48 protein-coding genes (1 of these 48 running past the window's edge) are annotated in these 57671 nt (G+C 27.7%); 34 read left to right on the top strand and 14 right to left on the bottom strand.

Going from position 1 to position 57671, the window contains the following annotated elements; genetic code table 11:
* The 11 genes from AYC61_RS11640 to AYC61_RS11590 all read left to right on the top strand — a co-directional run.
* On the top strand, positions 1-1016 hold the 3' portion of the coding sequence (locus tag AYC61_RS11640; RefSeq protein ID WP_066502247.1) for a DNA polymerase Y family protein. The gene continues 238 nt to the left of window position 1, outside the view; the window shows 1016 of its 1254 coding nt (coding positions 239-1254); its start codon lies beyond the left edge, outside the window; the stop codon is at positions 1014-1016.
* 17 nt (positions 1017-1033) lie between these two features.
* The gene (locus tag AYC61_RS11635) at positions 1034-1276 is read left to right on the top strand and encodes a hypothetical protein (protein WP_066502242.1); all 243 of its coding nucleotides are present in this window, start codon (positions 1034-1036) and stop codon (positions 1274-1276) included.
* A gap of 459 nt (positions 1277-1735) precedes the next feature.
* Positions 1736-2098: a VOC family protein gene (locus tag AYC61_RS11630; protein WP_066502238.1), complete on the top strand. Its 363-nt coding sequence runs from the start codon at positions 1736-1738 to the stop codon at positions 2096-2098.
* Between the two features lie 19 nt (positions 2099-2117).
* Complete coding sequence (locus tag AYC61_RS11625; RefSeq protein ID WP_066502235.1) at positions 2118-3800, top strand: glycosyl hydrolase family 18 protein; 1683 nt, start codon at positions 2118-2120, stop codon at positions 3798-3800.
* Between the two features lie 413 nt (positions 3801-4213).
* Positions 4214-5158: an aspartate carbamoyltransferase gene (gene pyrB / locus AYC61_RS11620; protein WP_066502233.1), complete on the top strand. Its 945-nt coding sequence runs from the start codon at positions 4214-4216 to the stop codon at positions 5156-5158.
* Entirely contained in the window at positions 5142-5570 is a 429-nt protein-coding gene (locus AYC61_RS11615) for an aspartate carbamoyltransferase regulatory subunit (RefSeq protein WP_066502479.1), read from the top strand. The genes pyrB and AYC61_RS11615 overlap by 17 nt, the downstream gene beginning before the upstream one ends.
* 762 nt (positions 5571-6332) lie before the next feature.
* On the top strand, positions 6333-6683 hold the full coding sequence (locus AYC61_RS11610) for a hypothetical protein (protein ID WP_066502231.1): 351 nt from the start codon (positions 6333-6335) through the stop codon (positions 6681-6683).
* A 445-nt stretch (positions 6684-7128) separates the two neighbouring features.
* Positions 7129-11391 (top strand): 2-hydroxyacyl-CoA dehydratase, encoded by a 4263-nt coding sequence (locus tag AYC61_RS11605; RefSeq protein ID WP_066502219.1) that lies wholly within the window; start codon positions 7129-7131, stop codon positions 11389-11391.
* Positions 11392-12131: 740 nt separating this feature from the next.
* Positions 12132-15794 (top strand): hypothetical protein, encoded by a 3663-nt coding sequence (locus tag AYC61_RS11600; protein ID WP_066502217.1) that lies wholly within the window; start codon positions 12132-12134, stop codon positions 15792-15794.
* Positions 15795-15813: 19 nt separating this feature from the next.
* Complete coding sequence (locus AYC61_RS11595) at positions 15814-16017, top strand: hypothetical protein (protein ID WP_066502215.1); 204 nt, start codon at positions 15814-15816, stop codon at positions 16015-16017.
* Between the two features lie 173 nt (positions 16018-16190).
* Positions 16191-17735, top strand: a complete 1545-nt coding sequence (locus AYC61_RS11590; protein ID WP_066502214.1) for a hypothetical protein — start codon at positions 16191-16193, stop codon at positions 17733-17735.
* Between the two features lie 297 nt (positions 17736-18032).
* On the opposite strand, the gene AYC61_RS11585 is transcribed toward AYC61_RS11590, so the two are convergent.
* A complete protein-coding gene (locus AYC61_RS11585; protein ID WP_066502209.1) occupies positions 18033-18896 on the bottom strand; it encodes a DegV family protein in 864 nt (287 codons plus the stop codon).
* A gap of 222 nt (positions 18897-19118) precedes the next feature.
* Here AYC61_RS11585 and AYC61_RS11580 point away from each other — a divergent pair, with 222 nt between their 5' ends.
* The 4 genes from AYC61_RS11580 to murI all read left to right on the top strand — a co-directional run bounded on the left by AYC61_RS11580 (position 19119) and on the right by murI (position 23309).
* The gene (locus AYC61_RS11580) at positions 19119-19364 is read left to right on the top strand and encodes a (2Fe-2S) ferredoxin domain-containing protein (protein ID WP_066502205.1); all 246 of its coding nucleotides are present in this window, start codon (positions 19119-19121) and stop codon (positions 19362-19364) included.
* Between the two features lies 1 nt (position 19365).
* Entirely contained in the window at positions 19366-21066 is a 1701-nt protein-coding gene (locus AYC61_RS11575; RefSeq protein ID WP_066502197.1) for a [Fe-Fe] hydrogenase large subunit C-terminal domain-containing protein, read from the top strand.
* Positions 21067-21148: 82 nt separating this feature from the next.
* A complete protein-coding gene (locus tag AYC61_RS11570) occupies positions 21149-22318 on the top strand; it encodes a SpoIIE family protein phosphatase (RefSeq protein ID WP_066502196.1) in 1170 nt (389 codons plus the stop codon).
* Between the two features lie 211 nt (positions 22319-22529).
* A complete protein-coding gene (murI, locus tag AYC61_RS11565; protein WP_242866784.1) occupies positions 22530-23309 on the top strand; it encodes a glutamate racemase in 780 nt (259 codons plus the stop codon).
* Between the two features lie 83 nt (positions 23310-23392).
* Here the strand turns inward: murI and AYC61_RS11560 are convergent, their stop codons facing one another.
* Positions 23393-23821 carry an Lrp/AsnC family transcriptional regulator gene (locus AYC61_RS11560; protein ID WP_066502195.1) on the bottom strand — a complete coding sequence of 143 codons (429 nt, stop codon included), beginning with the start codon at positions 23819-23821 and terminating at the stop codon, positions 23393-23395.
* Between the two features lie 196 nt (positions 23822-24017).
* Between AYC61_RS11560 and AYC61_RS11555 the strand changes: the two genes are divergently transcribed.
* The 3 genes from AYC61_RS11555 to AYC61_RS11545 all read left to right on the top strand — a co-directional run bounded on the left by AYC61_RS11555 (position 24018) and on the right by AYC61_RS11545 (position 27089).
* Entirely contained in the window at positions 24018-25415 is a 1398-nt protein-coding gene (locus tag AYC61_RS11555; protein ID WP_066502194.1) for an oxaloacetate decarboxylase subunit alpha, read from the top strand.
* A gap of 117 nt (positions 25416-25532) precedes the next feature.
* A complete protein-coding gene (locus AYC61_RS11550; RefSeq protein WP_066502190.1) occupies positions 25533-26390 on the top strand; it encodes a metal ABC transporter solute-binding protein, Zn/Mn family in 858 nt (285 codons plus the stop codon).
* A 327-nt stretch (positions 26391-26717) separates the two neighbouring features.
* Positions 26718-27089: a hypothetical protein gene (locus AYC61_RS11545; RefSeq protein ID WP_066502187.1), complete on the top strand. Its 372-nt coding sequence runs from the start codon at positions 26718-26720 to the stop codon at positions 27087-27089.
* Between the two features lie 346 nt (positions 27090-27435).
* On the opposite strand, the gene AYC61_RS11540 is transcribed toward AYC61_RS11545, so the two are convergent.
* Positions 27436-28644 (bottom strand): cation:proton antiporter, encoded by a 1209-nt coding sequence (locus AYC61_RS11540; protein ID WP_066502183.1) that lies wholly within the window; start codon positions 28642-28644, stop codon positions 27436-27438.
* A 251-nt stretch (positions 28645-28895) separates the two neighbouring features.
* On the opposite strand from AYC61_RS11540, the gene AYC61_RS11535 reads away from it, so the two are divergent.
* From AYC61_RS11535 to AYC61_RS11525, 3 genes are all read left to right on the top strand, one after another.
* Positions 28896-29318 carry an Hsp20/alpha crystallin family protein gene (locus AYC61_RS11535; protein WP_066502181.1) on the top strand — a complete coding sequence of 141 codons (423 nt, stop codon included), beginning with the start codon at positions 28896-28898 and terminating at the stop codon, positions 29316-29318.
* A 169-nt stretch (positions 29319-29487) separates the two neighbouring features.
* Positions 29488-31470, top strand: coding sequence for a fructose-1,6-bisphosphatase (locus tag AYC61_RS11530; protein WP_066502175.1), 1983 nt, complete (start codon positions 29488-29490; stop codon positions 31468-31470).
* A 75-nt stretch (positions 31471-31545) separates the two neighbouring features.
* Positions 31546-31932 carry a hypothetical protein gene (locus AYC61_RS11525; protein WP_066502170.1) on the top strand — a complete coding sequence of 129 codons (387 nt, stop codon included), beginning with the start codon at positions 31546-31548 and terminating at the stop codon, positions 31930-31932.
* A gap of 83 nt (positions 31933-32015) precedes the next feature.
* On the opposite strand, the gene AYC61_RS11520 is transcribed toward AYC61_RS11525, so the two are convergent.
* Together AYC61_RS11520 and AYC61_RS11515 are read right to left on the bottom strand one after the other, a co-directional pair.
* A complete protein-coding gene (locus AYC61_RS11520) occupies positions 32016-32276 on the bottom strand; it encodes a spore coat protein (RefSeq protein ID WP_066502167.1) in 261 nt (86 codons plus the stop codon).
* A 15-nt stretch (positions 32277-32291) separates the two neighbouring features.
* Complete coding sequence (locus AYC61_RS11515; protein ID WP_066502162.1) at positions 32292-32498, bottom strand: hypothetical protein; 207 nt, start codon at positions 32496-32498, stop codon at positions 32292-32294.
* 752 nt (positions 32499-33250) lie between these two features.
* Between AYC61_RS11515 and AYC61_RS11510 the strand changes: the two genes are divergently transcribed.
* The 3 genes from AYC61_RS11510 to AYC61_RS11500 all read left to right on the top strand — a co-directional run bounded on the left by AYC61_RS11510 (position 33251) and on the right by AYC61_RS11500 (position 37693).
* Entirely contained in the window at positions 33251-35032 is a 1782-nt protein-coding gene (locus tag AYC61_RS11510) for an ABC transporter ATP-binding protein (RefSeq protein ID WP_338026049.1), read from the top strand.
* Between the two features lie 18 nt (positions 35033-35050).
* Positions 35051-36877: an ABC transporter ATP-binding protein gene (locus AYC61_RS11505; protein ID WP_066502151.1), complete on the top strand. Its 1827-nt coding sequence runs from the start codon at positions 35051-35053 to the stop codon at positions 36875-36877.
* A 309-nt stretch (positions 36878-37186) separates the two neighbouring features.
* The gene (locus tag AYC61_RS11500) at positions 37187-37693 is read left to right on the top strand and encodes a hypothetical protein (protein ID WP_066502148.1); all 507 of its coding nucleotides are present in this window, start codon (positions 37187-37189) and stop codon (positions 37691-37693) included.
* Positions 37694-37795: 102 nt separating this feature from the next.
* Here AYC61_RS11500 and AYC61_RS11495 read toward each other — a convergent pair whose 3' ends face one another.
* Together AYC61_RS11495 and AYC61_RS11490 are read right to left on the bottom strand one after the other, a co-directional pair.
* Complete coding sequence (locus AYC61_RS11495; RefSeq protein ID WP_066502473.1) at positions 37796-38317, bottom strand: peptidylprolyl isomerase; 522 nt, start codon at positions 38315-38317, stop codon at positions 37796-37798.
* Between the two features lie 128 nt (positions 38318-38445).
* Entirely contained in the window at positions 38446-39825 is a 1380-nt protein-coding gene (locus tag AYC61_RS11490; protein ID WP_066502146.1) for an RsmB/NOP family class I SAM-dependent RNA methyltransferase, read from the bottom strand.
* A 1073-nt stretch (positions 39826-40898) separates the two neighbouring features.
* Here AYC61_RS11490 and AYC61_RS11485 point away from each other — a divergent pair.
* Positions 40899-41960, top strand: a complete 1062-nt coding sequence (locus AYC61_RS11485) for a LysM peptidoglycan-binding domain-containing protein (RefSeq protein WP_066502144.1) — start codon at positions 40899-40901, stop codon at positions 41958-41960.
* Between the two features lie 20 nt (positions 41961-41980).
* Here the strand turns inward: AYC61_RS11485 and AYC61_RS11480 are convergent, their stop codons facing one another.
* The 7 genes from AYC61_RS11480 to AYC61_RS11450 form a co-directional block, all read right to left on the bottom strand.
* Positions 41981-43072 carry an NAD(P)-binding protein gene (locus AYC61_RS11480; RefSeq protein WP_066502142.1) on the bottom strand — a complete coding sequence of 364 codons (1092 nt, stop codon included), beginning with the start codon at positions 43070-43072 and terminating at the stop codon, positions 41981-41983.
* 124 nt (positions 43073-43196) lie between these two features.
* Positions 43197-43637 (bottom strand): hypothetical protein, encoded by a 441-nt coding sequence (locus AYC61_RS11475; protein ID WP_066502141.1) that lies wholly within the window; start codon positions 43635-43637, stop codon positions 43197-43199.
* 483 nt (positions 43638-44120) lie between these two features.
* Entirely contained in the window at positions 44121-45215 is a 1095-nt protein-coding gene (locus AYC61_RS11470; RefSeq protein WP_066502140.1) for a GerAB/ArcD/ProY family transporter, read from the bottom strand.
* 255 nt (positions 45216-45470) lie between these two features.
* On the bottom strand, positions 45471-46637 hold the full coding sequence (locus AYC61_RS11465) for a Ger(x)C family spore germination protein (RefSeq protein WP_066502137.1): 1167 nt from the start codon (positions 46635-46637) through the stop codon (positions 45471-45473).
* Positions 46638-46771: 134 nt separating this feature from the next.
* Entirely contained in the window at positions 46772-46984 is a 213-nt protein-coding gene (locus tag AYC61_RS11460) for a hypothetical protein (RefSeq protein WP_066502134.1), read from the bottom strand.
* Positions 46985-48145: a Ger(x)C family spore germination protein gene (locus AYC61_RS11455; protein WP_066502131.1), complete on the bottom strand. Its 1161-nt coding sequence runs from the start codon at positions 48143-48145 to the stop codon at positions 46985-46987.
* Positions 48146-48153: 8 nt separating this feature from the next.
* Positions 48154-49698, bottom strand: a complete 1545-nt coding sequence (locus AYC61_RS11450; RefSeq protein ID WP_066502129.1) for a spore germination protein — start codon at positions 49696-49698, stop codon at positions 48154-48156.
* 397 nt (positions 49699-50095) lie between these two features.
* Between AYC61_RS11450 and AYC61_RS21690 the strand changes: the two genes are divergently transcribed.
* The 9 genes from AYC61_RS21690 (at position 50096) to alr (ending at position 57501) form a co-directional block, all read left to right on the top strand.
* Positions 50096-50686 carry a FeoB small GTPase domain-containing protein gene (locus AYC61_RS21690; RefSeq protein ID WP_066502123.1) on the top strand — a complete coding sequence of 197 codons (591 nt, stop codon included), beginning with the start codon at positions 50096-50098 and terminating at the stop codon, positions 50684-50686.
* Positions 50670-52118, top strand: a complete 1449-nt coding sequence (locus AYC61_RS11440; RefSeq protein ID WP_242866783.1) for a nucleoside recognition domain-containing protein — start codon at positions 50670-50672, stop codon at positions 52116-52118. Before AYC61_RS21690 ends, AYC61_RS11440 begins: the two co-directional genes overlap by 17 nt.
* Positions 52115-52312: a hypothetical protein gene (locus AYC61_RS11435; protein ID WP_066502120.1), complete on the top strand. Its 198-nt coding sequence runs from the start codon at positions 52115-52117 to the stop codon at positions 52310-52312. Before AYC61_RS11440 ends, AYC61_RS11435 begins: the two co-directional genes overlap by 4 nt.
* On the top strand, positions 52287-52532 hold the full coding sequence (locus AYC61_RS11430; RefSeq protein WP_242866782.1) for a FeoA family protein: 246 nt from the start codon (positions 52287-52289) through the stop codon (positions 52530-52532). The genes AYC61_RS11435 and AYC61_RS11430 overlap by 26 nt, the downstream gene beginning before the upstream one ends.
* A 329-nt stretch (positions 52533-52861) precedes the next feature.
* Positions 52862-53473 (top strand): hypothetical protein, encoded by a 612-nt coding sequence (locus AYC61_RS11425; protein WP_066502116.1) that lies wholly within the window; start codon positions 52862-52864, stop codon positions 53471-53473.
* A 125-nt stretch (positions 53474-53598) separates the two neighbouring features.
* A complete protein-coding gene (locus tag AYC61_RS11420) occupies positions 53599-53865 on the top strand; it encodes a hypothetical protein (RefSeq protein ID WP_066502109.1) in 267 nt (88 codons plus the stop codon).
* 479 nt (positions 53866-54344) lie between these two features.
* A complete protein-coding gene (locus AYC61_RS11415; RefSeq protein WP_066502106.1) occupies positions 54345-55634 on the top strand; it encodes an NAD(P)H-hydrate dehydratase in 1290 nt (429 codons plus the stop codon).
* 30 nt (positions 55635-55664) lie between these two features.
* A complete protein-coding gene (locus AYC61_RS11410) occupies positions 55665-56312 on the top strand; it encodes a LolA family protein (RefSeq protein WP_066502105.1) in 648 nt (215 codons plus the stop codon).
* A gap of 31 nt (positions 56313-56343) precedes the next feature.
* Complete coding sequence (gene alr / locus AYC61_RS11405; RefSeq protein WP_066502460.1) at positions 56344-57501, top strand: alanine racemase; 1158 nt, start codon at positions 56344-56346, stop codon at positions 57499-57501.
* Positions 57502-57671: the final 170 nt, after the last annotated feature.

Here is a 57671-nt window from a genome sequence, read left to right as displayed (position 1 = left end):
TAATTCCTCCTAACTATGATTTATATGTAAGAAGTAGCAAAGCATTTAGAAAGCTTTTAAGTGAATATTCACCAAAGATAGAGGTGTTTAGTATAGATGAATGCTTTATGGATTATACGGGACTCGAAGGTTACTTTGGTGATGCTGTAAATATTGCATATAAGATGAAGGAAAGGATATATAAAGAACTTGGTTTCACAGTGAACATAGGTATATCCACAAATAAATTGTTAGCTAAAATGGCAGGTGAGCTTCATAAACCTGACAAAGTAGATACCATATACCCACATGAAGTATCTAAAAAACTTTGGCCACTTTCTGTAGGAGAGTTATTTATGGTTGGAAGAAGGACTAAAAAAAAGCTTAACAAAATAGGAATACAGACAATAGGAGATTTAGCAAATAGTGATTATGAATTTATATCAAGCGTTCTAAAATCACATGGAAGATTAATACATCAATATGCATGGGGAAGAGATGCTTCTCCAGTTAGGAGTAATGATGATATACCTTTTAAAAGTGTAGGTAATGGAAGTACAATAAGCTTTGATGTTTGTGATAGAAGAACTGCTCATCTTATTATTTTAAGTTTAATAGAAACAGCATCAAAAAGATTGAGAAAAGCAAACATGCAGACTAGCTTAATATATGTAGGTATAAAGAATGGTGATTTTGCATACAGAAGTCATCAAAGGAAAATTTATACTCCTACTAATGTTACTATAGAGATATATGAGATAGCTAAAGAAATATTTGATGAAATATGGGATGGTATACCACTAAGACAATTTACTGTAAGACTTTGTGATATAAGCAGTGCACAGTTTTCACAGTTAAGTATATTTAATAAAGAAAATCATGATAAAAATTCAGCACTTGATAATGTAGTTGATAAAATAAGAGACAAATACGGTAAAAATTCATTAAAAAGGGGTGTTTTTGTAAATAGTGAACTGAAGCATATGATAGGCGGAGTAGGATCGGATGAGTATTCAATGATGTCAAGTATATTATAAAATAAGGAAGTGGTTATATGAAGATAATAAATCAACCGGTGGATACTATTGCTATATTTGAAGCGTCTAAGAATAAGATAATACCATATAAATTTAAATATAATGATCAAGCAGTAAGAATTGATACTGTAGATAAAGTATATGAAGAAAAACTTGCTGGTAATAGAAGACTTGTATTTGTATGTACTAACAAAGGATATATTAGATACGAATTAAAATATGAAATAGATACTTGTTTATGGTATTTGTTTAAAGCTTGAACTTGAGTGGTATTGTAGGCGAATGTGAAAATGGTTTTAACTCATTAGTTAATGGTGGGGGAATTGCACAAGAATCTTTTATGGTTCCAATTAAGAACAGTTTTCTTTGATTGTAGTAGAATCAAAGAAAACTGTTTCTTAAAAGCCACCTTAAAAAGAAATCTTGTACTATATTGGAGATTAGGGTTAAAATTTTAGGTCTTTTATAGTAAAGTTTTGCTTGATTGTAGTGAAAGTAAGTGGTTTTGGACATTAGTTAATGGTGAGGGAAATTCACTCAATAAAATTTTTAAGAGTTTAGAACTATTTTTAACTAAGCTTATCTGAATTGATGGAATTACCGTGAGCTAGAGAATTGTTATTTTAAATGTATTTTACAAATCAAAAAAACTAATGAAAAAAGTTTTTAAATATGATTAAATAGAATAAAGGAGAAAATTATTTGAAAGGGGTGAAAAAATGTATGAATTGGCGCATACGAGTATTGTTGTAAGTGATATAAATAAGTCCAAGGATTTTTATACAAAAGTTTTAGGATTAACTTATTTTGATACTCATGAAACTGATAGACTTAAGATGTTACTATTAAAAACTAGTAATAGCTTAATAGAACTACTTGAATACAAGAACATTGAGTTTAAAAAGAGAAACAAAGGTACTATAGACCATATTGCATTTTATGTTAATAATTTAGATGAAGAGATTATTAATATAAAAAAGAGAGCAGATATTAAATTTGCTGAGCCTAAAAGCTTGAAAGGTAAAAAACTTGTTTTTTTTGAGGGACTTGATGGTGAACGAATAGAACTTATAGAAAAATAATACTAAAAGTGGGGATGGTATGAAAAAGAAGAATTTAATATTTATGGTATCAGTATTTATATTAACAATTATTACAATATTTGGAATGGGAAATGGATTTTTAACAGTATCACCATATAAAGTTTATGCATCATTTGAAGAAGGAAAAACCAATATAATAATAGATGGGAAAGCAGTTATTACAGATGAGCATCCTATTATAGAAGAAGAAAATATTTATATACCAGTAGATGTTTTTATGAAATATATACATAAAGAATCTTTACTAAATACTGAAAATAAGACCTTGATAGTACATTTTTCCACTCCAGGTTTTATTTTACCCCAAGAAGATTCAAACAATAGGATTAGAAATGGTATATCTTTAAATTTCTTGTTGGCAAATAAAGAAGGTATAAATTATATAGACATAAAAGACATGGATAAGTTATTAGGCATAAAGATAGAATACTTTGAAGAAACGGATATTTTAAGTATAGATAATAATATACAGGATACAAAAATAGGATTAGTCAAAAAATCAACTTTGTTAAGATCAAAGGCTTTGTCTCATGGGTCTAGATTGGACAAGCTTTCTAAAGGAGAAAAGCTTGTAATTTATAAAAAGGAAAAAAGTAAATGGTATAAAGTAAAAAGTGAAAAAGGGTATGTAGGTTATGTACTAGCATCAAAAGTAACTATAAAAAAAGATGAAGAAATATCTGAAGTTGATACTAAGTTAAACGATTTAAAAGAACCTTGGAAACCAGAGGGTAAAATAGGATTTGCTTGGGAATATGTTTATAAAAGCACACCAGATATAAAGCAAGATGAAAAAATAGAAGGTTTAGACGTAGTATCACCTACTTGGTTTTCTATAACCGATAAATATGGATTTGTAAAAAACAAAGCATCTTTTGATTATGTCAAGGCGGCACATGAAAAAGGCTATAAGGTTTGGGGATTAGTTAATAATAGCTTTGATAAAGATTTGACTCGCGAGATTCTATTAAGCAAACAAGCTCAGGACAATATAATTAATCAACTTTTAGTTTATGCTAGTTTATATGATTTAGATGGTATAAATATTGATTTTGAAAATGTCTATTATGAAGATAAAGATATGCTTACAGCATTTATAAAAGATTTGACAGATGCACTCAAAGAAGAAAATCTTGTAGTGTCTATGGATATGACTATTCCTGGAGGAAGTTTAACATGGTCAAAATTTTATGACAGAGAAAAACTTGGACAAATAGTTGATTATTGCATGGTTATGACATATGATGAGCATTGGGCTTCAAGTCCTAAAAGCGGATCAGTTGCATCAATTGGTTGGGTAAAAAAAGGTGTAGAAAATACTTTGAAATCAATACCAAAAGAAAAACTATTAGTAGGTATTCCGTTCTATACAAGATTATGGGAAGAGACTAAGCTAAGTAATGGTAAAATAAAAGTAAAAGCAAAATCTCTATCGATGAATTCAGTAAATGAAAAAATAGAGCAATATAATTTAACACCTAGATGGTTAGATAAAGAGGGACAAAATTACGTTGAGTACGTTGAAGGTGGCAAAAAGTATAGGATATGGATAGAAGATGCTAAGTCTATAAAATTAAAATCAGATTTAGTAGACAAGTATGATATTGCAGGTACTGCATTTTGGAGAAAAGGTTTTGAGACTGAAGATGTGTGGGACGTTATTGCTGAAAGTTTAAAGTAGAGTATTAAAAAAATGAACTTCGATATTATAGAATATTGAAGTTCATTTTTTAAAGCAGAGAACTAAAGTCTATGAATATTTATGAATAATCTTCGTTTAACATTGGGTATACTATAACCATAAAATATTATAAAAAAATTAACAAATAAGGCAGAATTATGTCTTTGGGATTTAATAAAGTTCTAAATGATTAGCAAACTCAATAAAATATATTGACAAATGTTAATTAATTATGTTAATCTCATATAAAGAACCTTTAAGATAGTCCTGTGAGGCTAAAAAGGAAAATAAGAGATAATTATGCCTTTTTGCCCATAGCAAAGAGGTTTTTTTGTACCTTTAAATTAGTCCGGTGAGGCTAATAAGGGAGAATATTCTCCCAAAAAACTATAAAACATAAGGGGGATTTTTTTATGAGTTTGAAAGGCAGACATTTAATTGATCCATCAAATTTTACTCTTGCAGAAATCGATCAAATTTTAACAATTGCACAAGATATGCAGAAAGAACCACCAAAATATGCAGAGGTATGCAAAGGTAAAATACTTGCTACTTGTTTTTATGAACCAAGTACTCGTACAAGATTGAGTTTTGAATCAGCTATGCTAAAAATGGGTGGTAATGTACTTGGTTTTTCTGAGGCATCAAGTAGTTCGGTTTCAAAAGGTGAAAGTGTTGCTGATACAGTAAGAGTTATGGATGCATATTCAGATATAATAGTTATGAGACATAACAGAGAAGGTGCACCAAAACTTGCTTCCAATTTTAGCAGCGTACCAATAATTAATGGAGGAGATGGAGGGCATCAACATCCTACTCAAACACTTACAGATTTGCTTACAATCAAAAATCTAAAGGGTGAAATTAAAAATTTAAAAGTAGCTTTATGTGGAGATTTAAAATACGGTAGAACAGTTCATTCATTGATTAAAACTCTGGCAAGATATGAAAATATGTCGTTTTATTTAATATCACCTCAACAATTAAAAATTCCAAATTATATTAAAGAATATGTTAAATCTAATTATAATGTAAAAATAGTAGAAACTGAAAATTTAGATGATGTAATTTCAGAGATTGATATATTGTATATGACTAGAATACAAAGAGAAAGATTTTTTAATGAAGAAGATTATGTGAAATTAAAAGATAGTTATATTCTTACTAAAAATAAAATACAATCAGCAAAAGAAGACATGCTTATAATGCATCCACTACCAAGAGTTAATGAAATATATTGTGATGTAGATGATGATAAAAGAGCGGTATATTTCTATCAAGCAAAATGTGGAGTTTATGTAAGAATGTCATTAATGGCAAATCTTTTGGGGGTGTTAGATGATGTTAACTGTAAATAGTATAAAGAATGGAATAGTAATAGATCACATAAAATCAGGAAATGGATTGAAAATATTTGAAAAATTGAATCTAACAAAAGTGGATTACCCAGTTGTATTATTAATGAATGTTGAAAGTGATAAACTAGAAAAAAAGGATATAATAAAAATACAGGACAAAATAGATGTGGATTTAGCAATGTTAGGTTTAATAGATCCCAATATTACAGTTAATATTATAAAAAACGGTCAGAGAATAGAAAAAAGAAAAGTTGGAGTACCACAAAAAGTAAAAGGCTTATTTAAATGTTCTAATCCAAGATGCATAAGTAACCACGATTTATACGTAGAGCCTTCTTTTAATTTAATAGATGAAGAAAAAGTAAAATATCAATGTGAATATTGTGATGATTTTACTGAGTATAGAATATAAAGATTATGTAGGACGCCTGAGGGTGTCCTTTTTTTCTATTAAATATCTTTTTTACACTAAATAAACTTTAGTTCTCTACTCATAATTCAGAATTATACAGCATATTATAGGAAGTTATATCAATAATCAGAGATAATATTTTTATATTTTACAAATTGCAGGAAAAATGCAATCTAGTATAGAAATATAATCATTAAATAACATCTTCAAACTAGTATAATGACATCAAAGGTAAATAGTATTTAAATAATTGCTTATTTAAACGAAGCTATAAGTTTTAAGTTATTATGATAATTATATTACCCTAATTATTCATATAACTTTGAATTAGAAGATTCCAGTGAATTTGAAGGCATACCGAGTTGGTATGTCAAAAATTAATGAACATCAGAATATTTAATATTCTGACTAATTTAGGTTTAAAACTATAAAGTAAGTTATGTTTTAATACAGTTATATAGTGTTTAAAATAATTTAAAGGTAAAAGAAATTATTAAAAATACTTAATAGAATAGTTTATTAGCAATGTTCATAATAATATAAACAATTTACTAATATAATGTGTTATTATAATGTCGATGGTCTATTGTATACAGGCAGTATTAATAATATAAGCTAAAGCTAAAATCTATCAACATAAGTATCCATGAACTTTGAAAAATATACAGTATTTATATATGCGTTACCAATTGAACATTGTCAATTATAACTTATAAAAATATTGTAGTGTGTATTAAAGCACACAAAAGGGAGGTTTTCTAAATGTATGCGCTTTTCTTAGTGTTAAATAAGATAAATATGCTAGATGAAATACATGAAATCTTTTACAATTTAGGGGTAGGAGCAACAACTATTGATAGTATGGGAATGGGTAAAGTATTGTTAGAGCATGATGTAAATAGAGCACTTTTTTCTAATATGAGAATGATACTAGAAGGATATAAACCTTATAATAAGACAGTAATAAGTGTAATAAGAGATGAAGAAAAATTAAATCAAGTTGTGGCACAATTAAAGCAAAAACTTGGAGATATTAATAACAAACCAGGTGTAGGATTTTTATTTGTAATGCCTGTTATACAATGTAATGGTTTTAAGCTTGAAGAAGCTTAAATAAATATGTTATATTATTATATATAATATAGCGAAGATATGTTAGTTAAGCATGAATCATTAGGCTCAATGGTAAAATACAGAAAAGTACTTTATAAATTACTTTAATTACAAATTTAAACAAACAATTCAGTAAAGAACTAGTTTGCTATTATATTGACTAAACATTGAAATAGTACTATAATATGTTTATTGACACGAACGTCAAAGAACAAAATATTTGATTTGGTTAAACTACATAACAAAAATATATTATCAACAATCTTAAAAGTTTATAATTTTTTAGAAAATAAAATTTTATTTTCATTTTACTTTATGGAATTATTTTTAATGAATGTAAAAAAGAATTTAATAATAATTATTGAAGTGAGACTTAAAATTTTTAAGTCTCATGTTATATGTAGAAAAATTTTTATAGATAAAATTAGCAGAATGGGGTGGATAAATGAACAAGTTTTTGAATATTGGGTTGGATATTGGTTCAACTACAGTTAAAATGGTGGTAGTTGATAATAAGCTTAATGTTTTGTATAAAAAATATCTAAGGCACTTTTCAGATATAAAAAATACAGTTGTGAATATGTTTGAAGACTCTAAAACTTTATTATCAAAAAATTTAATAACTATTATGATTACAGGTTCTGGTGGATTAGATATATCTAAAAAATTAGAAATACCTTTTATACAAGAAGTAATAGCATGTACTAATACTGTTGAAATAGTTGCACCCCAAACCGATGTTGCTATAGAATTAGGTGGAGAAGATGCAAAAATAACATATTTAGGAGATTCAATAGAGCAGAGAATGAATGGAACATGTGCAGGTGGAACGGGAGCTTTTATTGATCAAATGGCGGCTTTATTACAAACAGATGCTTCAGGGTTAAATGAGTTAGCAAAAAACTATACGACTATTTATCCAGTTGCTTCTAGATGTGGAGTTTTTGCAAAAACTGATATACAGCCTTTACTTAACGAAGGTGCTGCAAAAGAAGATATTGCAGTATCTGTATTACAAGCAGTAGTAAATCAAACAATAAGTGGATTAGCACAAGGTAAGCCAATAAAAGGTAATGTAGCGTTTTTGGGAGGACCTTTACATTTTATGTCTGAGCTTCGAAAAAGATTTATAGAAACTTTAAAGCTTGAAAAGAAAAATACTATTATACCTGATGACTCACAGTATTTTGTTGCTTTGGGAGCAGCGATATCTTCAAGAAAAGAACGTCAAATTCCTTTTGAATGCTTATATGAAAAGATACCAAATATAACTGCAATAAATGATGGTACTAATAAAGATATAGAGGCATTATTTAAGGATGATGAGGAATACAAAGAATTTCAAAACAGACATTCTAAGCATAAGGTGAAAAGAGCTGATATAAATAAATATAGAGGGAATGCTTATTTAGGAATAGATGCGGGTTCTACAACTACCAAGCTTGCACTTATTAGTGAAGATGGTGAGTTATTATATCAGTATTATGGTAGTAACTTAGGTAGTCCACTACAATCATCAATAAAATCCCTTAAGCAGTTATATGAAAAGCTTAATAAAGATATCAAAATAGTTAATTCAACTGTGACTGGATATGGAGAATATCTTATAAAATCAGCATTAAAAGTAGATATTGGAGAAATTGAAACAGTAGCACACTATAAAGCAGCAGAATTCTTTTTGCCTGGTGTTGAATTTGTTTTAGACATAGGCGGACAAGATATGAAAAGTTTAAAAATAAAAAATAAAGTAATAGAATCAATAATGCTTAATGAAGCTTGTTCTTCTGGCTGCGGTTCCTTTATAGAAACTTTTGCCAAATCGCTAAATATGGAAGTAGAGGAATTTGCAAAGAGTGCTATAAAATCAAAAGCACCTGTTGATTTAGGAACTAGGTGCACAGTATTTATGAATTCAAGAGTAAAACAAGCACAAAAAGAAGGAGCTAGTGTAAGTGATATCTCAGCAGGAATATCAATATCTATAATAAAAAATGCATTATTTAAGGTTATAAGACTAAAAAGAACAGAGGAGTTAGGTAAAAAGATTGTAGTACAAGGAGGAACATTTTATAACGAAGCTGTACTTAGAGCTATGGAAAAAATTATTGGTGCTGAAGTAGTAAGACCTGATATCGCTGGTATAATGGGTGCATTTGGTGCGGCATTAATTGCAAGAGAAAGGTATACGAAAGATTATAAGACTACTTTAATAAACGTAGATGAGTTAGATAATTTTAAGGTCGATACAACAATAAGACGTTGCGGATTATGTGGAAATAATTGTATCCTCACTGTCAACAAATTTTCAGATGGTAGAAGTCATATTTCTGGCAACAGGTGTGAAAGAGGATCAGGAGTAGAAAAGAAAAAAAATGAATTACCAAATCTTTATGAATATAAATATAAAAGATTATTTAACTATAGTCCATTAGCTCTAGAAGATGCATATAGAGGTGAAATTGGTATTCCAAGAGTTATGAATATGTATGAAGATTATCCATTCTGGTTTACATTTTTTACGGAGTTAGGGTATAGAGTTATTTTATCACCTAGATCAAGTAAAAAGATATATGAAGAAGGAATGGATACAATACCTTCAGAATCTGTATGTTATCCAGCAAAGCTTGTACATGGACATATAATGAGCTTGATTGATAAAAGAGTAAACAAAATATTTTATCCTTGTATACCATATAATATAAAAGAAGATGAAAATGCAGATAATCATTATAACTGCCCTATAGTTACATCATATCCTGAAACAATAAATGTTAATGTAGATGCTATAAAAGATAAAAATATTATATTCTATCATCCGTTTTTGCCAATAGATAATCCAAAAAGAATGGCAAAAAGATTAAAAGAAGAATTAAAATATGAAGAGCTTAAAGAGGATGAAATAAAAAAAGCATTGAAGTTGGCCTATGATGAATTAGATAAATATAAACATGATGTAATGAAAAAAGGTGAAGAAGCAGTAAATTTGGTAAATCAAAAAGGTATAAAGGCAATAGTTCTTGCAGGTAGACCTTATCATATAGATCCTGAAATAAACCATGGAATACCTGAGTTAATTCAATCTTTTGGATTTATAGTATTATCAGAAGATGCTATCAAGCATTTAGACAAAGTAGAAAGGCCACTTAGAATAGTAGATCAATGGATGTATCACTCAAGATTGTATTCAGCAGCTCAATTTATAGCAAAACATAAAAATATTGAATTGATACAATTAAATTCATTTGGATGTGGCTTAGATGCAGTAACAACTGATCAAGTCAAGGACATACTTGATAGATATGGTAAAATATATACTTTAATAAAAATTGATGAGATTAGCAATTTAGGAGCAGTAAGGATAAGGATCAGATCGCTTATAGCTGCCATAAATGAAAGAGATAAATCTAATTTTCAGCCTAAAGAATTATATAAAATGCCTAAAAAAATAATGTTTACAAAAGAGATGAGGAAAACTCATACTTTATTAGTTCCACAAATGTCGCCTATTCATTTTCAGTTTTTCAAGACAGCATTTGACAAAGCGGGCTATAATATTGAAATATTGCCTTCTGTAGATAAAACATGTGTTGATGAGGGTTTAAAATATGTTAATAATGATGCATGTTACCCATCAATAATAGTTATAGGTCAAATAATGAAAGCATTGCTATCAGGAAACTATGATTTAAACAATACGTCTGTAGTAATATCTCAAACAGGTGGTGGATGTAGAGCAACCAATTATATTGGATTTATAAGAAAAGCATTAAAGGATGCGGGAATAGACCATGTACCTGTTATATCTGTAAATGCTGTTGGAATGGAGAAAAATCCGGGATTTAAAATTACTATACCATTATTGAAAAATATGATGATGGGATTAATATATGGAGATATATTAATGCGAGTTTTATACAAAGTTAGACCTTATGAAATGATAAAAGGTTCTGCAAATGAATTATACAATGTATGGGTTGATAAGTGTAAAAGATCACTCATAAAAAATAAAATGAGCGATTTTAATAAAAATGTACGAGAAATGATTAGAGATTTTGATAATTTTAAAATAGATGAACATGTTATTAAGCCGAAAGTAGGAATTGTTGGAGAAATATTAGTAAAATATCATCCTACAGCTAATAACGATATAGTTGGGTTATTGGAAAGAGAAGGAGCAGAAGCAGTAGTTCCAGATTTAACAGACTTTCTATTATATTGTGCTTATGATAATAATATAAAATATAATATTTTATCAGGTAGTTATAAGCAAAATATTTTAGGAGATTTAGCTATAAAGGCTATTGAATACTTTAGAAAAGATATGAAAGAAGCGTTGCGTAACAGCAAGAGATTTGAACCTCCAGTAAGCATTTCTGAACTTGGTAAAAAAGCGTCTAAACATCTTTCGTTGGGTAATCAAACAGGGGAAGGTTGGTTTTTAACAGCAGAAATGATTGAATTAATTAATTCAGGGGTTAATAATGTACTATGCCTTCAACCTTTTGCATGTTTGCCTAATCACATTACTGGAAAAGGTATGATTAAGGGATTAAATAAGTCATATCCATTAGCAAATATTGCTGCAATAGATTACGACCCAGGTGCAAGTGAGGTAAATCAGTTGAACAGAATAAAATTGATGTTGTCAATAGCATTTAGAAATTTGGATAAACCGTTGGAAACTTTAGATTTAAATTATAATTTATAAATAAGAAGGGGCAACTCAAAAATATTTTTAGAGTTGCTCCGTTTTTTTATTTATAGGGAATTATAAATTAAAATAGTATGTCTGTGAATAAATATCAAAAAGTCTTCCTTTTTAATCTAAAAATTGAAGACTTTTTGATATTAAAAAATTACAAAAATATATAAAGGCAATAATTCATATTTTATAGTATGCTCCAGATGAAAAAATAATTTATTAAGCTTGGATGTAATATAATAAATGACAATTGCTTGTAGAGAAATTTAACTTTGTTTAAAATGTTGAGGCTAAAATTATAAGTACTATGATAACTATAACTATGCTTACAATTGTGTATAGAGTTCGTTTTCGTATAAAGAACATCTTTGACATCATACCACCTCTATTTTAAAATATATTGAATTACAAATAGATAAAAGCTTATATTATAAAATATTTTACTTCAAAAGGATTTATTACAATAAACTTGTTTTATTAAAAAATTAATAGAATGTAATAAAAATAATTGTGTGATATATAACATTAAATATTACATAATATCGTAATTAAGTAAAAATACAAAGAATCCTTTTAGACGACATATACTTGTGATATACTAAATATAGAAAAAAATACATACTAAGTAAATATATTTATAAATTATATGTTATCGGATCGATTATGGACAAGTCATTTCGTTTATTAATATATCACTGTAGCCTTGGATTTTATCGAAAATCAAATAAACAATGGGAGGTAGGGACATGCTATCAAAATTACAAAATTGCAACAAGAAATTGAAATTAGATGAGCTACCATCAATGATAGCCCATGAAGTAAAAAGAGCTTGTGAATTAATTGATGCTGAAGAGTATTACGGAGCACTTATTCAAATTAAAGACAGTTATGAGGTATTGATAAAGACAATTGTTTTAATTGCTATAATGGATAAAAAAGAATATTTTGAAGAGTTAGATAAAATTCCTAATGACTTATGGCTTAATTATTACCATTATATAGCATATAATAGTACTGAAGTATATAAACATAATGACATTGATAGATTTAAAAAAGCATTTGAAAAGTGTTTTAGTATGTCTTATGAAAATAAAGAAAGAGCAAGAATGTCAAATTTATACGCATATGAAATTAATGAAGTAATAGATTACTTAAATTATCGTGAAATAATAAATGTATTAGTTGATAATAATCTTTCATTGGGTTATTGGAGAGATTTATTGAATAAAGCAAAGAAATTGAAATATATTGATTCTAATATTATTAAAGTATTAGAAGAAGTATACAGTTATACAAAACCAGATTCAAGTAGTGGCTTTGATTTGGTCAATTGGAGAAATACAGAAATCGGACATGGCGCATTAAAATTTTCCAATAATATAGAATTCAAGAATGATTTAAATAATAAACTAGACATATTAATTGAATTGATTGAAAAAGTACAAATGCATTTAGTTAATATCAAATTTAAATACAAAGTGGTTGGTAGTAAGAACAATTATAATGATTTAAGTGGACCAGAAAGAGCACTAGATTTAAAAGAAGAACATTATAAATTAAAATTGAAAATATACGAGAGTCTGAATTTGACGGAAAAGATGAATATTCAAAAATATTATAATTATCAAAACAAGGATATACTTCGTTTAGCAAAAACTATAGATATTGAACCACTCATTACAATTAGTAATAGAGGAATATATTTATTTGATTCTTTTCATTCATGGAAATTTTGTTCCTACTCAATTGATTATCCTAATGGAGTTAAAAATATTAGTACAAAAAGACTAAATAATTGGTTGAATGATAAAAAAAACAAGTATCATTCACCAGTCAATAATGTATATTATAATACACATTCAAATGTCATTCCTCCTGAAGTTAAAGAGGAAATGAAAAAATTAGGAACTTGTAATGATTACTATGAACCAACTTATTTAAAAAATAAAGTTATTGATTATATGGAAAACAATAGTTCTGGAATTTTATTACTTTCTCTTGATCGAGGTATGGGTAAGACAATATTTGCTAGAGCTTTGGATACAAAAAATATTCTTGATGAGGATGTTTATTTAACGAGGGTTATTTATGTTAATAGTTATACAAATTTTTTAAGGACTTCATTTAATGATGAATTGCAAAGGGTTTTTCAACATGGATGTACCATTACAGAATTTAATCTTGAGATTACAAATTCAGGCAAGGGTAATATTCATAGAAAAAATGTATCAAAATATTTAAATAACATAAAAGGAGTGTATCCGAATAAAAAAGTTGTTTTGGTAATAGATGGTTTAGATGAAATACCAGATAGAGTATCAAACACATTATTAGATAGTATTCCAATAAAAAGTGATTTAGATGAAGGCGTATATATAATATTAACTGCACGCAATAATGAAAATAGTACTATAAATTTAATTATTAAGGATATTTTCATTAAAATAACTAAGATTAAAGAAATATGTAATGTTGATGAAGTTAAATATACTATTGTTAGTCATGAATATCAAGATTTTATTAGAGAGTATTTGAAATCGAAAAAGAACAAGAACAAGGTTGAAAAATCCATAAGTGATGAAAGGATGAATGAATTATTAAAGGAACCAGATAGATTGAGAATGGTATATCTAATTATTTATAAATCTTATCTAAAAAATAATGATAATGATATAAAAAACCATAATGAAATTATTAAATATCACTTAAAAAAATTAATAAAAAAAACAGGAAATAATGCTAGATACAACAATATAATCCATAAACTTATTGGGTTATTAGCGTTTATCGAAGAGCCATTAACCCTTTATGAGATACATTATTTAGTTTCTGTATATACTAATGAAATTGAATTAATTGGACATTTGTCTGATTTAAGCCCTTTTATTAGGGTAGATAGAAATTCTGATTCCAACAATCGATACTCATTAAGTCATAATTTGTGGGTTGAGCAGGTAAAAAAACTATATAAAGAAAATATTAGCAATATAAGATTTGAATTAAAAAAATTGATTAAATCAATTACAGTTGATAATATAGAACAAATATTGAATAGAAGTAAGAAAGATATTAAAAAAGATATTAAAGAAAATATTGAAAAAAATCTTGAAATAGAGAAGAGTATTTATAAAAATTTAGATTATTTATTAGGATTAATAACATTATTTTCATATAGTAAAAAAATTTATGCTGATAAAGATGAACTTTTGAAAGATACTGAATTAGAAAAAAAAGTTTTTGAACTAGTTAAATTCATAAAGGAACTAAAAGATCATTCAAAAAAATATCCTATACTTAAAAATAGAAAAATGACTTTGCTTAATTACCTTGAAGATATTGAGAAATATAAAAAAGATATAAATAATCAAGATTCTGTTTTATCACCTTATGTATTAAGAGAGATTGCAAATTATATTCGCGATAATAGACCTATTGATGAATATTCTAAAGCAGATACTTACTATAATAGAGCATTAGAGTTACTAGAAAAAGATAATAAAAGGATTAGTAATGAATATTATGATATATTTAATAGCAAAGGATTGCTATACAGAAAATGGAGAAAGAATAAAGAAGCAATAAAAATATTCAAGGAATGTGGAGAGCATTTTGCAAATTTAAAAAATGATGATTATAATTTATTGTATGCTAAGATAATTTCTAATATTGGTATTGAGCTAAGAAATATTACCTTTTGTAGTAAAGATATGAGTTTGCTTGATAAATCAGTAAATTACTTTAGGAAAGCTATTGATATTAAGAAGGAATTAAATGAAATATATATAGAACGAGATGATGGTGATACTTTAGCGTTTTCTTATCATAGTTTGGGTCTTACTTACTTTTATAAAGCTGTATTAGAAAATTTAGAACGAGATGACATTTATAAGTTTGAGGAGTATTGTAAGGATACTATTAAGTTTAAGAAATATTGTAGTGAAAATGGTATGAAACCTGAATGTAAGATGGTATTTAATCAAGCGATAGATTTATATAAAGATTCTATAAATCAGTTTAAATTAGTAAAGAGTCGAGGTTATAGTATTTACGAAGATGTTATGGTTTATTGTAAAAGCCATCTAGCAACTATTTATTGGGTTCTAAATAAAAATGAAGAAGCAAAAAAAGAATTTATTGAAGCACATGAAATATTTATATTAAATATACAAAATCAGTCCATTAATTATTGTAAGATGTTGTGTTACAACATTGTGAATTTATTGCAAGTTTTAAAAGAGTTACACTTATCAGATGATTTAAAGAGATATTATGGAGAATTAGATGATATCCTAAAGGTTTATGACAATAAAATTGAAAAATTAAAGCTAAGAGAAAGTTATAGAGATTTTATCATTTCATATAAGGGATTCGTTAATGTACCAGGTGAAGTTGCTACTGCAAAAGAATAGGATTAAAGGAGAAATGATGATGACTAAAGAAGAGTTAATGAAGTTTGAAGAATTTATTTTGGATTCATTTAGTAATGATATAATGAACAGGGAATTAAGATTGTCTCTTGAAGAAAAAGAGTATTTAGAGAAGATGTACTCTAGAGTTATTATAGAAGAGATGGATGAATACAAATCAGGGGAAAAAAAAGAATGGTACAAAGTTAGCTTTCCATCACTATAACTGTTTTAATAAAGAATTCTAATTCTATATATTTTAAAGTTTTTATAACTTGAAAGCATTATATTTAATGACATTGATTTCGTGTTAAGACGTACATATGTAAAGATATTACTAATATTTAGAAAAAATAGTATATTGTACGTAACAAGCATTATATTAAGGGGGATTGCCTTATGCAATGTAAGTATTTTTCAAATATAATGATTCCATTTAGCTATGAAAATACATATGCAAAGTTATTAGAAACCATTGAATTTAAGAAGAATGATAAAGGGGTTTGCTGCTGGCGAAAAGAAGAGATAAAAACAGAGCGGTTTTATGAACATATAGATAATCTTATAGCTAGCTCTGGATATGAATCATTAGAAAGTGATAATTACTGTAAAAATGTAGGACAAAAATTTGTACTTGATCAAAATAATGGGAGAAATTTTTTTCATCAAAGGAGATATAAGAGTATTGATGTAGGTGTTAAAGAAGCCAATACGCCAATAGTTCCCGCACAGAACAAAGATCAATTAACTTTTAATGATGAAAAGAATGGAGATTTTAATTTTAGTATAGAAAGTATAGAGATGTATATTATTGAAACCAATATCGGATTTATAAATTATAAAATGAGGTACTTTAATAAAGAAAATAATCAAAAAAAGGATGACAAAATAGAAGTAGATCAATTGATTGATTATATATACAGATTAAAAAAGCTATATTCATTTAATGATGGTAATATTGAGTTACATAAAAGAATTGGAAAAGACCAATACATAAAATTTCGGTTTTGCATGGCTTCATTAACACAATCAATCATTAGTGATACTGGAATAAAAGTTAAAACATTTTTTGAATCCCAACAACAAAAACCTAGACAAGCCTTGATTTATACTGGTGTTTTGCTAGAAGAAGAAATAAAGCAAAAGAAATCGTTAGAGTATATGTTCTATTTAAGGCATGGATTTAGACATAATTACAATATTTCTCATACAGAATATTCTATCCAAAACAATGAAGAAGTTTTTAGTCCTTTTGAAAATATTCTTTGGGGAGTTTCTATGGAAGGCTGTGGAGCGTTGGCTTTTCCTATGGAGAATAATAATGATGACTTTATCACTCAAGGATTTTTAGAAAGAGCACAACATTCTTATTTTTATATGTATCTTTTAGCATTAAGCCAAAGGCATAGTTTAATTAATTTCTCTATAGAGGCATCAACCCTTCCAAGCAAATTAAAAATAGAGGATGATCCACAACAAAAAATAAAAGTAATAAATAATCTAAAAGAAAGAATTGCGTTTTTTAATCTCAAATGGATGTTCAAACATCTTTCTAATATTTCTCATTATGTTAAATTTTACGAATTACTAAGGCGAAATTTGAGAATAGAAGAGGTATTAACCGAACTCGATTTTGAATTGTCCATTTTATCACAGATGATTAGATTTGCTGAAGAAGAAGTAAAGGAAAAAGAGCTTAAAGACAGAGAGTTGGAAAAAGAAAAAGAAGAAGAACGTCAGAAGACCTTTAATAAACTAATATTAATTATAACATCTCTATTTGCTATCATTCAAACCACTGGTTCATTGTGGCCACTGATAGATGGATATAAAAGGATAATTAGTTCAGGAAACAAGTCGATTATTTTTATTATTATTGAGGTGATTTTTGTATTAGTTTTTCTTATTTTGATTGTACAGGCTGTTTCAAAGAGGAAAAAATAATTATTGTTAAGGGGTGGATGAATTCTGGTCAATAAGAGGCTAGTGTAACTCTAACTCGTTTCGTTCCTAGAAGTAAGCGACTTAACCCAAATCTATAGATTTGAGTTCTCTACTTTCTAAATCTTTGCTCAAAATAGTTTTTGATATCATGATTATGCGATTTTAACATTTTCATTTGTCTTTAATTAATCCTTCAATCAGTAACTCCTACTCACTTCGTTCCTAGGAGTAAGCGACTCACACAAAATCGTAGATTTTGGTTCGCTGCTTAAAAAAAACTGACTGTAAAAGTCAGTTTTAATAAGGTGATTTTTCATTTAAAAAGTATATAGACATTGTACCAGGGCCTGAATGAGCACCTATCGTACAACCCATCAAGTTTATAAGAAAAGAATTACAATTATATTTTTCTTTAAGAAGTTCTTTAATTTTTATAGCATTAGGTTCATCATCTGCATGACATATTCCTATTAATTGCTTGTCTAAATCGACACCTCTTTCACCAATTATTTCAACCATTCGTTTTAACAGTTTCTTTTTACCACGTACTTTTTCTAAAGGAACCAGTTTACCATCTTCAACATTTAAAATAGGTTTTATATTAAGCATACTACCAATAACAGCTGATGCTCTACTGACTCTACCACCTCTAAATAAATATTCTAAATCATCAACTGTAAATATGTGTTCCATATGATTACAATAAAAATCTAATACTTCTAGTATTTCTTGTTTGCTTTTACCTTCTTTAGCAAGTTGAGCAGCTTTATAGACAACTAAACCAAAACCTAGAGAAGCACATTTAGTGTCTATTATATCTAAATCAAAATCAGGATATTTTTCTAAAATTTCTTGCTTTACCAATAAAGATGTTTGGTATGTACCAGATAAACCAGATGAAAAAGCAATATAGATGCAACTTTGCTTAGCTTTAGCATATTTTGAAAATACTTCTTTTAAATCAGGTATAGAAAGCTGAGCTGTTTTCGTAGAAGAACCCTTTTTCATATTTTCATATAAAAACTTAGGATTAATATTCACAGTGTCTTTATATTCCTGTTCATCAACGTAAACAAGTATTGGCATAAGTTCTATGTCAAGTTTTTCAATTATATCTTTTGGAAGGTCACATGCACTATCAGTTATAATTTTAATACACATATTATCAATCCTTTCTTTGTAAAAACAATCAATTATATTATATTACAATAACATAGTTATGTAAATTATGAAATATCAGTTATCGGTTTAAAGTGTAAATAATTGAGTGAGGAAATATCTATGTAGAAAAAAAATAAAAAACTTGTTATAATATATTTGAAAGCTACGGACTGTATACAAAATGCAACCAATTTAGATAAAGGTTAGAAAAGAGGTAGAAAAATGGTTAAAATAGAAGTTTGTATTGGTAGTGCGTGTCATTTAAAAGGTTCTTATGATGTGATCAAGAAACTTCAAAGTATTATAGATGAAAGAAGTTTAGAAGATAAAATAGAAATTAAAGCCTCTTTTTGTCTAGGAGAATGCACAAAAGCTGTATCTGTTAGAGTTGACGAAGAAATAGTTGTATCGGTTGATAAAGATAGAGTAGATGAATTCTTTAGTGAGTATATAGAGAGGAGATTATAAGATGAAGTTCATGCATTTTTCTAAAGATAAATGTAATCATTGCTATAGATGTTTAAGAGCTTGCGACTCTAAAGCTATAAAGATATTAGATGATATAGCAAGAATAGAAGATGATTTATGTATAGCTTGTGGGCAGTGTTATACTGTATGTCCACAACATGCAATAAGTATAAATAATTATATTCAAGATGTTAAAGATGCAATAAAAGATAATAAAAAAATCATAGCAAGTATAGCTCCATCTTTCCCAGGTGCATTTGAATTAGATGATTCTGGTCAGATTGTATCAGCATTAAAAAAACTGGGATTCTCTATAGTTGAAGAGACTTCAATAGGTGCAGAAATAGTTATCGATTATTACAGGGAATATGTAGAAAAAGGAGAGTATAAGAATTTAATATCTACTAGTTGTCCAGCAGCAAATTATTTGGTAGAAAAATATTATCCTTCTCTTGTTGATTATATGATTCCAGTAGTGTCGCCGATGATAGCTCATGGTAAAATATTAAAGCATATGTATGGAATGGACTCTTATGTAGTATTCATTGGTCCATGTATTGCAAAAAAATATGAGAGCAAAGATTTTGAACATGAGGGGGTAATCGATAGTGTCTTGACTTTTGAAGAACTATCACAATGGATTATTAATGAAAACATAAATATTAAATCTCTTAAGCCAGAAAAATTCGACAGAAGATCTAGTAAATCAGGAAACTTATTTCCTATAAGTGGGAGTGTATTTTCTCATAATATAGACAAGAAAAATTGTAAATATGATTTTATAACGGTTAATGATATCAAAGAATGTAAAGAAATTTTGAGTTATTTAGAATCTGGTAGTATAGAAAATCTTTGTGTTGAACTTAATGTATGTAACGGTAGCTGTATTGGTGGTCCAGGTATGCCAAAAGATAACAGCAACTATTACAGTAGATATGAAAGAGTAAGAAAATATGTCAGTAATAAAGAATATATAGAAAATGAAGATATTCATAAAATGACTCATATGTTAAATTTCCATAAGAAATTTTTTGACAAAAAAGTTGATAGAAAAATAGCAAGTCCAGAAGAAATGAGAAATATATTAAGAAATATGGGTAAATATGAAGAAAAAGATGAGTTAAATTGTAATGCTTGTGGTTATCAGACATGTAAAGAGAAGGCACAATCAGTTTACGAAGGTATGTCTGAAATCAAAATGTGTTTGCCGTTTATGAAAACAAAGGCTGATAGTTTGAAAAATGTTATATTTGAATATAGCCCAAATGTAATATTTTTATTAGATAATAATTTATTTGTAAAAGAGTTTAATCCAACATCAGAGAGAGTTTTTAATATAAATTCAGAAAATATTATTGGCAAACCTATATCATTTATAATAAAAGATGATTTATTTTTAAAAGTAAAAGAGACTAAACAAAATTTAATAAAAGAGAAAATGTCCTTTCCACAATATGGTGTAACTTTATTTACAAATATACTTTATTTAAATGAAGAAAATGTAATATTAGCGATAATGACAGATATTACAAAAAATGAAAAGAATAAGAAAGAACTAGTAAGGGTTAAAGAGAATACATTTAATGCTGCGCAAGAAGTAATAAACAAGCAGATGAGAGTAGCACAAGAAATAGCTAGCTTATTAGGAGAAACGACAGCTGAAACTAAAATGATATTAACAAAACTTAAAGAAATGCTTTAGAAAAAAGTTTATATTTGAAATTTATATATTTAGTTTAGCTAAATAGTTAATAAATATCATATAGTGATGAGGGGTTGTTTTTATGGGTCTATTTATTGATGTTGCCTATGATAGTATAAATAAATATGGCGAAGAATTGTGTGGAGATAAAGTAGAAATAATAAAATCAGATGATAAGGTTATTGTAGTTACTGCTGACGGTTTAGGTAGTGGCGTTAAGGCTAATATATTATCAACACTTACAACGAAAATAGCGGGTACAATGTTAAATAAAGGTGCTAGTATTCATGAAACTGTTACTACAATTACAAATACTCTGCCTGTATGTAGTGTGAGAAAACTCGCATATTCTACTTTAGGAATAATACAAGTTTCTCTTGATGGAAAAGCGTATATAGTAGAATATGATAATCCGCCTATAATAATAATAAGAGATAATCAAATATTAGATATACCTAAAAAGGAAAGTTATATAAATGATAAGCTTGTTAAAGAAAATAATATACAACTTCAAGAAGGAGATGTATTAGCTTTAGTAAGTGATGGAGCAATACATGCTGGTGTTGGAGGTGTGCTTAATCTAGGATGGCAGTGGGAAAATGTTGCAGAATATGTATTAAGACAGGCACAAAAAGAAAAAAGTGCAAGGAATATTTCCAGAAATCTTTTAAAAACCTGTAATGAACTATATATGGGAAAACCCGGAGATGACACAACAGTTATAATAGTTAAAATAAGGAAATCAGAAGTAGTTAATTTATTTACAGGACCGCCGGAAAATCCTGAGCTTGATAAGTGGCTAGTTAATGATTTTCTTAGAACAAAAGGTAAAAGGATTGTTTGTGGTGGTACAGCGGCAAACATAATGGCAAGAGAAATGGACGAAAAAGTAGAAATTAGACTTGAAGATTTAACACCAAACGTTCCACCTATAGCACATATAAAAGGGATAGATCTTGTAACAGAAGGAGTATTGACTTTAAGTAAAACTGTAGAATGTTTGAAAAATTATATAGTTGAAGGAATATATACCTGTGATGAACATAAGCAAAAAAAGGATGGAGTACATTTACTGATGGATATTCTACTAAATGACTGTACTCACTTGAATTTATGGGTTGGAAAAGCAGTAAATCCTGCACACCAAAATCCCGATATTCCATTAGATTTACGAATAAAGCTTAACGTTGTTAATGAGCTTTGTGAATTGATGAAGAGTTTAGGTAAGATTATTAATATAAAGTATTTTTAGATACCTAAAATCCATCTATATCCGATGGGTTTTAGGTATATTTATAACAAGGTTCAAGATGTTCCCCACCTCTATAGATGGCGGGTACGGATTATGTTTAGCAGGCGGTGTGCATATCTGTTATAATAAAAGTTTGACAAAATCTAATAAATGCGTTATCCTAAGTTCAATAATAATTGTTATATTTTGCAATGAAAGCGGTGAATTTTTTTTGAAAATTGAATGTAATACCTCTGCTATTGGTGTATTTGATTCGGGTATGGGGGGAATAAGCGTTTTAAGGGATATAGTAAAACTTATGCCTAATGAAAGATATATATATTATGGTGATTCCGCAAATGCGCCTTATGGTATAAAAAGAAAAGAAGAGATTATAGAATTATCTATTAAGGTTTGTGATTTTTTAGTGTCTAAAGGAGTTAAAGCGATTGTTGTTGCATGTAATACTGCGACTAGTGCAGCAGTCAAAATTTTAAGAGATAGATATTCAATACCTATTATAGGAATGGAGCCAGCTGTTAAACCTGCATTAAATATTGCAAAGGGAAAGAATATTGTTGTATTAGCAACTCCGATTACATTAAAAGAGACCAAATTTAAAAGTTTGTTAAATAGGCTTAATGCTTTAGAAAGAGTATTAAAAATACCAGCACCAAAATTAGTAGAGTTAGTAGAATCAGGTGATATTAATTGTACTATAACAAAGTCAATTGTTAAAGATTATATAAAAAATATAGATATGAGTGAAGTAGGTGCAATAGTATTAGGTTGTACTCATTTTGTGTTTTTAAAAAAAATTTTAAAAGAGGTAATAAATTATGATATACCTATAATAGATGGTAATAGAGGGACAGCAACACATCTAAAAAATTTGTTAGAATTACAACAAATGTTAACTACCCAGATATTGGAAACTTCATATATCGAATATTATAATTCAAGCAAAGATTTATCTATGATAGAGTTATCGAAAAAATTATATAACATGTAAAAGAGATACCTCAAAATTATTTTGAGATATCTTTTTTTTCTTTAATACTATTCTAAAGTATGATTCTTAATATTTTAAGAATACTATATAATTATCTTATTATTAATTGGACTAGATAAAATTATGGAAGTTTGTGTATTACCAGATAGTTTTATTTCATCTATAAGTTGTTCTAGTTCTTGGATGTCTTTAACTAATACTTTTAAGTTGAGACAATCTCCTCCAGTTACATGATGACATTCTATTATGCTTTTTTTATTCTTTGCATATTCTAAGAATTGTTCATACCTGCCTTCCTTCATATTTAAAGATATAAAAGCTGTTATGTTTTTATTGAGTTTAACTGGATTTATAATAGCTCTATAACCTTCAATAATGCCTACATCTTCTAGTTTTTTAACTCTCTCAGCAACTGCTGGAGGGCTTAATGAAACTAATTTACCTAAATCTTTCATAGATATTCTACCATCATTCTGTAATATTTCAATAATTTTCGAGTCTGTAATATCCATCTTAACCTCCACTTTATTTATTTAATAAATATATAAAAACAAATTATTAATTTAAGTAATTTTATTATAACACCTTTATTTGTATATGTACATAATTAAAAATCGGTGATAGAATAAAGTCAAATAAAGGTGGCTAAAATAGAGATTTTTCCACAAATTATATTATATAAAGTTGATGTGGTAGGAGGTCTATATTATGAAGAAGGTTGGTATAACAGAGACTGTATTAAGAGATGGTCATCAATCATTAATAGCAACAAGAATGACGACTGATGAGATGTGTCCTATATTAGAAAAGATGGATGAAGTAGGGTATCATTCTTTAGAAATGTGGGGTGGAGCTACTTTTGATGCTTCTCTGAGATTTTTACAAGAAGATCCTTGGGAAAGATTGAGAACAATAAGAAAGAAAGTAAAAAATACAAAGCTTCAAATGCTTCTTAGAGGACAAAATTTATTAGGATATAAGCATTATGCTGATGATGTAGTAGAAGAATTCGTTAAAAAAGCCATATATAATGGTATTGATATAATAAGAATCTTTGATGCATTAAATGATATACGTAACATAGAGAAAGCTTTGTTGACTACAAAAAAAGAAGGTGGTCACGCACAAGCAGCAATTTCTTATACAATTAGTCCAGTTCATAATACCGAATATTATCTAAAACTAGCAAAGTCAATGGAAGAATTAGGAGCGGATTCTATATGTATAAAAGATATGGCAGGAATATTAACCCCATATTATGCGTATGAACTTATTTCAAGACTTAAGGAATTCATATTAATTCCTATTCAATTGCATACTCATTATACAAGTGGTATGGCTTCTATGACTTATCTTAAAGCTATAGAAGCAGGTGTTGATGTTGTTGACACAGCCATATCTCCATTTGCACTTGGAACTTCACAACCACCGACAGAGCCATTAGTAGCAGCACTTCAGGGTAGTCAATATGACACGGGACTAGACTTAAAATATTTAAATGAAATAGCAGATCATTTTAAACCTATTAGAGAAAAGTATTTAAAAAATGGTCAACTTAATCCTAAATTATTGGGAGTTGATGTTAATACTTTGATTTATCAAGTTCCAGGTGGTATGTTATCAAATTTAATTTCACAGCTAGTACAGCAAGGTGCAATGGATAAATTTGAAGAAGTTTTAAAAGAAGTTCCAAGAGTTAGAGAAGATTTAGGATATCCACCATTAGTAACACCTATGAGTCAAATGGTTGGAACTCAAGCAGTATTCAATGTAATATTAGGTGAAAGATATAAAATGATTCCAAAGGAAATCAAGGCTTATGTTAGAGGAGAATATGGAAGACCTACTACTAAGATTTCAGATAAAATCAAAAAGAAAATAATAGGTGATGAAGAAGTAATAGATTGTAGACCAGCAGATTTAATAAAACCGCAACTAGAAGGTATTAGAAACAGAGTAAAAGAATATTTGGAACAAGAAGAAGATGTTTTATCTGATGCATTATTCCCTCAAGTATCAGTTGAATATTTCAAATACAGGCAAGCACAAAAATATATGATTGATAGTAGCTGTGTAGATACAGAACAAAAGACATATCCAGTCTAAAAAGCAATCCCAGAGGGTAAATTAACTCTCTGGGATTTGATGTATTTATAGTAAAATAATTGTCAATAATCAAGATAGATTCGATGTCAAAATTTTTATTTATTAAAGGGTGAAAAAGTGAAGAAAAGATTATTGATAATTATTTTAATTGTTTTAATCATTGTAACATTATTCATAACAGTAATAGTAAAAAGGCATAATAATAAAATTACCATAGGTGTTTCTATTATACCTGAGGAAACATTTATTAAAGAAATTGCTAAGGATAAGGTAGATATTGTAACATTGATTCCATCAGGTTATAGCCTAGCTAATTATGAGCCTTCAGCAAAAGATATAGAGAAATTTAGTAAAGTAAATTTGTATTTAAGTATTGGAATACCATTAGAAGATAATATTATTCCAAAGTTAAAAAAAATCAGTAAAAATATGAATATCATCAATCTTGTGGATATAGTTAAAGAAAACCATGAACTTATATATTTAAAGCAAGACAGTATTGATCCATACATATGGATGTCTCCAATACGTGTTATAAGTATGGTAGATGAGATAGCTGAACAACTTGGAAATATAGATAAAAAAAATAAAGATTATTATATTAAAAATGCTAATGAATATAAAAAGAGATTAGAAGGAGTAAATAATAGATTTAAAAAAGAACTTGGAAAAAAAGGCAATAAATACTTTATAATGTATCATCCATCTTTAGCTTATTTTGCTGATGATTACGGGTTAGAAATGATTGTTATACAAGCTCAATGCGATGGGTTAAAATTACAAAAAGTAATTAATGAAGCTAGATTTAAAAATATTAAAGCAGTATTATATCAATCAGAAACAGATAGTTCTCAAGTTCAGGTATTAGCAAGAGAAATAGGAGGTATAACTTATAAAATAAATCCTCTAAGTAAAGATTACATAAAGAACTTACTTAGTATTTTAGATTATTTTAAAGAGATAAATTATAGTTGAATAATCTGGATTAGTATAAACTAGATATATAAAAATTGTTATAGTAATAATTTTGTTTGTAACCTTTAAATATAATGAATACGTTTAGCTGATTTTGTGTGTTAGGATCATAACATAGATACTTGACCAATATACATTCAGGAGTTGTTAGAGTATTGTGTTTAGTTTTTGGAAATTATTATGTAAAAATTAAAATTTTCTATTAAGTTAAATATTTTGATTCTTTTAATTATTTAGAAAATATATTCCCATAAAACGTAAAAACATGATATTATATATATATAAGAAGTAAAGTCTATATACAGATGAGAGGAGAGAATTTATAATATGTATGCACTTTTTCTAATACTCAATGATATTTATATGTTAGATGATATTCATGAAGTATTGTATGAGTGTGGTGTAGGAGCTACTACAATGGATAGTATGGGGATGGGAAAGGTACTGTTAGAACATAATGTACATATGACTTTATTTACAAGTATAAGAATGATTTTAGAAGGAAAAAAACCATACAACAAGACCATAATAAGTGTTATAAGAAGTGAAGAAAAGCTTAATCATGTTATAGAAAGACTAAATGAGAAGATTGGAGATATAACACAAAGAGGAGTCGGATTTATGTTTGTTGTTCCTGTAGTTAGATGTGAAGGATTTAATGCAGAAGAATCTGATGAAGATATTTCTTTATCATATTAGGAAATTAATACATCTATTGTAGATATTTATTTAATGCAAAAAACTGTCTATTTAGTTTAATAGACAGTTTTTTTGACTTTAATAATATGTGGTACAATGCTTATTATGTTTACTAATCTAATATTTATTGTTTAGATAAAATTTAATATAAATCTTCTTAAATTGTATAATTTTACAGTTTTGCTTTAAGAGTTCATAAAATTATGAATTAAATAATAAAGTTGTGTGAATAATCTAAATTTTATTTAAGGTAAGTTGCTTATATTATTAGCTTAAGAAGAAACACAAAACTTTCTTATAAATTAAATTTTTAGAAGGTTTTGCTCTTATTAATTATTAAGATTTGTTAATGGTTCATAGATATGGTTTTAGTTTTGTTAATAGATTTTTTATTTGGGTCAATTTCCTTAGCTTTATATAATATAATTCTGGTTAAAATAGGTCCAATAATTTCATATATCAATACAGCACCCATTACTATATTAGAAAGTTCTTTACCGAATTCAGGGAATTCTAACATTACAATCATAGCAAGGCCAATAGCTACTCCTGCTTGAGGTAGTAGTCCAAATCCAATGTATTTTTTTACTACTTTTGGTGACTTAGAAATCAAACTACCTATGTAAGAACCAATAATTTTACCTAATGTTCTTGATAAAATATAAGCTAAGCCTAAAATTCCTAATTTAGAAAGAACGCTTATATCTAATCCGATACCAGCAAATGTAAAAAACAATATATAAATAGGTGGTGTAACGAATTCAACTTGTCTATATAGTTTTTTCTTTTCACTATATAGATTTGCAATAAATACACCAGAGCACATACATGTCAACAAAGGTGAAAGATGCAAATGCTTAGCAACTCCACAACCTAACAATATAGTTCCTAATACTATCACTAATGAATCATTAGCATGTTTGGTATGTTTAATTATACTAAGTATTAGAAAACCTATAAATATGCCTAAAATTATTGAAGAACATATTTCTAATAAAGGTGTGAAAAAAGCTTCTTTTATATTAAATGTATTTGCTGTTATTACTTTTGCAATTGCTGTTGAAATACTAAAGATGAAAAGACAAACCATATCGTCCAAAGCAACTACTGCAAGGAGTGTATCAGTTAAAGGACCTTTTGCTTTAAATTCTTTAATGACTAGAAGTGTTGCAGCTGGAGCTGTAGCAGATGAAATTGCTCCAATTAAAAGACTAAAAACTAAATCATGTGTTATAAAATTTATTACTAAGAATACTATAATGGCTGTACCTAACGCTTGTATTAATGTCAATATAATAATGCTTTTGCCAAGTTTTTTTACATAACTAAGTTCAAAACTGCCACCTATATTAAAAGCAATGATACCCAGTGCAAATTCGCTTATGTATTCAATATCTGTGCAAATCTCAGCAGGTATAATATTAAATATAGATGGCCCAAGAAATAGTCCAGCGATTAAATATCCCGTTACAGAGGGAAGTTTGAATCTGTTTAATAACTTTGCCGTTAATAATCCGCAAAGTAGAGAAATACTCAATACTAGCAAAGTATTCATATTATAATTGTTTAGAAAACTTTTTATGGTGTTAGTTTTCTAATAATTCCTCCCTTCTAATTATGAATTTAGTGCTTATTCCAAACCAAATATAAGTTTATATTGTATCTATATACATTATATACCTATAAATAAATTTAGTCTATACCAAAAACACATAAATATTACCACATGCATAATATTTACTATAATCAATATTATGGTACATAGATTAAATTATGATTAGTTGTAAATAAATTAGGAGGCAAATAATGGGTAAATTAATACCATATAATAAACAAAGAGACAATAGTATGAAAGAACATATGGATAAATATTTTTTTGAACAGCCTGATATTATTATTAATAAATTATTTAATAATTTTTTTAATAATAAGTTTATTGATAATATAAATACAAATATAGAAGAAACAAAGGAAAATTATATCATAGAATTGAAATTACATGGTTTTAAGAAAGAACAAATAGATATACAGATAAACAGTGGATATCTTGTAGTAAAGGGACAAAAAAGAGATGATTTAAATGTTGAAAAAAACGGTTACACAACAAGAAAAAGCAGAATTGGCCATTTCAAAAGGTCGTTCAAACTAGAAGACATTGACAATCGTAGAATAAATGCATTTTTTGAAAATGGTGTTTTAAAAATTACTATGCCTAAAATAAAAAGTTAAAGTGTAGAGGATATGCATAATGCAATTTGAAAGCATTATGCATATTTATTGTCAATAATTTTACAAATAAAACATAATCCTTATATTAAAAAATAAGCAACCATAAATTACAAAAATAATATATTGATAATGGAACAAGGAAATGTTAATATTAGGATGATGAGGGGGAATGGATATGAAAAATATAACTATCGACGAATTAGAACAGAATATGGATTATTTACGATTATTATCAAACCAATACCCAACAATAGGAGATGTAAGTGCAGAGATAATAAATCTGCAAGCTATATTAAATCTACCAAAAGGAACTGAACATTTTATTACAGATTTACATGGAGAATATGAAGCTTTTTCTCATGTTTTAAGGAATGCATCTGGAGTGTTAAAGCTCAAGATTGATGATATATTTGAACATGTTTTAACAAAAGAGCAAAAAAAATCTTTAGCAACGTTATTATACTATCCTGAACAAAAGCTTGAGGTTGTAAAAAAAACAGAAAAAGACATAAAATCATGGTATAGCATAACACTGTATAGATTAATACAACTTTGTAGAATAGTATCTTCAAAATATTCTCGCTCCAAAGTCAGAAAAGCTTTACCTAAACAATTTGCTTATATAATAGAAGAATTATTACATGAAGACAAAAACAGGTTAAATAAACACAATTATTTTAATGAAATAATAAAGACTATTATTGATATAGATAGTGCAGATGAATTTATTATAGCAATATGTAAACTTGTACAGAGACTTGCAATTGACAGATTACATATTTTAGGAGACATATATGACAGAGGACCAGGAGCACATTTTATATTAGATGAATTATGTAATCACCACTGTGTAGATATCCAATGGGGGAACCATGATATATTATGGATGGGTGCTGCTAGTGGATCAAAAGCATGTATAGCTAATGTTATAAGAATATCTACAAGATATGCTAATCTTGCTACTATAGAAGAAGGATATGGAATAAATCTTTTACCACTTGCAACCTTTGCAATGCATTTTTATAAGGATGATTCTTGTGATAAATTCAAAACTAAATTTCCAATAGAAATGCATTATGGTGAAAGAGACCTAAAAATAATAGCTGCAATGCATAAAGCTATAGCAATTATACAGTTTAAACTAGAAGGACAAATTATAATGAAGAGTCCTCAATATAATATGGAAAATAGAAGGCTTTTGCATAGGATTAATTATGAAAAAGGAACAATAACAATAAAAGATAAAGAATACAAGTTAAATGACATTAGTTTTCCAACAGTAGATCCTAAAAACCCATATAAGTTAACATTAGAAGAAGAACAACTTATGGATAGATTAAAATCATATTTTCTAAATAGTGAAAAATTACACAAACATATAAAATTTTTATATTCACATGGCAGCATGTATCTAAAAATCAATTCAAATCTTTTGTATCATGGATGTATACCATTAAATGGAAAAAATGAATTTAAGAAAGTTAAAGTTGGAAAAAATTTTTATAGCGGAAAACAATTATTGGATGTTTGGGATGTATTGATTAGAAAAGCTTATTTTGATAAAGAGAATATAGATGAAGACCAATATGGAACTGATATAATGTGGTATTTATGGTGTGGAGATAGTTCTCCACTGTTTGGGAAGGATCAAATGACTACCTTTGAGAGATATTTTATTGATGATAAAGCTACTCATGTTGAAATTAAAAATCCATATTTCCATTTAAGAGACAATGAGAATATATGTAGAAATATATTAAAGGAATTTGATTTAGATGTAAATTCGTCACATATAATAAACGGACATGTGCCAGTAAAAACTAAACAAGGAGAAAGTCCAATAAAAGCTAATGGCAAATTATTAGTTATAGATGGAGGATTTTCAAAAGCTTATCAGCAAATGACAGGCATAGCAGGATATACACTAATTTATAATTCATATGGATTAAGGTTAGCTTCTCATGAACCTTTTGAATCAACAGATAAGGCTATAAATGAAGAAAAAGATATAGTATCTACTTTAAGAGTACTAGAAAAAGTAAATAGAAAATATGTTGCAAATACTGATATAGGAAAAGAAATAAAAGAACAAATTAAATATTTAGAAATGCTATTAGTAGCATACAGAAAAGGATTAGTAAAAGAGAGCTGATAATAAGAAATTCACAAAATCATGCCTTTTGAATAATATATTAATGAAATAAGCAATATACAGGAGGCAAGTGATATGCCGAGAAATTATAATAATAACCTGAATTTCGTTTTAAACAATTCAATATTATCTGATAAAGATATGGAAGAGTATAAACAATTCATGAAAAAATATGACAAAAAATCTGACAGATACCTGATAAGGGAGATTAAGAAGGTTCAAAAACAGGTATCTATTGAAAACAAAAAGCTTCACGTAAAAAACTTAGAAACATTAGCTAATATGGATGGTTTTGTTAATGATTTTACTAAAAGAAAAATTAGATATGTTAATAAGCTTTTAGATTTAAACGATGCATCTGCTGAAAGTGAAGTAGAAAGTCAATTCTTTGACGGTGCTAGTCTACTTCTTTGGTTTTTATTATTAGTAATAATATTTAGACAAAATACGCATTATTATTAGAATAAAAATGCGGAGTTAAAAACTCCGTAACTTGCTGGGGACGGTTCTTTTTGGGTGTAACCTAAAGAACCGTCCCCTATGGATTAAGACATTGTATTTTGTGATAAACTTTGTTTGATTTGTTGTCTTTCTTGAGCTTCTACAGTTTTTGCTGGTTGATAATAACCTTTTTGATTAGCTATTTCATATAATTGATACTGAAAATTTTCAGCTTCATTTCTTAATTGTTGTAAAATTGTTCTTAATTGTTGATTTGAACAACAATGAATAGCTGTAGTGTAAGTACTGGAACTAGCTTTGGTCATAGATAATATATCATTTACCATATCTCTTTCTTGAAGCATTGTTAAATACACCTCCTATAGTGATTGTATTAGATTTTGAACAGTAGTTTGCGCTTCTCTAGCTGACTGTGAGAACATTTGTTTAATTTGAGGATCTTGACAATTTTCAGCATAATGATTAAATTTAGAAATCATAGTTTGGTGACCGCCAATTATTTCTCTTAAATTTTGTAATTCCATTTCATTTAATTGAGAAAGATTTATTTTTTGTTGTAAAGCCATATCATTTCTCCTTTCTATTTTTTTTGATATGAAAATGTTATTGAATTAATCACAAAATAAGCTCAATTTTATGATTATTATGATACCCACTAAATTAATGTTGCTTATAATCTTAGCTTAATATTATTTTTTCAAAAAACAAAAAAAATATAATACATTTCAGAATAAAACAATGGTAATAAATTCAAAATAAATATTAGATTCTAAAACATAAAAAGTTAAAATAGGTATATAAGTCCTATATATAAAATATTTTAATATAAAGCAAATTTTTTATTGAAAAATAAATTAAATTATTATATACTATGATATGTAAATAAAAAGAAGGAGGTCGTGGAAATGTTAAATATGGCAATAGGGCTTAGCAGATATGGATTTGCCAATGTGACAAAGTTAAATACAAAAAATACACGACCAGTGTCTTTAAATTAGTATGTTTTTGATACATAATGATTGAAAAAAAGAGCCATAGGTTGTGTATAGCCTGTGGTTTTTGTAATATTAGACATTGTTTTTTATGACCATAGGTTAAATATAGCCTATGGTTTTTCTTTTACCATAAATTAAAAAAAATAGCTTAAAATGCATAATGGGAATCATAATTCCTTGTGTATTAAAAAATAAAGGAGGTTTTTAATGTGATAAAGGCAAGTGTATTAAAAATGAGGGAGGATTATTCGATTAAAGATACTTGACAACGAGAATCAAATTCATTTTAGAGGGGGGAATAAACAATGAATAAGTTAAAATAAATAATATCAATTTTAAAAGGTAATAAATTAAAATATTCAGGGGCAATATTAAGTATTGGATTAGAAACACTATTAGCACTATTAATTCCACTTATTGTAAGGGTTACAATAGATTCAATAATTGGGACTGAACCAATGGATGTACCACATTTACTACTAAAAAGTATTTTATTTATTGGTGGTAGAGATGCATTGAGACAAAAGCTGTGGATTTGTGGTTTAGCTGTAGTGTTAATAACTGTAATAAGAGGTATTTTCCTATTCTTAAAAGGAAAACTTTCAGCACAGGCTTCTGAATCAATAGCTAAAAATACAAGAGAAAAATTATATGATCACCTTCAAAATTTATCTTACGATTATCATGTAAAAGCTGAGACAGGTGATTTAATTCAAAGATGTACTTCAGATGTTGAAACTATAAGAAAATTCTTTGCAATACAATTTGTGGAAATTGGCAGAGGGATATTCATGATATTAATAGTTGGAATAATTATGTTCAATATAAATGTCAAGTTGGCTTTGGTTTCAATAGCAATAGTACCAATAATATTTCTATTTGCTGTTATATTTTTTAGTAAAGTTAAAAAGAAATTTAAACTTTGTGATGAAGCCGAAGCAAGACTATCTACAGCATTACAAGAAAATTTAACAGGAGTTAGAGTAGTTAGAGCTTTTGCTAGACAGAAATATGAAATTGATAAATTTGAAGAAAGAAATACAGCATATATGGAATTAGTTCAAAAATTAATAAATATGATGGCTTGTTATTGGTCATTTTCTGATTTGTTATGTATGATGCAAAGTGGTTTTGTACTTGTCATGGGTTGTTATCTAGCATTCAAAGGTGAGGTGACACTAGGTACAGTTGTAGCATTTACATCATATGAGGGTAGATTACTTTGGCCAGTAAGACAAATGGGTCGTGTGTTAACAGATATGGGTAAAGCATTTGTGGCAATTGATCGTATAGAGGAAATATTAGGTGAACCTATAGAAGAAACAAGTAGCGACGAAATACAGGCAGAAATTCAAGGAAATATTGAATTTAATGATGTTTATTTTGAATATGAGGAAGGTAAACCAGTCTTGAATGGTGTATCCTTTGATGTAAAAAAAGGTGAAACAATAGCAATACTAGGACCTACAGGTTCTGGTAAATCATCATTAATTCATTTGCTTGTTAGATTATATGATTATAAAAAAGGGTCAATTAAAATAGATGGAACAGAAATTACAAGAATAAATAAAAAATGGTTAAGAAAAAATGTAGGCATAGTGCTTCAAGAGCCATTTTTGTTTTCAAAAACTATTAAGGATAATATTAGTATAGCTAAATCTCATGTTGAAGATCATGAAATATTTAATGCAGCATCTATTGCATCTATACATGATGTAATTAATAGTATGGATAATGGATATGACACACCAGTTGGAGAGCAAGGAGTAACTTTATCAGGTGGACAAAAACAACGTATAGCAATAGCAAGAACTATAATTAATAACTGTCCTGTTTTAATTTTTGATGATTCATTGAGTGCTGTTGATACAGAAACTGATGCAGCTATACGAACAGCGCTAAAAGAGCGAAGTAGCAATGTAACGACATTTATAATTTCGCATAGAATTACAACTGTTGCTCAGGCAGATAAGATAATAGTTCTTGAAAAAGGTAAAATTGCGCAGTTGGGAACACATGAAGCTTTAATAAAGCAAAATGGATTATATAAAAGAGTATGGAATATCCAGAATTCATTAGAAGCTGATATAGACAAAATAGTTTAGTAAAGTAGGTGATAGAATATGAGTGCTTTTAAAGAGCAAGACTACAATAGTAAAATAAATTTAAACACATGGAAAAAGCTATTTAAGTTTGTAAAACCTTTTAAAAAATATGTATTTATGTTAATGGGATTAATGGTAATAGTAGCTGCAATAGATGCTGTTTTTCCTATGCTTACTAAATATGCTATTGATAATTTTATAGAAAAAAATACGATAAATGGTATAGAAAAATTTATATTTGTATATTTAGCGCTTGTAATTATTCAAGTTGTAAATGTAGGCATATTTATATTTTCAGCTGGAAAGATAGAAACAGGTGTAGCTTATACAATCAGAAAACATGGTTTTGATAAATTACAAAAACTATCTTTTTCATATTACGATAAGACCGCTGTAGGCTGGATTATGGCAAGAATGACCTCTGACATCCAAAAGCTAAGTGATATCATAGCTTGGGGCTTAGTTGACTTAGTTTGGGGAATTACTATGATGATATTTATAATTGCAATCATGGTGTATGTCAACTTGAAATTAGCATTAATAGCACTATCTGTAGTTCCAATATTAGTAATAGTAAGTATGTATTTTCAACAAAAGATACTAAAAGCTTATAGAAGTGTTAGAAAGATAAATTCAAGAATAACTGGTGCCTTTAATGAAGGTATAATGGGTGCTAAAACAACTAAGACATTAGTTACAGAAGATAAGAATCTTAAAGAATTTACAGGAATAACTACTAAGATGAAGAGTTCATCAGTTAAAGCGGCAGTGTATTCTTCACTTTATTTGCCAATCGCTATACTTCTGGGTAACATTGGTACTGGATTAGTACTATGGATAGGTGGAAATGGTGTTATATCAAATTCTGTTAACTATGGTACAGTAGTAGCGTTTATATCATATACAATTTTATTCTTTGAACCAGTTAGAAACTTGGCAAACATATTTGCAGAGATGCAATCAGCACAAGCTTCTGTAGAACGTATTATGTCAATGTTAGAAACAAAAATAGATATAGAAGATAACTCTGAAGTAGTAACACGATATGGAGAAATGTTTAATTCTAATACAAAACAATGGCCTGATATAAAGGGAGATATAAAATTTGATAATGTTTCATTCTCATATAAAGAAGGCGAGACAGTACTAGAGAAATTTAATTTAGAAGTAAAAGAAGGAGAGACAATAGCTTTAGTAGGGGAAACAGGTTCAGGTAAAAGTACTATAGTAAATCTAGCATGTAGATTTTACGAGCCAACAAAAGGTAGAATACTAATAGATGGAGTAGATTATACTAAAAGACCTTTATTGTGGTTACAAAGCAATTTAGGATACGTTCTTCAAACACCACATTTATTTAGCGGAACAATTAAAGATAACATTAGATATGCTAAATTGGACGCTAGTGAATTAGAAATAATACGTGCAGCAAAGCTTGTAAATGCACATGATTTCATTATGAAATTAGATAAAGGTTATGATTCAGAAGTAGGAGAAGGTGGAAATAGATTATCAACAGGAGAAAAACAACTTATTTCTTTTGCTAGAGCAGTATTAGCTAATCCTAGAATTTTCATATTAGACGAAGCAACTTCTTCAATAGATACAGAAAAGGAAAAGATTATCCAAGACGCAATAAATAAAGTACTAAAAGGCAGAACTAGTTTTATAATAGCACATAGACTGTCCACAATAAGATCAGCAGATAGGATATTGGTTGTAAGAAATGGAAAGATAACAGAAGAAGGAAACCATGCATCATTGATGAAGAAGAAAGGGTACTATTATAGACTTTATACTAATCAGTTTAAAGATGAACAAGAAATGCAGATATTGAATAATTAATATGTTAAAACGGCTCAGGAGAGCCGTTTTGTCGTTCTAGTAAAGATGATATAAGGATATTACTCTAATAGGATAAAAATACAAAATAATACAATAAAATAAATAATTGACACCAACTATATTTTATTATAACTTATAGACATAAAACACTTAATCAAAGTGACTAGTTAACTACTTGGTCTAGTTAAAATTTTTCACAACATTTATACAACGTGTACAGATATTATTATAATTACAGTGGGACTAAAAAGCTCTATAATATGGGGTATTTTAGAATTTATGATTAATAATTAGCAGCAGAATTAGGAGGTGAACACAATTAAAAAAGTTTTTATTGTTACTATAAGTATTATATTCTTGCTTTGTTTATATGGATGTAATATTAATCGTGTACAGGAAAGTACACAAGAGACTACAATTAAAAATACTATTAAGAATTATTATACTAAATCCTATGACATGTGGATGAAACTCAAGATAGGTAGCTTGTCAGAGTATTTAGATTTAGAATCAGTACAATGCTATAATAAGACTATTGCACTTGAAGAAAATATAGAAAAATGGAGATATGCTATAGAAAAAGGTTACTTCAAAGGAAATCGAGATAGACATAATATAGACTTCGCATATAAATCAATTGAAATTGCAGATAATGATGCAAAAGTCAAAGTCATCCTATCTGGTGAAACATCTGGGAGTCCAGCATATCCCTTCTTTGTAAGCTTGGGAGAAAACATGTTTAAGCTCAAAAAAGTTAGGGATAAGTGGCTTGTATATGATCATGACTATAAGGATGTATATTTTTATGAAAAGTAAAAAACTGAAAAAATAGAGTTAGATATAGAAAAGATACATCAAGAGGTAGATAGAGATTATCAGTAGAAATAAACCCAGCGGTTTATCCCGCTGGGTCATTTTCTAAATCAAAGTTGGTTCAGTATACTCATAATCAAACAATTCAACAGTCATAGACTTTATTTTTTTATCTTCAATTGGTTTATCCATATAATCCATTTTAGACTCAGCGATATTGTCTACAACTTCTATTCCTTCACTCACCTTACCAAAAGCGGCATAGCTTCCATCTAGATGAGGAGAATTTTTATGCATGATAAAGAATTGAGAACCAGCTGAATTAGGGTCATTGGTTCTAGCCATTGAAATTACGCCCCTATCATGTTTAAGATCATTTTTAAAGCCATTGCTAGAGAATTCACCTTTTATGCTATGACCTGGACCACCCATACCAGTTCCTTCAGGGCAGCCACCTTGTATCATAAAGTTTTTGATGACTCTGTGGAATATAATTCCGTCATAGAAATTTTTATTGATTAATGAAATGAAATTATTAACTGTATTTGGTGCTATTTCAGGATAAAGCTCTACCTTAATAATTTCACCATTTTCCATTGTTATAGTTACAATTGGATTTTTACTCATTTTAACACCTCTCATTTTTTATTTTTCTCATTTTCACCCATCGGGGACGGTTCTTTTTGGGTGATAACCCAAAAAAAACCGTCCCCGATGGGTTTTACCACATTTTATATCTCTCATTTTTTTCTTATTTATTTCATTCTCCAAGCTTTATTATAGTGATTTTTTAATATCCCGCCAGCATTTTTTACCCAACCAGCTGGATGTGAATCTATGAATATAGAAACCCATTTATTAAAATTATTTTCTATAGGTGACATTAAAGTTTCACCTTTAAGATACTTGGTTGCATTTATATCACTAGAAGAAATATTTAAAACTTGTTTGAAATCCTCAAATTTTAAACTCATAATTAATTCTTGGCTAGGTATAAAATTATCATTTTTAAAAGTACCAACCAACAGTCCCATATATTCAACCTTTAAATTATTTAAGCTAGGAATATGTTCAGGTAATAAATATAAATTTGAATTTTTGTATATAAATATACCTTTCAACTTCTTATTTAAATAATCCTGTTGAAATTCTAAATATTTATCAATTAATTCTTTTGGTGCTGAAGCTTCCAATTTATTAAGGGAACTACAAACATCTTGAGTTGATTTTCTTTTTAATAACACAACAAAATGTCCATCTCCAGTTATTTTGTGAGGCCACGCTCTCTTAGCTCCAACTAATGAATTAGAAGCATCAATCCATTCAGGATGACCATTATCTAACATTGGCATATTTGCAATATGTTCAACATGAAAATCTGGAAATTCATTCAAAAACCAATTGATTGTCCCTTCATCTTCTTCAGGTGAAAATGTACAGGTAGAATAGACAATAATACCATTAGATTTAAGCATTTTAGGTGCGTACTCAAGTATTTCTCTTTGCATCTTACTGTATTCTAAAATAGAATCTTTACTCCATTTTTTAATCGAAACAGAATCCCTTTTAAACATACCTTCTCCAGAGCAAGGAGCATCAACAAGTATTTTATCAAAATAACCCGCAAAATTCTTGCTTAAATTTTTAGGACTTTCATTTAATATAACAGAGTTTGCTATTCCCATAATTTTAATGTTTTTTGCAAGTGATTTAACACGTTTTGGACTTATATCATTTGAAACAACAATACCTTCACCAGATAATTTAGCTGCTATTTGAGTAGATTTACCTCCAGGTGCAGCGCATATGTCAAGGACTTTATCACCTTGCTTGGGAGATAATACTTCCACAGGTATCATGGCACTTGGTTCTTGTATGTAATATAAACCACAATGGTAATAAGGATGTTTTCCTAATTTAATATCTCCATTATTGTTCACATAAAATCCTTCATTACACCAAGGTATTTGTTCAAGTTCATAAGGATATGCTTTAATAAATTGTTCTATAGAAATTTTAGAAGTATTTATTCTTATGCCTTTATGAGGTTTATCATCAAAAGAGCTAATGAAATCATCGTATTCAGTATCTAAAAGCTGCTTCATTTTATTTTGAAATTCTTTTGGTAAATTCATTTTTAATCTCCTGTTGTAAATTAAACCCTGATTATTTATATAACTTTGAATAGTGTACTGTATAAATTTGAATTAGAAGATTCCAATGAATTTGAAGGCATACCGTGTTGGTATGTCGAAAATTTAATGGACATCTTATAATCATAAGGATATTATTAATGAATCTCCTATTCATTTTCTAATATGAAACTCACTACTCATTTCATTCTTAGGAGTAAGTGATTCACAAAAAATCGTAGATTTTTGTTCTCTACTCATGAGTAAGCGACTCACATAAAATCGTAGATTTTAGTTCCCTGCTCATAATTTTCTATGAATAATCTGGGTTAAATATTATACTGCTTATATAATAATATATAGAATATATAATTTTTTCAAGGGCTATAACAAAATAAACAAATAAATTGCAATAAAAATCATGGTAATAAATGTATAAAAGGTTTTATACATTTACAAAGGATATTACAAAGGGTATAATTATGTAAACGAGTTTATGTAAACTTGTGAAAAGAATATTTAATAAAAAATGAAATATCAAATAATTATATATTGATTTTAAAGATATACCAAATAATGAAGATGAAAAAAACAATAATTTCTGTTGTAATTAGATAAATACTAAATAGTGAAAGATTGTTAACATAAAATTACATACCATCTAAATTATTTTAGAACATACTATTTAAATCAGACTTTTCATAGAAAATCATATATTATCCATTAAATGATAGGTGGTAACTCAGAAACTCATTCAAAGAATGAGTAAGCGGCAAATCAGAAACTCATTCAAAGAATGAGTAAGCGGCAAATCAGAAACTCATTCAAAGAATGAGTAAGCGATTCACATAAAATCATAGATTTTAGTTCTCTGCTTAAAGTCATAGATTTTAGTTCTCTGCTTAAAGTCATAGATTTTAGTTCTCTGCTTAAAGTCATAAATTTTAGTTCTTCTGCACAAATTCTGAATTATACAACATACTATTTAAGTAATTCATTTATCATCTTGCATTATTATCTTGGGACTATAAAATTATTGGAGGTGAAAAGTTGGTTTAATAGCCAACTGAGTACTTATGAATAAAATTGGAAGATGTTTTGTATCTGGAGTTTTAGCTTTAATGTTAATGAGTTCAAGTTCAAATGTGTTTGCTTCATATTATACGGTTAAAAGTGGAGATACATTTTGGAAAATTGCTGGCAAATATAACATGAGTACTGTAAAGCTAATGCAAGCAAATGAAGCTGATGAAAGCAGGATACTTTACGTAGGAGATGTACTTTATATTCCTGATGAAATTTATGATGTTTATTATGTAAAGGCAGGAGATACTCCTTGGCTTATATCTAAAGAATTCAATGTGTCTTTAACTGAATTATTAGAAATAAATAATTTGAGTGAATATGACTATATTTATATAGGTCAAAAGCTAAAAATTCCTTCTGAAAACAGTAATTTGAACAACGTAAATTCTGAGCCATATATTACTTATAAAACTCATATAGTTCAAAAAGGAGATGACTATTGGAAGCTTAGTGTAGAGTATGGTGTTTCATATCAAGAGCTGTTAGATGCTAATGGGGCTACTTATAATTCTATTCTTTATATTGGAGATGAAGTTAAGATACCTGTTCATAATGTACCTGTTATGCAAACTAAAGGAGATGAATATGGAGAGTATCTTGACTGGTGGAATGGAGCTCAATATGTTTTACCAAGAGGTGCTACTTTTAAAGTAATTGATTTTTATACTGGAAAGTCATTTATGGTTAAAAGAACAACTGGCTCAAACCATGCTGATTGTGAAACTTTGACTAAAGCTGATACAAATATACTAAAAAGCATTTGGGGAGGTTTTAGTTGGACAAGACGTCCTGTAATAATTGAATACAACGGAAGAAGAATAGCTGCTAGTGTATCAGGTATGCCTCATGCTGGTAATGATTCAGCACAAGGTGGTGCATATACTGAGTGGAGAAGTGGTGAATATGGCGCTGGGTTGAATTTAGATTACGTAAAAAATAATGACATGGATGGAGTTTTTGATGTACATTTTTTAAATAGCACAAGACATAAAGATGGACTAGTTGATTCTAAACATCAAGAATGTGTAAAAATTGCTGCTGGAATTAAGTAAATATTAAAAAACAAATGGAATTAAATTTTTCCATTTGTTTTTTTTGACAAAATTCTTTTATAATGAAGTAGATTACCACTATATTTTACGACATCAATATTACTATCATATATAAATTGTTTAATACCAGGTATAGAGATAAAATTCAACAATTTATCATAACTATCATTAGTTGCACTATCGTATAATTTTCTATATTCATATAAATTCGTGATATGGTCAATTTGTTTCTTTAAAAGATTCTCATAATTTTTTTCTAAAGCAATAGATTTTGCTGCTTTTGCTCCAGTAATAAATGCATTTAATTGTCCAAAGCCTAAGAATGGGTCAATTCCACCAGATGCAGTTCCAACAAGATAAATATTATTAATTTTATGGGGATATACATATCCTGTTTTATGCATAACAGTAAACTCTTCTTCAATAGTGTAATTTATATTTTCCATAGCTAAAAAAAGCTTTAGATATTCAGGGGCTTCATGTTTCTTTATATCAGTAATTACTAAGCCAATAAAAGCTTTTTTTTCATCAAAAGGAGCGAGATATACATAACCCTTGTTACAGTATTTTTTGTTTAACCAGACGATTAAAGTATCTTTTTTGAATTTTCCGTAAGCAGTTACACCTATAACAACAGGGTTTAGCCATTCCTGATAGCAGCATATTTGCCTTGTGGAATTTATGGAACCATCAGCTATGATTACATAATCATATTTATCTTTTAGAGTAGTATAATCAGCAAAGGTGTTAAAGTTAATTTTGGATTTTTTTAATTGTTTATAGACTTGATTTTTTAATGAATTCTCAAATCTTCCTCTTAAAAATAAATATCCTAAGTTCCCTGATATGGCTTTAAAATTATTTGGAGATATATGAATAACTTTTTTTAGTTCGTTCAGAGGTTTTATTTGTAAATTTAGTTTGTTATTAAAATAATCAATGCAATTTCCATAAGGTCTATGAAAAACTTCTAGGATTGCAGTAACATGATTATAAGAATCACCTATGTAAGAATTTTTCTCGAATATATCGGGTTTTATATTATATTTTGTTTCCAACGCATGAGCACAAGCTAGACCTGATAAACCTGCTCCTATAATTGCAACTTTCAAATTAGTTAACTCCTTTACCTTCAATATTTAATCCTTATCAAGATATTTTATAACTTTAAACCATGAAATTACTAATATAGTTATAATGATTATAAAAATTATATAAAGTATTATACTCATACTGTCATACCCTTTTTAAAACAGTCATATAAAACCAACTTAGAACAATAATAGTTGGATAGTTTATTAGTAAACTATCAAAAAAACTCCAATCAACATAGACTAAAGCACCGCTTTTAAGAAGTAATAATTCAGTAAGAGAATATAAAGTAGCTATTACTAGTACGTATAAGACTATAAGCTTATTGCTTTTTGGATGGTATTGAGCTGTTAAAATTGAGATTGTGAATACTGGACCAAATACAAAAAAGAAAGAAGATCCAAATAAAGGTATTACAGGATCATTTAAATAATACAAGTTTTTTAATACTATGTTTCGATAATCAACAAGAAAGACCATTAATATTGCTAATATACTTGAAAATACGTTTATTTTAAGTTTTTTAAAATCAACTAATAATAAAAATACAATCCAATTAGCTATAAATAATATTATATATTTCATTTAAATCATCCTTATAAGTTATATATTTCTAAATAATTTTAATGCGATACTGGGATTGGAGGTCAATCTTTCTTTAATACTCTGAATGTAAGTAACTACATATTATTTAATAGTAAAATCATATATCATCATATTTATATCGTCCAAATTAACTCATCAATAAGCTGTATATGGTGATTTGATTTTTTTAAACAGTTGCTCTTTTTTTAATGCTTTATCTAAAGTTATATTTAATATGATAGTTTCATTTGCATTATTATTTCTCTAGATCATTAATGTATATTATATTTTTTGATAAAAAAATTTTTTTATACTTAGTTAATAAATTTATAGAAACAAGTAAATATTATTTGGAAGTAATAAGTCTATAAAAGGTGTGGTTTGTAAATGAAAGTAACCATTAAAAAATTTTGCCATAGGATTTTAAATATATACTAATCTTTAATAGAAGAGAGCGCTAAACAATTTATTTAGAGTATATTATTAGTTCGGATTTTTATTTAGTATTTTAAGTTTAAATTTTATAATTAAAAAAGTTATGAGTGGAATTAGCATACAAAAAAAACCTGAGTAATATCCCCAATATTTAACATACATATCCATAAGGTCCATTATACTTGGATGAACAAAGTAGCCTAGACAAATCATTAATAAACTGCAGGGAATTACAATAGTTTTATAATTTTTGATATTTAATATATCTGTTATACCATTTACTGAAGCAAATAAACATATACTTATTTTAAGAAAACCAGCTGTTGTTGTTGCAGCTAACATTATCATTTCTAGTCTTTCAATAAATTGTCCTATACTGATTTTACTAGCTACAGCATGTGAAGGAAAGTACGTCATAATGTACATGTCAAAACCCATAACTAAAATTTGTATTATACTAACAAACGCAAGATTCAGTCCACTTATAAGAATACTATATGTAAAAATTTTGTATGATGATTTTTTTGAAGGCAAAGTAAAATTAAGCATAAAGATAATTATACCTTCTCCAAAAGGTAGTGCTAGTGAATATAACGTGCCTTTTAAAATAGGAGTTATTCCATTGTACATTATAGGTAAGATATTATATATATTCATTAAAGGTAAAACTAAGAACATAGTCAAAATAGGAAGGGGAGCGTTAAAGAAAAAAAACAAATTACTCCATCTTCCAAGTACACTAATACCTGATTTTACAATCCACGCACATAATAAACACATAAAAATCATAGGAATTATCATTGGAGTTTCAGGCATAGAAATAGTTATCAAAAATTCTCCATATTCGTTTACAACTGTAGAACCTAGATAGAAGGCATAGCTTATATAAAGTAAGTTTACAATATTACCTAAAAATTTTCCATAAGCATATCTATGTATATCAAATAATGTTTTAGCATTTATACTATTAAGCATATTACAGTACATGTAAAAAAGCGGAAGAGAAAGAAACGTTGCAAACAATACAGCAATCCAATTATCTTGGCCGGCATCAGAAGCATTATGTAAAGCTAAAGAGCTTCCTAAAAAAAACAAAATTAATAAAGTAATTGCATGTCTTTCTGATAGCCTATGTTCACCCATAAATATTCCTCCAAAGTAACAGTTGATTTTTACTTAAATTAGTTTTTAGTTTAATTGCTAAAAGTAAAATAATTGTAACATTAAAAAATGCGTAGATTATGTAATTTTGTTTATTGAAGCAAATAAACTTTTAGATGAACCAAGTAGATTTTCAGTATATTTTCTAGTAATTAATATTGAGTCTAAAACTAATCTACTTTCTCAAATGAAAAGTTTAATTATATTTTATTATCATTCATTTTTATTATTTTTTAGTTAAGGTGATGGTGAGATAGTTTTATTTGTTAATGAACTACTATTGATATTTACTTTAACATTAACCTCCACAGGTAGTTGACTAAACACATTTTCCCAATTAGTGCTAATGCTTTTCCATTCATTTGGCATATGAGATTTTATTTTTGTACTAAATAGAAATATATCAGCTTTGTAGTCGTTTTGAACTTTTTTTATTGTATTTGTAATTCTTTCTTTAATCTGTATTTCAGCTTGTTTCTTAAGTAGTGGACGTTTTTTTTTGTCTAAAACATTAACAGTAGAACTTATTTCTCCTATGCCTACATCAATAGTTATGTCTAATTTCATGGTTAGCTCACCATTTTTTAATATTGGTTTTAGTTTTGATTTACAATTAAATACTTCTAAAGAAATTTTAGATGAAACAAAGTCATCATTAAAATCAACCAGAAGTATTCCTCCTTCAAGTTTATCTATTATTATTAGGTGATAAATAGTTTCCTGTTGATTTAAAGCTCCTACATATTTATTATTTTTAAATATAGCAGTACCATAAATTTCAGGAAAATTAACATTATTTAGCTCAACGATTTTTATAATAGGCAAATAAGCACTTGCACCTTCTCGAAATAATTGTAAAACATATTGCCATAAGTTGACACCACTATATTTAGAGATAACGTTTTGATTTCTAAGACTATCATTTATAAAAAAAGATGTTATATCATATAAGTGCTCCTGTGCATCTTCTCCTATTTTAGTTAATTCTAGTACCTCTGCTGCGGTTTTTTCATTAGATAAAAGAATATACATATCATCAGGATATTCAGCATCTCTAAATAAGTAATCTATAACAGGGATCATTTTTACTTTAGCTATTTCTTTACTGATTATTAATATTTCAACATGAGCAACTAATAGTTTCCTGCCATTTTGACTAGTACAATTTCGTATAGCACTAAAAACACTTTTTCCACGACTTTGAAATAATTCTCCTTCCATTTTATCTGAAGTTAGATTTATTATTTCAGTTGTAACAATATATTCTTGGCTGACATTGTCATAGTCAATAGCGATACCTGCTACAAGTGTACTTTTATCTAATTCTTTGTAACTCCAACAACCAGATAATAAAGTTATAGTCAGTATCAATATAGTAACAATAATTATTTTAAATTTATTCATAGGTAGCCTCGCAATATAAAATATTTACATATCCTAGTATTTAAAGTTAAAAGATGCCTTAAAGAATGTCTTAAAAACAGAAAATAAATATTACGTTTTATTTTTTAAAATAAAATAAAATAATGATATTGCGTTTATTGTTTACCAATTATAGCTTCAACAGCAACTCTTATACCATTTGCAGGACTTGGTATTTTAACACCAAAGCTTAACAGTAAACTTAAAACAAAAGCAAAACCAAAAAGAGTACAGTACACAATTAATTCTTTTTTATCACCTTGTTTATAAAGAGGAATTATTTCTAATAATCCTATAATTAAATACGCTAAGATAATCAACACAAACATTTATTTCACCACCTTTAAAGGTCTTGATTTTAAAGCACTACCTTTTATTTCAAAATCTAAGTCAAAAGTAAAATCTATATTACAAAACTCTTTGTTCCAATCATCTTCAAAGTTTCTCCAAACTTCAGGCATATTTATTTTTACAACTCTTCCAAAACCAAATATATCACTCTTGAGTTCTTTTTGAGCTTTTTTTATTAATGTTGTGACATCTTTTGTGATGCTCTTTTTAGCTTGATTTTCTATTAGTTTTAATCCATTTGGATTAAACAGATTAGTTAGACTACTGTATTCATTGATATTCACATCAATTTTCGACGATATATTTATTTGTATAATTCCCTCATTAATAGAAGGAGATAATTTTGTTTTAGAACTCAATATTTCAAAACTAATTGGAAAAGTTTCATCTTCAGTTTTTATATCAATAGTATATACACCGCCCTTTAGTTCATCAATTAATAATAGGAAATTTTCAGTTTCATTTCCATCTAGCCAGCCAACTATATTAGTTTCTTTAAAAACTGCAGTACCATGAATTTTACTTATAGTTTTATCTAGGTATTTTTCTTTTTTTATTGTAGGTAAAGTGGGGGATATATAATCATCTTCTAAAGCATTTATAAATTTCCATATTTCAGTTGCATGATATGTTGATATATTCTTTTCGTTTTCTAACATATCACCTAAGTAAAAAGAAGTAATATCTGTAATTTTAACATCTGTATCCCAAACATCTTTTGCAAGAGGATCTCTTGATACAAGAATATAAGCGTCATCACGAACTTCAGGATCTCTTCTAATAAAATCTAAAGCACTCATAAACATACTAGTATTTTCTATAATACTATTGCTAAAAATAAAAACCTTGCAATGACTCCAAAAAGCTTTTTTTCCACTTGTTTGAACAGTGTTTCTAATAGCATCAAAAAAACTAGGACCTCTATTTTCAATTACTTTAGATTTGATAGCCATTTCTTTTTCTTTAAGTTCGGATTTTACAATTTCTAAATTGATGACAATTTCATCTTTTTGTGAATCATAATCCATTGAGACTCCTGCAACGATATATTCATCTTCAATCTCTTTGTAGTTCCAACAACTTGTGCAAGTCAAACATGTAGTAATTATGGTTGTAAGTATTATTAATTTTTTTTTCATTATTATATTTACCTCTTAGTAAAATTGTTTTTTTTCTCTTTTCTAACTAAATTATTTTCACCAATAATTTTAGGTCTTAAATACATTAACCACCAAGGGGCTCTAATTTGAGTATCTTTAATGTCTTGAAAGTTAAAGGAAGTAATATTTTGCATATAGGGAACTCCAAAGGATTTCATAGACATTAAATGTATGAATAAACCAATTATACCAAATATGTATCCAAATAACCCCAAGAAAGCTGAAAGAAGTACGAATACTAACCTTACAACAATAAGAGCACCTATCATCTGTGGAGAAAGAAAGTTACAAATACCTGTTAAAGCAGTTATGATGACAATAGGAGAACTTACAAATCTGGCTGCAACGGTAGCTTCTCCAAGAATTAGTGCACCAACAAAGCTAATAGCTGAACCAATTGGTGCTGGCAATCTAATACCACTTTCTCTAAGTATTTCGAATTCGAGTAGCATAAGCAATATTTCAGCTATAGTTGGTAAAGGAACCCCTTCTCTAGCGGATGAGATACTAAGTAAAAGTGGTGTAGGTATCATTTCCTTGTGAAATGTTGTAAGAGCAACATATATAGCTGGTAAGCTTGTAGAAATAAAAAAAGCTAGATATCTTAACATCCTATTTATAGACGAGAAAATATACCCATTATAATAATCCTCATTAGCTTGAAAATATTCAATAAACAAAAATGGAACTGTAAGTGCGTGAGGAGTACCATCTATAATGATTGCAACTCTACCTTCTAATAAGTTAGCAGCAACTTTATCAGGTCTCTCAGTATTGCCTACTGTAGAAAATGGTGAAAATGGAGAGTCCTTAATTAATTCTTCAACATATCCTGATTCTAGTATTGCATCTATTTTTATTTCATCTAATCTTTTATAAACTTCGTTGAGTATATTTTTATTAACTATCCCATCTATATAGCAAACGCATATTTTTGTCTTAGTTCTTTCTCCTAGTGTTTTAAATTTAAATTTTAAATCAGAATTGGTTATTTTTTTTCTTATTAATGATAAATTTGTCATAAGTGTTTCATTAAATCCTTCTTTAGGGCCTCTAACAACAGTTTCGGAAGTAGGTTCAGATATAGATCTTTGACTCCAGCCTTTTGTTTCTAATATTAATGCTTCACTATATCCATCAACAAGCAATAATGTATCTCCGTATAAGATACTACTAACCATATCTTCTACAGAATCTATTTTTTTAATATCACTTCCTATGAGTACGTGTTTATAAATATACTCAAAATCATTCTGCTTTAAATGAGCTTCTACTACTGGTTTTATAATATTTCTATCAATATAATTACCATTAGACATTCCTTCGCAAAATATAGCTGTTAACCGTATATTTGGATTTTGTGAATTTCCAAAGGTTCTATACTTAATCATGTCATCATTTATAAAAATGCTTTTAAAAAGTTTTATATTATTATTCAAAGAACTTGTTGTCTTCCATTCTAAATATTCATTTTTACTATTATTTTTAATACTTTGCTTTTTAAATAATTTGTCTTTAATAATTTTAAACATAATCTACGCTCCTTGTTAGATTTGGAGAATAAAATTATTATTTGTATTTGTTATAATATTATTCCATAAAAGTAATACAAATATAATTATTCAAAATAAAAGACAAAATCGCATTATATAAAAATTGACCTAATACTTACTAATGACAAATTTAATTTATTATCTTGTTTTAGTTCATGTAATATTTTGTAGCTTAATAAATAAATATAGCTAAAAGAAAGTTGAATTTAAACTGAACATAATGTATAATAAAAAATGATAAAAATTATCATTCGCATAATTTTTGTAATATCTGTATATATAAGCTGTGGATCTATATAATTAGTTAAAAAATAAAAATTAATTAAAAAATATTAAAAACATTGTATAAATTTTCTTTTTTAAGAAAGGTGATAATATGAGTAAAAACAAGTTAACGACCTTAAAAAAAGTCGGTTCAATACTTTTTGGAATAGATACAAGTGGTTCTGATGTATTACAAGATACAGAAGGATTAGAAAAAATAGTTTTGGTAGGCAATCCTAATGTTGGTAAAAGTGTTATATTTAATAAATTGACAGGTGCGTACGTAACTGTTTCTAATTATCCAGGGACTACTGTTGAAGTTTCTAGAGGTAAAGGTAAAATAGGGAATAAGCAATATGAAATTATAGATACTCCGGGAATGTATTCATTATTATGCATTACTGAAGAAGAAAAAGTTACAAGGGATTTACTTTTAAGAGAAAGTCCAAAAGCAGTTATTCATGTAATAGATGCTAAAAATATTCAGAGAATGCTGCCTTTAACAATACAGTTGTTAGAAGCTGATTTGCCAGTAATATTGGTTTTAAATATTATGGACGAGGCTGAAAAACTAGGTCTTAAAATAGACATTGATAAATTAGAACAAGAGTTAAACATGCCTGTCATATCAACTATAGCAGCCTTAAACAAAGGAGTAGATTTACTAAAAGAAAGGGTTGATAAGTTTGTCAGCGTTGCATAATGTTACTTATGACGAAATCATTGAAGATTCTATAAACGAAATTGTTAAGATATTAAAATATGAATATGTGTTATCTAAAAGATCAATAGCATTATTATTACTTCAAGAGGATAATGATGTGATTGAGATGGTTAAAGCACAGGAAAAAAATAACTATATAAAAATAATTGATATAATTAATAAAGCTAAAAAAAACTACGATAAACCTTTAAACTATGTTATAGGAACTATGAGACAGAATTATGTTGAAATAATTAGTAATAAAGTAGTAACTAAAAATAATAATAACGAATTTGGTTCTAGTTGGCTTGATACAGCTACAATGAATCCTATAAGTGGGTCTATTATTTTAATATTGGTCTTATATTTTGGCCTTTATAAGTTTGTTGGTCAATTTGGAGCTGGTACAGTTGTTGACTATATTGAAACGAATTTATTCGGTGCATATATCAATCCGTGGGTTAATTCCCTAGTAAATAATCATATACCATGGACATGGTTACAAAATTTAATAGCAAATGATTATGGTATACTTACATTAGCATTTAGATATGCGATTGCTATAGTACTTCCTATAGTAGGTGCGTTCTTCTTAATTTTTTCAATTATAGAAGATAGTGGTTATTTACCTCGTTTAGCAATGTTAGTTGACAGGTTATTTAAGGTTATTGGTCTTAATGGTAGAGCAGTAATACCAATGGTATTAGGCTTTGGTTGTGATACTATGGCAACTATGGTTAGTAGAACACTTGAAACTAAAAGAGAAAGAGTATTGATAACACTTTTATTAGCATTGACAATACCATGTTCGGCTCAACTAGGAGTTATTATGGCACTTCTTTCACAGGAGCCAAAGGCATTATTAGTTTGGATTGCATTTATGGTTTTTGTATTCTTATTTATTGGCTATTTATCTTCTAAGGTTTTACCAGGAGAAGGAGCTAAATTTTACATGGAAGTACCTCCTTTAAGGATGCCGAAGATAACAAATGTTTTGTCAAAAACTTACACAAGAATGCATTGGTATTTTATTGAGATTATACCGTTATTCATATTTGCTAGTGTATTGATATGGTTAGGATATTTAACTGGATTTTTTGATTTAGTGTTAACAGCACTTAATCCAATAGTTAATGCAATTGGATTACCAGATGAACTTTCAAAGGTGTTTTTATTTGGATTCTTTAGAAGAGATTATGGAGCAGCTGGTTTATTCGATATGAGGAAATCAGGATTATTAAATTATAGACAATTAGTGGTTGCAGCATCAACTCTTACACTTTTTGTTCCTTGCATTGCACAATTTGCAATGATGATAAAAGAAAGAGGTGCAAAGACAGCTTTTGCTATGGGAGCCTTTATATTTGTATTTTCATTTATAGCGGGATATATACTTAATTTACTATTAACTACATTAGGAGTATTAGCATGATAAAATGTAGTTTTTGTGGTTACGAGTTTGATGAGCAGCAATTAAAAGAGGGATGTGTAAATTGTCCAATGTCTAAAGCTTGTAATAAATTCAAATGTCCAAACTGCGGATTTCACGTTATGAAAGAACCAAAATTAATAATACAATTAAAGAAATGGGTGAAGAAAATTGAATTCAGAAATAAAAACAAATAACATTATAGCTGTAAGTAAGCTTAATAAAGGCGATGAAGCAGTAGTTGTTGAAATAAAATCAGAAGATGATTCTGTTCTAAGAAAACTTATGGCAATGGGAGTTTTGCCAGGAATAAAACTCAAAATGCTACAAAGATTTCCTTCGTTTTTTTTTCAAGTGGGATATACAAAAGTTGCAGTAGATAAAGAAATTGCTTCAATGATTTATGTTAGTTTTTAAAGTACTTTAAGATATGTAGTATAGTGCTTTTAGTATAAGTTAAATATTTTTAAAAAAGAATTTAGTAAAAATACAATGAATAATCGTTGTTTTTTCTAAATTTTTTTTTGATTAAAATATTTTAGTGATATACATAAAGTAAAAAAAGAATATGTTAAAATAAGATTAAGATATATAGATAGAGAATTAAGGATTTTATTAAATTTTGCCGATAAATTATATAGATAAAAAATTAAGAAGTAGATTAAACCTTGATTATTCATCTAATGCTGAATAATCAGGGTTTAATAAATATAGTAAATTTAGTATAATACATATAGGAGGAACTTATGTTTAAATTTGGTTCAAAAGATATTAATTTAGACTATAGTATAATGTCTAAAAACAATATACCATTATTAATAGAAGATAAAACTTGGATTAAGCTATTTGGAGACAATCAAGATAAAGATATAGTTAAATTTAAAACAGAGTTAGAGGATTATGCTATAGATTTAAAGAAAGCATATAAAGAAAAACAATTAGCTGTAAATGGAAAAAGAGATTTGATGGCTCAAATTATTAATCTTTCTCATAGAGTTAATAATGGCGATGAGATAAATTCATTACCACAATTACAAGAAAAACAAGAAGAATTACTAAAATTGAATGAAGTACTTGAGGAAGCACAATTCAAGGTAGAAATTATACCTTCGCAAATGAGAAAAGCTAATTACAATTTGTTAAAAACAACAGTCAAATTAGCATACCAAAATCTAAAAGAAGATGAAAGACATTTTGAATCTTTAGTTGAAGATATTGAGCATTATAGAGAAAAGTTAAGGATTATGATTGAACAAAAAAACGATTACGAAGAAAAGATTAATGAAACATATAAGTTTATGCATAGTATGTTAGGCGGAAAAGAAATTGATAAGTTAGATAAAAATATGCTTGAGTAGTTATTATAGGTCTATTTTACAAATTGTTAATGGATATCAAAAAACGATTGGACAAACTATAAGTTGAAGGCAACAAATTTAATATAGATAAAGAAATTATATCTAATTTAAGGAAGGAAGATTGAATGAAGACAAATATAGTCATGTTTATTATTTTGTTAGCTAGTAGCTTGGAAATATTTTTAAGAGTTTTTAGTAAGGTTATAACAAAAATATTTACCTTATTAAAAAAAGATAGTAAAATACCAGTCAAAATTGATATAGTATTTAAACTTATATGGGTAGCATTATTATTAGTTTCAGCTGTTTATTTTATGTTTAAAGGAGTAGATGCACTGGCTAAATTATTTGGAATACCACTAGACAAAAGTATTATTGATATTTTCAAATGATAAAACATAGTATTTTATAGTTGCTTTGTTTCTGATTATTCATTACCTCCTCTGAGCATGCTGTATAATTTTTTATAATAATTTGGGTTTGTGTATATTAAATAAAGCAATGGCTATATATATAATATAAGCAGAGAATTAAACCTTGATTATTTATGCTGTATAGTTTTGAATTATGAGCAGAGAACCTAAATTTTAATTTAGTGTGAATCGCTTATTAATACGTAGTCTGAGGCACATCTAAGCTAACATTCTCGACATACCGAGTTGGTATGTCGAGAATTTGGTTTAATTTTCCATGAATAATCTAGGTTAAATATAACTTTTGCACAATAAGTAATGAATTCTTACGAGTAAAATAATATAAAGCAAAGCAATGTCTAAATTTATGAAAAAATATACTTCTTAGTAAGTTGTTTTTCTTATAGTTTATTCAAGTTAGAAAATTTTCATATAGCTAGGAAGGAAGTAATAATTATATGATCATAGGAAATGGGATAGATATAATAGAAATAAAAAGGATAAAAGATATACTAAATAAAAATAAAAGATTTTTAAAAAAAATATTTAATGAAGAAGAAATAGAAATATTTAAGGCTAATGGATACAGCACTCAAACAATATCGGGATACTTTGCTGCCAAAGAAGCTGTTAGTAAGGTTTTAGGTTGTGGTATAGGTAAAATAAGATGGCATGATATCAATATATCTAATGATAAACTTGGAAAGCCTATAGTTAGTTTAAATGGTAAAGCTTTACTATACGCAAATGAAATAAACATAAAGAAAATTCATTTGTCTATAACACATAATAAAAATTATGCTGTAGCGAGTGCAGTTGGAGAAGATAAAGACATATTTGAATTAAAAAGCTCAAATTTAGAAGAGACAGGTAATTTAATAACTTGTGAATTTGTGAAAAATAAACTTAAGCAAAGAAAGAGTGAAACCCACAAGGGAGATTACGGTAAAATAGGAATAATAGCTGGAAGTATGGGTTTCTCAGGTGCAGCCTATTTATCAAGTACAGCAGTGCTTAAAAGTGGCGCAGGTTTAGTATATTCGTTAATACCTAAGACTATAAATAATATTATGGAAGTTAAAACAACAGAAGTAATAACTATACCAATAGATGATAATGATAAGGGATTTTTCACCAGTGCTAGTATAGAAAGTATTTTAAATTGTATCAAAGATATGGATGCAATAGCAATTGGACCTGGTATAGGAGTTGATGAGGATAAAAAAGATTTAATTAAAACTATATTAAAAAATTATAATAAACCTATAGTATTAGATGCAGATGCTTTAAATTGTATTGATGATCTAGAAATATTAAAGAAGAGAAATTACAGTACAATAATTACTCCTCATCCTGGCGAAATGGCTAGATTGATGAAAGTTACCACTGAAGAAATACAAAACAATAGATCGAAATATGCAAAACAACTATCACAAAAATGTAATATAATCACTATACTTAAAGGTTATAATACAATAGTAGATAATAAAGGAAATGAGCAGTATATAAATACTACGGGTAATCCCGGTATGGCGACTGCTGGTAGTGGAGATATTTTAACAGGTATAATTGCTGGGTTGTTAGGTCAAGGACAAAGTGATATAGATGCTTCTAGGATTGGTGTATTTATTCATGGATTAGCTGGAGATATAGCTGCAAATGAAAAGGGGCAGTATGGAATTACATCAATTGATATATTAGAAAATGTTCCTTATGCAATTAAATATATGATTTCAGATTGTTTATAGAAATTTATTAATGGAGATGATTATTTAAATATGAAACATTTCATTTTAGTATTTATAGCAGTAATTATTTTATTTATTTCAGCTTGTAATAATAATGAAATAAATAAAACAAAAGAAGAAATTTTTAATGAACTGCAAAAAACTATAGATGAAATGGAAACGTATAAATGTAAAGTTAAAATGAAAGTGTACGGGAATAAAAGTGAGAAATTATATTTATTAGAACATATTTTTAAAAAACCAAACTTATTTTATATAAAAATGCTTAAGCCTGAAGAAAGTAACGGATGTTTAACTATATATAATGGTGAAAATATGTGGCTTTATCACCCGCAAATAGAAGAATCTTATATGCTAAAGAAAAGTTTTAATGATACATATACAGATAAGTGTTTATTTATTGGATACTTTTTAAGGAATTTTTTAAATTCAAATGATAAATTAATAGAAGAAGAAGTTATTAATAATAAAAAATATTTAGTATTAACAAAAAAAGATAACAGTAAAAGTGAATATAGAAAAAAAGAAAAACTATGGATGAAAGTCCAAGATTTTAAACCATATAAACTAATAATTTTTAATGAAAACAATGAACTATCATTAGAAGTTGAATATTTTGATTTTGAATATAATGTAAAAATTGAAAAAGAAATATTTCAAATGCAAAATAATAAATAACTATAATACATGAGGGGGATAAAATGTGGATATTTTAAGAACAACTAGACCTACATGGGCAGAAATCAACTTAGATAATCTTGCTCATAATATTAAAGAAGTTAGAAGAATAACGAAAAAAGATACACTTATAACAGCAGTTGTAAAAGCGGATGCATATGGTCATGGAGCAGATGTCGTAACAAAAGTTTTCTTGGATAATGGCGGAGATAGATTAGCTGTAGCCACATTGTCTGAAGCAGTTCATTTACGTAAATTATACAATGAGCCCATACTTATATTAGGCTATACACCAGACTATCAATCAGATATTGTTGTTGATAATGATATTACACAAACTATATACACATATAGTCAGGCTAAAGCTTTATCATTAGCTTCAAAAACAGCTAATAAAGTAGCTAAAATTCATATTAAGTTAGATACTGGTATGGGTAGACTTGGGTTTCAGCCTAATAACGAAGCATTAGAAACAATTAAAAAAATAGCAAGGCTTCCTAACATAAATATAGAAGGTATGTTTACTCATTTTGCACTAGCTGATTCTAGAGATAAAGAAACAACTCAACTTCAATTTAGTAAGTATAAGGAATTTGCAAGCTTACTAGAAAAAAATGGGATAAACATACCTGTAAAGCATGTATCAAACAGTGCTGCAACTATTGATTTACCTGAATATAACTTAGATATGGTTAGGGCAGGTATTATGCTGTATGGATTACAACCATCTAATGAAGTTTGTGTAGAAAAAATAGACTTAAAACCTGCTATGTCCTTGAAAACTAAAATAGCACACATCAAAGAAGTAGATGCTGATCAAGGTATAAGCTATGGACATATCTATAAAACAACTAAAAAGCAAAAAATAGGCACATTATCTATAGGTTATGCAGATGGTTATACTAGGCTTTTATCATCAAAAGCATATGTTAGCATTAATAATCAAAAAGCTCCGATAATAGGACGCATATGCATGGATCAATGTATGGTTGATATCACAGATATTGAAGATGTTAACATAGGTGATGAGGTTGTACTATTTAGTGATAATGGTATAAGTCCTTCTATTGATGACATAGCAGATATGTTAGGAACAATTAATTATGAAGTAGTATGTATGATAGGAAAAAGAGTTCCAAGAGTATATAAAAAAGAAAATAAAATAGTACAAATAACGAATTATATATAAAACTAATTAAACACTAAAAGAAGGGGCTATATAAGTATTTGTTACATAATAATCAGTAAAATGTCTTAATATGGCGAAAATAAGGAACAATATGGAAAATATGTTTAATTAGCTTAAAAGTAATACAAATTTAACATAAATATTGTGTTGTTAGCGTAAAGTTATTGTAG

It is taken from the genome of Abyssisolibacter fermentans, assembly GCF_001559865.1.
GTDB classification, from domain to species: Bacteria; Bacillota; Clostridia; order Tissierellales; family MCWD3; genus Abyssisolibacter; species Abyssisolibacter fermentans.
The sequence above is the reverse complement of the archived record's forward strand: the minus strand, read 5'-3'. Positions and strand labels throughout refer to the sequence as shown.

Bases quoted from the DNA above. Each gene is read 5' to 3' on its own strand.
- AYC61_RS11470 (WP_066502140.1), bottom strand. From the start codon at position 45,215: ATGGGTGAACATAGGCTATCAGAAAGACATGCAATTACTTTATTAATT.
- AYC61_RS11450 (WP_066502129.1), bottom strand. From the start codon at position 49,698: ATGTTTAAAATTATTAAAGACAAATTATTTAAAAAGCAAAGTATTAAA.
- AYC61_RS11615 (WP_066502479.1), top strand. From the start codon at position 5,142: ATGTTAACTGTAAATAGTATAAAGAATGGAATAGTAATAGATCACATA.
- AYC61_RS11515 (WP_066502162.1), bottom strand. From the start codon at position 32,498: ATGGCTTTACAACAAAAAATAAATCTTTCTCAATTAAATGAAATGGAA.
- AYC61_RS11420 (WP_066502109.1), top strand. From the start codon at position 53,599: ATGAAGACAAATATAGTCATGTTTATTATTTTGTTAGCTAGTAGCTTG.
- AYC61_RS11485 (WP_066502144.1), top strand. From the start codon at position 40,899: ATGAATAAAATTGGAAGATGTTTTGTATCTGGAGTTTTAGCTTTAATG.
- AYC61_RS11630 (WP_066502238.1), top strand. From the start codon at position 1,736: ATGTATGAATTGGCGCATACGAGTATTGTTGTAAGTGATATAAATAAG.
- AYC61_RS11455 (WP_066502131.1), bottom strand. From the start codon at position 48,145: ATGAAAAAAAAATTAATAATACTTACAACCATAATTACTACATGTTTG.
- AYC61_RS11575 (WP_066502197.1), top strand. From the start codon at position 19,366: ATGAAGTTCATGCATTTTTCTAAAGATAAATGTAATCATTGCTATAGA.
- AYC61_RS11410 (WP_066502105.1), top strand. From the start codon at position 55,665: ATGAAACATTTCATTTTAGTATTTATAGCAGTAATTATTTTATTTATT.
- AYC61_RS11540 (WP_066502183.1), bottom strand. From the start codon at position 28,644: ATGAATACTTTGCTAGTATTGAGTATTTCTCTACTTTGCGGATTATTA.
- AYC61_RS11570 (WP_066502196.1), top strand. From the start codon at position 21,149: ATGGGTCTATTTATTGATGTTGCCTATGATAGTATAAATAAATATGGC.
- AYC61_RS11460 (WP_066502134.1), bottom strand. From the start codon at position 46,984: ATGTTTGTGTTGATTATCTTAGCGTATTTAATTATAGGATTATTAGAA.
- AYC61_RS11490 (WP_066502146.1), bottom strand. From the start codon at position 39,825: ATGAATTTACCAAAAGAATTTCAAAATAAAATGAAGCAGCTTTTAGAT.
- AYC61_RS11625 (WP_066502235.1), top strand. From the start codon at position 2,118: ATGAAAAAGAAGAATTTAATATTTATGGTATCAGTATTTATATTAACA.
- AYC61_RS11415 (WP_066502106.1), top strand. From the start codon at position 54,345: ATGATCATAGGAAATGGGATAGATATAATAGAAATAAAAAGGATAAAA.
- AYC61_RS11545 (WP_066502187.1), top strand. From the start codon at position 26,718: ATGTATGCACTTTTTCTAATACTCAATGATATTTATATGTTAGATGAT.
- AYC61_RS11425 (WP_066502116.1), top strand. From the start codon at position 52,862: ATGTTTAAATTTGGTTCAAAAGATATTAATTTAGACTATAGTATAATG.
- AYC61_RS11635 (WP_066502242.1), top strand. From the start codon at position 1,034: ATGAAGATAATAAATCAACCGGTGGATACTATTGCTATATTTGAAGCG.
- pyrB (WP_066502233.1), top strand. From the start codon at position 4,214: ATGAGTTTGAAAGGCAGACATTTAATTGATCCATCAAATTTTACTCTT.
- AYC61_RS11605 (WP_066502219.1), top strand. From the start codon at position 7,129: ATGAACAAGTTTTTGAATATTGGGTTGGATATTGGTTCAACTACAGTT.
- AYC61_RS11505 (WP_066502151.1), top strand. From the start codon at position 35,051: ATGAGTGCTTTTAAAGAGCAAGACTACAATAGTAAAATAAATTTAAAC.
- AYC61_RS11530 (WP_066502175.1), top strand. From the start codon at position 29,488: ATGGATATGAAAAATATAACTATCGACGAATTAGAACAGAATATGGAT.
- AYC61_RS11610 (WP_066502231.1), top strand. From the start codon at position 6,333: ATGTATGCGCTTTTCTTAGTGTTAAATAAGATAAATATGCTAGATGAA.
- AYC61_RS11595 (WP_066502215.1), top strand. From the start codon at position 15,814: ATGACTAAAGAAGAGTTAATGAAGTTTGAAGAATTTATTTTGGATTCA.
- AYC61_RS11560 (WP_066502195.1), bottom strand. From the start codon at position 23,821: ATGGATATTACAGACTCGAAAATTATTGAAATATTACAGAATGATGGT.
- AYC61_RS11555 (WP_066502194.1), top strand. From the start codon at position 24,018: ATGAAGAAGGTTGGTATAACAGAGACTGTATTAAGAGATGGTCATCAA.
- AYC61_RS11435 (WP_066502120.1), top strand. From the start codon at position 52,115: ATGATAAAATGTAGTTTTTGTGGTTACGAGTTTGATGAGCAGCAATTA.
- AYC61_RS11600 (WP_066502217.1), top strand. From the start codon at position 12,132: ATGCTATCAAAATTACAAAATTGCAACAAGAAATTGAAATTAGATGAG.
- AYC61_RS11475 (WP_066502141.1), bottom strand. From the start codon at position 43,637: ATGAAATATATAATATTATTTATAGCTAATTGGATTGTATTTTTATTA.
- AYC61_RS11525 (WP_066502170.1), top strand. From the start codon at position 31,546: ATGCCGAGAAATTATAATAATAACCTGAATTTCGTTTTAAACAATTCA.
- AYC61_RS11535 (WP_066502181.1), top strand. From the start codon at position 28,896: ATGGGTAAATTAATACCATATAATAAACAAAGAGACAATAGTATGAAA.
- AYC61_RS11495 (WP_066502473.1), bottom strand. From the start codon at position 38,317: ATGAGTAAAAATCCAATTGTAACTATAACAATGGAAAATGGTGAAATT.
- AYC61_RS11590 (WP_066502214.1), top strand. From the start codon at position 16,191: ATGCAATGTAAGTATTTTTCAAATATAATGATTCCATTTAGCTATGAA.
- AYC61_RS21690 (WP_066502123.1), top strand. From the start codon at position 50,096: ATGAGTAAAAACAAGTTAACGACCTTAAAAAAAGTCGGTTCAATACTT.
- AYC61_RS11585 (WP_066502209.1), bottom strand. From the start codon at position 18,896: ATGTGTATTAAAATTATAACTGATAGTGCATGTGACCTTCCAAAAGAT.
- AYC61_RS11465 (WP_066502137.1), bottom strand. From the start codon at position 46,637: ATGAATAAATTTAAAATAATTATTGTTACTATATTGATACTGACTATA.
- AYC61_RS11580 (WP_066502205.1), top strand. From the start codon at position 19,119: ATGGTTAAAATAGAAGTTTGTATTGGTAGTGCGTGTCATTTAAAAGGT.
- AYC61_RS11520 (WP_066502167.1), bottom strand. From the start codon at position 32,276: ATGCTTCAAGAAAGAGATATGGTAAATGATATATTATCTATGACCAAA.